The organism is Reyranella sp., assembly GCF_036558665.1.
Classification (GTDB): Bacteria; Pseudomonadota; Alphaproteobacteria; order Reyranellales; family Reyranellaceae; genus Reyranella.
Window position 1 is genome coordinate 1 of record NZ_DATBFE010000005.1, and the last position, 51778, is coordinate 51778.

51 protein-coding genes, 1 tRNA gene and 1 pseudogene are annotated in these 51778 nt (G+C 65.4%); 27 read left to right on the top strand and 26 right to left on the bottom strand.

Translation table 11 applies throughout. The features are described 5' to 3' along the window. The 4 genes from VH499_RS00760 to VH499_RS00775 form a co-directional block, all read left to right on the top strand. Positions 1-552: ABC transporter permease (locus VH499_RS00760; RefSeq protein ID WP_332050762.1), on the top strand; the 552-nt coding region annotated here is incomplete at its 5' end. Then, positions 549-1538 carry an ABC transporter ATP-binding protein gene (locus VH499_RS00765; RefSeq protein WP_332050763.1) on the top strand — a complete coding sequence of 330 codons (990 nt, stop codon included), beginning with the start codon at positions 549-551 and terminating at the stop codon, positions 1536-1538. The genes VH499_RS00760 and VH499_RS00765, both read left to right, overlap by 4 nt. Then, positions 1531-2502 carry a dipeptide ABC transporter ATP-binding protein gene (locus VH499_RS00770; RefSeq protein ID WP_332050764.1) on the top strand — a complete coding sequence of 324 codons (972 nt, stop codon included), beginning with the start codon at positions 1531-1533 and terminating at the stop codon, positions 2500-2502. The genes VH499_RS00765 and VH499_RS00770 overlap by 8 nt, the downstream gene beginning before the upstream one ends. 28 nt (positions 2503-2530) lie before the next feature. Beyond that, positions 2531-4147, top strand: a complete 1617-nt coding sequence (locus tag VH499_RS00775; RefSeq protein ID WP_332050765.1) for a GMC family oxidoreductase — start codon at positions 2531-2533, stop codon at positions 4145-4147. 27 nt (positions 4148-4174) lie between these two features. On the opposite strand, the gene VH499_RS00780 is transcribed toward VH499_RS00775, so the two are convergent. The 8 genes from VH499_RS00780 to VH499_RS00815 all read right to left on the bottom strand — a co-directional run bounded on the left by VH499_RS00780 (position 4175) and on the right by VH499_RS00815 (position 11799). Beyond that, positions 4175-4777 carry an alkylhydroperoxidase domain protein gene (locus VH499_RS00780; protein ID WP_332050766.1) on the bottom strand — a complete coding sequence of 201 codons (603 nt, stop codon included), beginning with the start codon at positions 4775-4777 and terminating at the stop codon, positions 4175-4177. Next, entirely contained in the window at positions 4774-5367 is a 594-nt protein-coding gene (locus VH499_RS00785; protein ID WP_332050767.1) for a CMD domain protein, read from the bottom strand. The genes VH499_RS00780 and VH499_RS00785 overlap by 4 nt, the downstream gene beginning before the upstream one ends. Beyond that, positions 5364-6401, bottom strand: a complete 1038-nt coding sequence (locus VH499_RS00790) for a putative FMN-dependent luciferase-like monooxygenase (RefSeq protein ID WP_332050768.1) — start codon at positions 6399-6401, stop codon at positions 5364-5366. The genes VH499_RS00785 and VH499_RS00790 overlap by 4 nt, the downstream gene beginning before the upstream one ends. Positions 6402-6468: 67 nt before the next feature. Then, positions 6469-7533 (bottom strand): 2-dehydropantoate 2-reductase, encoded by a 1065-nt coding sequence (locus VH499_RS00795; RefSeq protein WP_332050769.1) that lies wholly within the window; start codon positions 7531-7533, stop codon positions 6469-6471. A 12-nt stretch (positions 7534-7545) separates the two neighbouring features. Beyond that, positions 7546-8325, bottom strand: coding sequence for an alpha/beta fold hydrolase (locus VH499_RS00800; protein WP_332050770.1), 780 nt, complete (start codon positions 8323-8325; stop codon positions 7546-7548). Further along, positions 8325-10172, bottom strand: a complete 1848-nt coding sequence (locus tag VH499_RS00805; RefSeq protein ID WP_414709726.1) for an alpha/beta hydrolase domain-containing protein — start codon at positions 10170-10172, stop codon at positions 8325-8327. Before VH499_RS00805 ends, VH499_RS00800 begins: the two co-directional genes overlap by 1 nt. Positions 10173-10187: 15 nt before the next feature. After that, positions 10188-10589, bottom strand: a complete 402-nt coding sequence (locus VH499_RS00810; protein WP_332050772.1) for a VOC family protein — start codon at positions 10587-10589, stop codon at positions 10188-10190. Positions 10590-10599: 10 nt separating this feature from the next. Beyond that, complete coding sequence (locus VH499_RS00815) at positions 10600-11799, bottom strand: acyl-CoA dehydrogenase family protein (protein WP_332050773.1); 1200 nt, start codon at positions 11797-11799, stop codon at positions 10600-10602. A 240-nt stretch (positions 11800-12039) separates the two neighbouring features. On the opposite strand from VH499_RS00815, the gene VH499_RS00820 reads away from it, so the two are divergent. The 3 genes from VH499_RS00820 to VH499_RS00830 all read left to right on the top strand — a co-directional run bounded on the left by VH499_RS00820 (position 12040) and on the right by VH499_RS00830 (position 15166). After that, positions 12040-12897 carry an isocitrate lyase/PEP mutase family protein gene (locus VH499_RS00820; RefSeq protein ID WP_332050774.1) on the top strand — a complete coding sequence of 286 codons (858 nt, stop codon included), beginning with the start codon at positions 12040-12042 and terminating at the stop codon, positions 12895-12897. A 395-nt stretch (positions 12898-13292) separates the two neighbouring features. After that, a complete protein-coding gene (locus tag VH499_RS00825; protein ID WP_332050775.1) occupies positions 13293-14036 on the top strand; it encodes an SDR family oxidoreductase in 744 nt (247 codons plus the stop codon). After that, positions 14036-15166, top strand: coding sequence for a zinc-binding dehydrogenase (locus VH499_RS00830; RefSeq protein WP_332050776.1), 1131 nt, complete (start codon positions 14036-14038; stop codon positions 15164-15166). The genes VH499_RS00825 and VH499_RS00830 overlap by 1 nt, the downstream gene beginning before the upstream one ends. Positions 15167-15217: 51 nt before the next feature. On the opposite strand, the gene VH499_RS00835 is transcribed toward VH499_RS00830, so the two are convergent. The 6 genes from VH499_RS00835 to VH499_RS00860 form a co-directional block, all read right to left on the bottom strand. Next, on the bottom strand, positions 15218-15478 hold the full coding sequence (locus VH499_RS00835; RefSeq protein WP_332050777.1) for a hypothetical protein: 261 nt from the start codon (positions 15476-15478) through the stop codon (positions 15218-15220). A gap of 17 nt (positions 15479-15495) precedes the next feature. Further along, complete coding sequence (locus VH499_RS00840; RefSeq protein ID WP_332050778.1) at positions 15496-15978, bottom strand: Spy/CpxP family protein refolding chaperone; 483 nt, start codon at positions 15976-15978, stop codon at positions 15496-15498. Positions 15979-16135: 157 nt separating this feature from the next. Further along, entirely contained in the window at positions 16136-16972 is an 837-nt protein-coding gene (locus tag VH499_RS00845; RefSeq protein WP_332050779.1) for a nitroreductase family protein, read from the bottom strand. Continuing rightward, a complete protein-coding gene (locus VH499_RS00850) occupies positions 16960-18213 on the bottom strand; it encodes an MFS transporter (RefSeq protein ID WP_332050780.1) in 1254 nt (417 codons plus the stop codon). Before VH499_RS00850 ends, VH499_RS00845 begins: the two co-directional genes overlap by 13 nt. Beyond that, positions 18197-19039, bottom strand: coding sequence for a fumarylacetoacetate hydrolase family protein (locus tag VH499_RS00855; protein WP_332050781.1), 843 nt, complete (start codon positions 19037-19039; stop codon positions 18197-18199). Before VH499_RS00855 ends, VH499_RS00850 begins: the two co-directional genes overlap by 17 nt. A 59-nt stretch (positions 19040-19098) precedes the next feature. Beyond that, positions 19099-19524 (bottom strand): Rrf2 family transcriptional regulator, encoded by a 426-nt coding sequence (locus tag VH499_RS00860; RefSeq protein ID WP_332050782.1) that lies wholly within the window; start codon positions 19522-19524, stop codon positions 19099-19101. Positions 19525-19582: 58 nt separating this feature from the next. Here VH499_RS00860 and VH499_RS00865 point away from each other — a divergent pair, with 58 nt between their 5' ends. Beyond that, positions 19583-20062: a group III truncated hemoglobin gene (locus tag VH499_RS00865; RefSeq protein WP_332050783.1), complete on the top strand. Its 480-nt coding sequence runs from the start codon at positions 19583-19585 to the stop codon at positions 20060-20062. Next, on the top strand, positions 20043-20714 hold the full coding sequence (gene ric / locus VH499_RS00870) for an iron-sulfur cluster repair di-iron protein (RefSeq protein WP_332050784.1): 672 nt from the start codon (positions 20043-20045) through the stop codon (positions 20712-20714). Before VH499_RS00865 ends, ric begins: the two co-directional genes overlap by 20 nt. A gap of 4 nt (positions 20715-20718) precedes the next feature. Here the strand turns inward: ric and VH499_RS00875 are convergent, their stop codons facing one another. From VH499_RS00875 to VH499_RS00885, 3 genes and pseudogenes are all read right to left on the bottom strand, one after another. Beyond that, the gene (locus VH499_RS00875; protein WP_332050785.1) at positions 20719-21459 is read right to left on the bottom strand and encodes an aspartate/glutamate racemase family protein; all 741 of its coding nucleotides are present in this window, start codon (positions 21457-21459) and stop codon (positions 20719-20721) included. Then, on the bottom strand, positions 21456-22166 hold the full coding sequence (locus tag VH499_RS00880; protein WP_332050811.1) for a DNA-3-methyladenine glycosylase I: 711 nt from the start codon (positions 22164-22166) through the stop codon (positions 21456-21458). The genes VH499_RS00875 and VH499_RS00880 overlap by 4 nt, the downstream gene beginning before the upstream one ends. Positions 22167-22176: 10 nt before the next feature. Beyond that, positions 22177-22824: pseudogene (locus VH499_RS00885) on the bottom strand (alpha/beta fold hydrolase); the annotation flags it as partial. A 201-nt stretch (positions 22825-23025) separates the two neighbouring features. Between VH499_RS00885 and VH499_RS00890 the strand changes: the two are divergent. Continuing rightward, positions 23026-25272, top strand: a complete 2247-nt coding sequence (locus VH499_RS00890; protein WP_332050787.1) for an arylsulfatase — start codon at positions 23026-23028, stop codon at positions 25270-25272. Between the two features lie 109 nt (positions 25273-25381). Continuing rightward, the gene (locus VH499_RS00895) at positions 25382-25963 is read left to right on the top strand and encodes a cupin (RefSeq protein ID WP_332050788.1); all 582 of its coding nucleotides are present in this window, start codon (positions 25382-25384) and stop codon (positions 25961-25963) included. Between the two features lie 15 nt (positions 25964-25978). On the opposite strand, the gene VH499_RS00900 is transcribed toward VH499_RS00895, so the two are convergent. Continuing rightward, entirely contained in the window at positions 25979-26512 is a 534-nt protein-coding gene (locus tag VH499_RS00900; protein ID WP_332050789.1) for a DUF4142 domain-containing protein, read from the bottom strand. 443 nt (positions 26513-26955) lie between these two features. Here VH499_RS00900 and VH499_RS00905 point away from each other — a divergent pair, with 443 nt between their 5' ends. Next, positions 26956-27729 carry an inorganic diphosphatase gene (locus VH499_RS00905; protein ID WP_332050790.1) on the top strand — a complete coding sequence of 258 codons (774 nt, stop codon included), beginning with the start codon at positions 26956-26958 and terminating at the stop codon, positions 27727-27729. Further along, complete coding sequence (locus tag VH499_RS00910; RefSeq protein ID WP_332050791.1) at positions 27726-28319, top strand: isochorismatase family cysteine hydrolase; 594 nt, start codon at positions 27726-27728, stop codon at positions 28317-28319. Before VH499_RS00905 ends, VH499_RS00910 begins: the two co-directional genes overlap by 4 nt. 14 nt (positions 28320-28333) lie before the next feature. Here the strand turns inward: VH499_RS00910 and VH499_RS00915 are convergent, their stop codons facing one another. Together VH499_RS00915 and VH499_RS00920 are read right to left on the bottom strand one after the other, a co-directional pair. Further along, positions 28334-29176, bottom strand: coding sequence for a dienelactone hydrolase family protein (locus VH499_RS00915; RefSeq protein ID WP_332050792.1), 843 nt, complete (start codon positions 29174-29176; stop codon positions 28334-28336). 141 nt (positions 29177-29317) lie between these two features. Further along, complete coding sequence (locus VH499_RS00920) at positions 29318-30934, bottom strand: ABC transporter substrate-binding protein (RefSeq protein WP_332050793.1); 1617 nt, start codon at positions 30932-30934, stop codon at positions 29318-29320. A 277-nt stretch (positions 30935-31211) separates the two neighbouring features. On the opposite strand from VH499_RS00920, the gene VH499_RS00925 reads away from it, so the two are divergent. The 5 genes from VH499_RS00925 (at position 31212) to VH499_RS00945 (ending at position 37127) form a co-directional block, all read left to right on the top strand. After that, positions 31212-31508, top strand: a complete 297-nt coding sequence (locus VH499_RS00925; RefSeq protein ID WP_332050794.1) for a PqqD family protein — start codon at positions 31212-31214, stop codon at positions 31506-31508. Further along, positions 31505-32599 carry a hypothetical protein gene (locus VH499_RS00930; protein ID WP_332050795.1) on the top strand — a complete coding sequence of 365 codons (1095 nt, stop codon included), beginning with the start codon at positions 31505-31507 and terminating at the stop codon, positions 32597-32599. Before VH499_RS00925 ends, VH499_RS00930 begins: the two co-directional genes overlap by 4 nt. Then, a complete protein-coding gene (locus VH499_RS00935; protein WP_332050796.1) occupies positions 32596-34026 on the top strand; it encodes a hypothetical protein in 1431 nt (476 codons plus the stop codon). The genes VH499_RS00930 and VH499_RS00935 overlap by 4 nt, the downstream gene beginning before the upstream one ends. Positions 34027-34139: 113 nt before the next feature. Further along, on the top strand, positions 34140-36347 hold the full coding sequence (locus VH499_RS00940) for an urea transporter (protein WP_332050797.1): 2208 nt from the start codon (positions 34140-34142) through the stop codon (positions 36345-36347). Between the two features lie 57 nt (positions 36348-36404). Continuing rightward, complete coding sequence (locus tag VH499_RS00945; protein WP_332050798.1) at positions 36405-37127, top strand: hypothetical protein; 723 nt, start codon at positions 36405-36407, stop codon at positions 37125-37127. Positions 37128-37158: 31 nt separating this feature from the next. On the opposite strand, the gene VH499_RS00950 is transcribed toward VH499_RS00945, so the two are convergent. After that, entirely contained in the window at positions 37159-39564 is a 2406-nt protein-coding gene (locus VH499_RS00950; protein ID WP_332050799.1) for a phosphoketolase family protein, read from the bottom strand. A 13-nt stretch (positions 39565-39577) separates the two neighbouring features. Continuing rightward, positions 39578-40780 (bottom strand): acetate/propionate family kinase, encoded by a 1203-nt coding sequence (locus tag VH499_RS00955; protein ID WP_332050800.1) that lies wholly within the window; start codon positions 40778-40780, stop codon positions 39578-39580. A gap of 268 nt (positions 40781-41048) precedes the next feature. Here VH499_RS00955 and VH499_RS00960 point away from each other — a divergent pair, with 268 nt between their 5' ends. Next, positions 41049-41342, top strand: coding sequence for a hypothetical protein (locus tag VH499_RS00960; RefSeq protein ID WP_332050801.1), 294 nt, complete (start codon positions 41049-41051; stop codon positions 41340-41342). A gap of 93 nt (positions 41343-41435) precedes the next feature. On the opposite strand, the gene VH499_RS00965 is transcribed toward VH499_RS00960, so the two are convergent. From VH499_RS00965 to VH499_RS00975, 3 genes are all read right to left on the bottom strand, one after another. Beyond that, positions 41436-42356 (bottom strand): patatin-like phospholipase family protein, encoded by a 921-nt coding sequence (locus tag VH499_RS00965; RefSeq protein WP_332050802.1) that lies wholly within the window; start codon positions 42354-42356, stop codon positions 41436-41438. 130 nt (positions 42357-42486) lie between these two features. After that, a tRNA-Ala gene (locus tag VH499_RS00970) sits at positions 42487-42562 on the bottom strand. A gap of 65 nt (positions 42563-42627) precedes the next feature. Further along, entirely contained in the window at positions 42628-42990 is a 363-nt protein-coding gene (locus VH499_RS00975; protein WP_332050803.1) for a TIGR02300 family protein, read from the bottom strand. Between the two features lie 145 nt (positions 42991-43135). On the opposite strand from VH499_RS00975, the gene aroA reads away from it, so the two are divergent. The 6 genes from aroA (at position 43136) to VH499_RS01005 (ending at position 48933) form a co-directional block, all read left to right on the top strand. Then, positions 43136-44479 carry a 3-phosphoshikimate 1-carboxyvinyltransferase gene (gene aroA / locus VH499_RS00980; RefSeq protein ID WP_332050812.1) on the top strand — a complete coding sequence of 448 codons (1344 nt, stop codon included), beginning with the start codon at positions 43136-43138 and terminating at the stop codon, positions 44477-44479. Positions 44480-44487: 8 nt separating this feature from the next. Beyond that, entirely contained in the window at positions 44488-45108 is a 621-nt protein-coding gene (locus tag VH499_RS00985; protein WP_332050813.1) for a d(CMP) kinase, read from the top strand. Between the two features lie 154 nt (positions 45109-45262). Continuing rightward, entirely contained in the window at positions 45263-46996 is a 1734-nt protein-coding gene (gene rpsA, locus VH499_RS00990; protein ID WP_332050804.1) for a 30S ribosomal protein S1, read from the top strand. 164 nt (positions 46997-47160) lie between these two features. Continuing rightward, complete coding sequence (gene ihfB / locus VH499_RS00995; RefSeq protein WP_332050805.1) at positions 47161-47493, top strand: integration host factor subunit beta; 333 nt, start codon at positions 47161-47163, stop codon at positions 47491-47493. 46 nt (positions 47494-47539) lie between these two features. Next, positions 47540-47947 (top strand): lipopolysaccharide assembly protein LapA domain-containing protein, encoded by a 408-nt coding sequence (locus VH499_RS01000; protein ID WP_332050806.1) that lies wholly within the window; start codon positions 47540-47542, stop codon positions 47945-47947. Then, positions 47944-48933 (top strand): ornithine cyclodeaminase family protein, encoded by a 990-nt coding sequence (locus VH499_RS01005; RefSeq protein ID WP_332050807.1) that lies wholly within the window; start codon positions 47944-47946, stop codon positions 48931-48933. Before VH499_RS01000 ends, VH499_RS01005 begins: the two co-directional genes overlap by 4 nt. On the opposite strand, the gene VH499_RS01010 is transcribed toward VH499_RS01005, so the two are convergent. Further along, a complete protein-coding gene (locus tag VH499_RS01010; RefSeq protein WP_332050808.1) occupies positions 48930-50132 on the bottom strand; it encodes a CoA transferase in 1203 nt (400 codons plus the stop codon). The two genes, VH499_RS01005 and VH499_RS01010, sit on opposite strands and share 4 nt — an antisense overlap. 291 nt (positions 50133-50423) lie before the next feature. On the opposite strand from VH499_RS01010, the gene VH499_RS01015 reads away from it, so the two are divergent. After that, positions 50424-50894 (top strand): MarR family winged helix-turn-helix transcriptional regulator, encoded by a 471-nt coding sequence (locus VH499_RS01015; protein WP_332050809.1) that lies wholly within the window; start codon positions 50424-50426, stop codon positions 50892-50894. Positions 50895-50953: 59 nt separating this feature from the next. Further along, positions 50954-51778: xanthine dehydrogenase family protein subunit M (locus VH499_RS01020; RefSeq protein ID WP_332050810.1), on the top strand; the 825-nt coding region annotated here is incomplete at its 3' end.

A 51778-nucleotide genomic window follows, 5' to 3' on the forward strand; every position in this document is an offset into this window, starting at 1 on the left:
GTCGGCCTGGCGAGCGGCTATCTCGGCGGCTGGTTCGACCTGATCGTGCAGCGCCTGCTCGACATCATGCAGGCCCTGCCGCTGCTGGTCATGGCGATCGTCATGGCGGCCTCGCTCGGGCCGTCGCTGCGCAACACCATCATCGCCATCGCCATCCCGCTGGTGCCGACCGTCTCGCGCGTAGTGCGCTCCAACACCCTGTCGCTGCGCGAGCAGCCGTTCGTCGAGGCCGCGCGCGCCGTCGGCATGGGCGAGCTGCGCATCGCCGTGCGCCACGTCCTGCCCAACACGCTTGCGCCGCTGATCGTGCTGGCCACCGCGCAGCTCGGCTCGGCCATCCTGGTCGAAGCCTCGCTGTCGTTCCTCGGCCTCGGCATCCCCGAGCCTTACCCGTCGTGGGGCCGCATGCTGTCGGAATCCGCCGCCGAATACGTGCGCACGGCGCCCTGGCTGGTGATCTTCCCGGGTGTCGCCATCAGCATGACCGTGTTCGGCACCAACCTCCTGGGCGACGCCCTGCGCGACATCCTCGATCCGAGACAGCGTTCATGAGTTCACTTCTCGAGGTCGAGAATCTCGGCACCTGGTTCTATACGCGGCAAGGCATCGTCAGGGCGGTCGACGGCGTCGACTTCCAGGTCGCGTCCGGCGAGACGCTGGCCATCGTCGGCGAGTCAGGCTGCGGCAAGAGCATGACGGCGCTGTCGTTGATGCGCCTGATCCCTGATCCGCCGGGCCGCATCGTCTCGGGCTCGATCAGGCTGGGCGACCGCGATCTCCTGAAGATCAGCGAGGAGGAGATGCGCCGCGTACGCGGCAACGAGATCTCCATGATCTTCCAGGAGCCGATGACGTCGCTCAATCCGGTGATGACCATCGGCAAGCAGATCGCCGAGGCGCTGATCCTGCATCGCGACATGGACCGCAGGCAGGCGCTGAAGCGGGCGATCGAGATGCTGGACCTGGTGCGCATTCCCGAACCCGCGCAGCGGGCGCGCGAATATCCGCACCAACTCTCCGGCGGCATGCGCCAGCGCGCGATGATCGCCATGGCGCTCGCCTGCAATCCCAAGGTGCTGATCGCGGACGAGCCGACCACCGCCCTCGACGTCACGATCCAGGCCCAGATTCTCGATCTGATCGTCGAGCTGCAGCGCGAGTTCGGCGCCGCAGTGATCCTGATCACGCACGATCTCGGGGTCGTGGCCGAGACGGCGCGGCGGGTTATCGTCATGTATGCCGGGCGCAAGGTCGAGGAGGCCGAGGTCGGCGAGCTTTTCGCCCATCCGCTCCATCCCTACACGGCCGGCCTGATGGCTTCGATTCCGCGGCTCGACCTCATGCGCGGCGACGACAAGCGCAACGACGCGCGGCTGCAGGAGATTCCCGGCATCGTTCCGCCATTGTTTGACTTGCCGGCCGGCTGCGCCTTTGCCCCGCGCTGCCCCAAGGCCGACGATCTCTGTCGGCGCGAGCGACCGGAATACAAGGAGAAGCGGCCCAGACACTGGGCCGCTTGCTGGCACAGCGATGGCTGAGTCGGGCGCCGTCCTGGAGGTCAAGGATCTCAAGAAGCACTTTCCCGTGCGCAAGGGTCTGCTGCGCCGCACGGTCGGGCAGGTCTATGCCGTGGACGGCATCAGTTTCTCGATCGGCGAAGGGCAGACACTTGGGCTGGTGGGCGAATCCGGTTGCGGCAAGTCGACGGCGGGCCGGGCGGTGCTGCGGCTGATCGAACCGTCGGCGGGCAAGGTCACCATGACCGGCCGCGACATCACCCATCTTTCGAAGAAGGACCTGCGGCCGTACCGGCGGCAGATGCAGATTGTCTTCCAGGACCCGTTCTCGTCGCTCAATCCGCGCATGACGGCGGGCGACATCGTCGGCGAACCGCTGCTGGTCCATGGCGTGGCGCGCGGCAAGGAGCGGCGTGAGCAGGTGGCGGCGCTGTTCGAGCGCGTCGGCCTGCGGGCCGCGCAGATGGCCAACTATCCCCACCAGTTTTCGGGCGGCCAGCGGCAGCGCATCGGCATCGCACGTGCGCTCGCCCTGGGGCCGAAGCTGATCGTGGGCGACGAGCCGGTCTCCGCGCTCGACGTCTCGATCCAGGCGCAGGTGATCAACCTGCTGCAGGATCTGCAACGTGAGCGCAAGCTTTCGTACCTTTTCATCTCGCACAACCTCGCGGTGGTGGAGCATATCAGCCACCGCATCGCGGTGATGTATCTCGGCCGCATCGTCGAATATGCCGACACGCGCTCGATCTTCACCCGGCCGCAGCATCCCTACACCGAGGCGCTCCTGTCGGCTGTGCCAGTACCCGATCCGGCGGTGAAGCGGCAGAAGCGCCTGCTGCAAGGCGACGTGCCAAGCCCCGTCAATCCGCCGCCTGGCTGTCATTTCCACACGCGCTGTCCTTACGCCGTGGCGCGCTGCAAGGTGGAATCGCCATCGCTGCGCGAAATCGCGCCGGGCCACCACGTTTCCTGTCATCTGCGCTAAGCTCGACTCCGCAAGGGAGTGAACGACCATGGCCGACTGGGACTACATCATCGTGGGCGGCGGTTCGGCCGGCTGCGTGCTTGCCAACCGCCTCAGCGAGGATTCGAACGTCAGGGTCCTGCTGCTGGAGGCGGGGCCGCGCGACAGGTCGATCTGGATCGACGTGCCGGTGGGATTCACCAGGCTCTTGAACCACCAGAAGTTCAACTGGAACTTCGAGATGGAAGCGGAGGAAGGCGTGGCCGGCCGCCGTATCCCCTGTCCGCGCGGCCGCACCCTTGGCGGCTCGAGCTCGATCAACGGCATGCTCTACGTGCGCGGCCAGCCCCTCGACTACGATACCTGGGGCCAGCTCGGTAATCGCGGCTGGTCCTACGAGCAGATCCTGCCCTACTTCAAGAAGTCGGAAAACTACGAGGGCAACGGCGATCAGTCACGCGGCACGGGCGGCCCGCTCAACGTCGCCGATATGTACGAGCGCCACGAGCTTTGCGATGCCTTCATCGATGCCGCCGCGGCGAGCGGCTATCCGAAGAACAGGGACTACAATAACGGCAACCAGGAAGGCTTCGGCTACTACCAGGTCACGATGAAGAATGGTCGTCGCTGGTCGACCGCGCGCGCCTTCCTCGACCCGGTCCGCCATCGTCCCAATCTGCGCATCGAGACCGGCGCTTTGGTGGGCCGGATCCTGCTCGACGGCAAGCGTGCCGTCGGCGTCACCTATGTGACGCAGGGGCAGGCGCGCGAAGCGCGTTGCGGCCGCGAAGTGATCGTGGCGTGCGGCGCGGTGCAATCACCTGGTGTGCTCGAGCATTCCGGTATTGGCCAGCCCGACCTGCTGCGCCGCCACGGCATCGAGGTGACGCACGAGCTGAAGGGCGTCGGCGAGAACTACGGCGACCACTTCGCGCCGCGCATGAACTGGCGGGTGAAGCTGCCGATCACCCTCAACGAGCAGACCCGCGGCCTCAACATGATCAGGGAGATCGTCAAGTACTACGCCACGGGGCGGGGCATCCTCACCTGGACGGCGGGCATCGTGTACGGCTTCGTGCGCACGCGCCCGGGGCTGGAGACGCCCGACATGCAATTCCACATGGCCCATGCGAGCTACGATACTGCGCAGAAGCGCGACCTCGAACGCGAGCCCGGCATGACCGTCGTGATCGGCCAATGCCGGCCCGACTCGCGGGGCTCCATCCACATCAAGTCGCCGATGCCGGGGACAGAACCTGCGATCCGGCCGAACTTCCTGTCGGCGCAGACCGATCGCGACTGCACCGTGGCCGGCATGCAGATCGCCCGCAAGATCGTCTGCCATCCGTCGATGGAAAAATACGTCGCCTTCGAGAACAAGCCCGGCAAGGATGTGAACACCTATGACGAGTGGCTGTCCTTCGCGCGCGGCAACGGCCAGACGACCTACCACGTCATCGGCACCTGCAAGATGGGACACGATCCAATGGCGGTGGTGGACGATCGGCTGCGCGTGCACGGCCTCGCCGGGCTGCGGGTGATCGATGCCTCGATCATGCCCACCGTGCCCTCGGGCAACACCAACGCGCCGACCATCATGGTGGCCGAGAAGGGCGCCGATATGGTCAAGGAGGACGCCAGGGCCGGCGTCAAGCTTGCGGCCTGAGGTTTCCTCGCCGGCACCGGCCGGAAGTCAGGGTTGCGTCGCCGGCTCGCCGAGCGAGAGCATCAGGCGGTTGGCCCAGTTGAAGAACGAGGCGGCGTTGATCACATCGATGATGGCAAGATCATCGAGGCCGACACTGCGCAGCCGGTCGATGTGCTCGGGCCCGAAGTCGATCGGTATGGCGGTGAGCGCGACCGATGCGGCCACGATCGCGTTCCAGCGCGCGTCGAGATCGGCGCTGACACCCTGATCGAGGAGCTTCTGCACCTCGTCGGTGCGCTTGGAATAGACGGCGGCGTGGCGGGCATGCACCGACGCGCAATAGATGCAGCCGTTCAGTCGCGACGTCGCGGTCGCCGCCAGCTCGCGCTCGGCGCGCGGCAGGCCCGCCTGCGGATTGTAGAAGATGTCCTTGTCGGTGCGGGTGCGCGCCTCGAGGATGTCCGGGTCGCGCGCCAGCAGACGAAAATAGGGTGACTTCAGGCGCGCCGCGTCGACCAGGCTCTCCTTCTGGCGCGACGTCAGCGCTTCTTCCGCCGCGGGCTCGAGCCAGGGCAGCCAGTCGAGCTGGTCGCGAGTGAAGACGGCGGGCTCGGCATGCGCCGGCGGGGTCAGGGTCTTCTCGGTCATGCAGCCCTCGCATTCAGGGCCTTGAGGCCTGCGATGACGCGGATCTGGAAGGCGAGGAAGGAGATGAGCTGGGAAAGCGTGACGATGTCGGTGGTCGACCAGCCTGCGTCGAGCATGGCCTGCAGCGACGCCGGTGCCGCATCGCGCGGATGGAACACAAGCATGTGCGTGTGCTCGAACGCAGTCGCGAGCCGTCGCCCGAGGATATGCCGCGCCGTCGGGCCGACACCATAGACCATGCCCTCGCTGTTCTCGAGGCTGAGCGGTCCGGCGGGATAATGACCGTAGGGCCCGTGCGTCCTGGCCTCGAAAACCTCGGACGCCACGGCGACCTGCAGTTCCGGCGACGCGCCGGTCTCGACAAGCTGCTCCTTGTAGAACTCCCGTGTCTCCTCCTGTCCGTGCAGTCCGGCGACGAAGGCCGCGACCGCGAAGCGCTCCTGGAGCGTGAAGCTGCCCGGACCCTTCGGCGCGAACAGCGCGTCGTAGCTCGCCTGCGCGTGCTTGCGTGCCTCGGGTCTGTTGTCGCGAGCCCTGTCCAGCGGCGATCCGTCGGCAAGGGCGGCCAGGCGGCCGATCACGTCCGTCATGCTACTCTCCGCGCGCCTTCCGAACGGCCCGGCGACCAGCCGAGTGCAGGCGCCACCTTCTCGGCAAAGAGCTCGATCGAACGCAGGATGTAGGGATGCGGCGGATCGATCGAATGGACCTGCATGGTAAGATCAGTTGCGCGCCGGAGCGTGTCGTCGGACCGCAGCGAGGCGACCACCTCGTCGACCGTGCCGACATGCACGTCCATGGCGGTGATGATGTCGCCCACCAGATTGCCCGAGGCCAGGTCGCCCGTGGCCGCCAACCGATGGCGCATGCGGATCAGGCCCTTCTCGGCCAGCCGCATGGCCTCCGCATGATCGTCGGCCACGAACACGGTGCGCGAAGCGAGGATTCGCGGCGCGCGTCCCTTGGGCAAGGCTTCGAGATAGGCGTCGATCATCGGGTTCTGGATGTCGGCGAGGGAGGCGCCCAGCGCGTCCGGCGCGCGCGGTTGGGTGCGCGAAAGCATGAGTCCATCGCCCGCGAGGCCGGCCCGACGGGCACCCGCCACGGTAAAGGTCGCCTGCCAGATCCGTTCGACCAGCGGCGGATTGGCCGGATAAAGATGATCACCGCCCGGCAAGGGCCGGTTGGCGAGCGCAGTGCGCAGCAGGTCGAGATGGTGGTCGAACAGGCTGTGCCGGTCGTTGCTGTCGAGCCCGAAGGCGGCGAAGGCGGTCATGTTGCCGCCCGGACCAACTCCGAGCTCGAGGCGGCCCCCGGTCATCAGGTCGAACACCGACGCATCCTCGGCGACGCGGATCGGCAGCTCGAGCGGCAGCGTGACGATGCCCGTGCCGAGCCGAATGCGCGGCGTCCGGGCGGCGACATGTGACAGAAAAACAAGGGGAGCCGGCAGCCCACCCTCGCTCTCGTGGAAATGATGCTGGGCAATCCAGGCGGAATCGAAACCGAAGCGCTCGGCATGGGCGATCTGCGCGGTGGCCAGCCGGTAGCGCTCGGCGGCATCGGTTTCGTCGAGCAACCGGGTGAAAAAGCCGAGCCGTCGGATGGAGATATTCGCGGTCATTGCTGCCAACTTCGCTCGGAAGGCAGGGCAGATGCAAGCCGCAGTGTTGCGCGCGAATGCGGGCCGCCTAGCCGCCCAGCAGCGCGGGGGCGGCCTTGATCTCCTGCCGCTCGACCTTCTTCACGATCTCGGTGAGCTTGGCATGGGTCGGTGCGGGCACGCCGATGTAGGTGCCGCGCTCGGCGATGTAGCCGTTCATGAACTCGATCTCGGTGCGGCGCCCCTTGCGGATGTCCTGTGCCATGGAGGGACGCTGGATGTCGGCGCGCGGGTTCGGGTTGATGTTGGAGCCGGGCCGCATGATCGTCTCGATCTCGTCGAGCGCCGACTTGTCGCCTTCCGACGCCTTGGCCAGCGTCTCGGGTTCCATCTTGCCGATCTTCTCGATGTGGTAGCCCAGCGCTTGGCCCACCCGCACGGCCTCGCCGCCGAGCTTGATGGCGAAGCGGCGAATCGCGTCGTTGCGGTCGCAGTCGGTGCCGGTGAGGCCCGTGGCGGCCGAGACGCCGTTCTTCATGCCGTTCTGGCAAAGCTTGGACCAGCGTTCGCCCCAGAGGTTGGTCGTCGTCTTGGCGCTGTCGATGCGGCCGACCATGTCGCGCAGCTCCTCGACGCGCCTGGTGATGCGGCCGTGAACTTCGCCGACCCGGAACACTGTATGCTTGTCACCGCCCTTGGCGACGGTGCGGCGGATACGGGCGGGCTCGTACATGTCGACCGAGATCAGCGACGCCACCATTCCCACCGTCTTGCCCCAGCCGACCACGCCTGCGATGCGCTCCTCGTTCAAACAGTTCTGCAACGACACGACGTAGCCGTCCGGCGCGAGATATTGCTTGATCAGTGCCGTCGCCCATTCCGTGTCGTAGGACTTCATCGACACGAAGGCGATGTCGACCGGTTTCTGCCGCGCGAGCTCCTGCATCTCGGTAAGATGCATGGTCTTGGCGTTCCTGACCGTGAACTTCTCTTCCGGCGTCACGCCGTCGAGCTCCAGCCCACGGCTGCGGATCGTCTCGATGTTCTCCGGCCAGAAATCGATCAGGGTGACGTCTTCGCCCGATTTGGCGAGATAGCCGCCGACATAGCCACCCAGCGCCCCGACTCCGACGACCGCGATCCGCTTGCCCATATGCCGTGCTCCCTAGGCTGCCGGCAGCCGGGCGAGGAACGCCTCGACTGCCTGATTGAAAAGTGCGGGCTGATGCAGATTGGCGGCGTGGCCCGCGTCGGGAATGACCGCCTTGGTCGCTCCCTTGATCTTGGCCGCCATGTAGTCGGTGGCGGCGAGGAAGTTGGTGTCGTTGGCGCCGACCAGCGCCAGCGTCGGCACGGCGACCTTGTCCAGTGACTGGATCACCCGATCGTTCTGCTGGGCCAGCATGCCGCGCGCGGCACGCGCGAGGCCCGTCGCGTCGCGATGCCGGGTGAGCTTGACCTCGTCGCTGGCATTGAGCGCGGCGAGGCCATTGGCGTCGAATGCGTCGGCCCGCCTGTGCGCCGTCTCGTTCCACCTGATGCGCGCCTCGTCCTTCTTGAAGCCGGGCCCGGTGTCGAACAGCATCAGCGCGCGCACGCGTTCGGGATGGCTGGCGTTGAAGGCAAGCGACATGTAGCCGCCCAGCGACAGGCCGGCGACGATCGCCTTTGCGGCCCCCGCCTTGTCGAGCAGGGCCAGCATGTCGCCCACCGTCAGCGCCTCGGAATAGAGGCCGTCGTCTGCGGGATAGTCGCTTTCGCCATGGCCACGCATGTCCCAGACGATGACCTGGTAGCGGTCCTTCAGTGCCGCCACCTGGCCATCCCACATGCGGCTGGTCGAGCTGTAGCCGTGGCTCAGCAGGATCGTCGGTCCCCCTTTGCCTTGAGCAGGGCCGTGGATCTCGTAGTGGATCTTCACGCCGTCCCGGTCGAGGCTCGCCATCATTCCTTCACGCGCGGTTCGGCGCGTGCCTTCTCGAGGTAGCGGTCGGCATCCTCCTGCAGGAGCAGTCGGTCCCTGATCAGTTGATCGACGACAGCCTGCACCTGCGCGACGTAGTCGGCGCGGTTCCTGTAGCGCTGGGCGATCTTGTCGGCGGGAAAGGCGAAATAGCTTCCGTCACGGTCCGCGAGCTCGCCTCGCGGATAGGGCGGCTTGTATTCGTTCCAGCCGGTGTAGGTTGCCAGCGGCACGGCGATATCGGGCAGCCGAACGCCCGCGATCTCGTTGCCGTCGGCATCGACGCGGCAGACCAGCGTACGATACGCGCGCCCGGCGGGCTTCGGGTCGACCCAATCGCCGGACGGCGCTACCTCATTGGCGACCGTCACCACGGCGGCTCCCGGAATAGCCGGAAATCCCGTCTTGTCGGGCTCGACCAGCGTGCCGTCGCCGAGCGTCGGCACGCGGCTCGCGGGCGGGGCCTTGCCGGAAGTCACCCATTCGTCCAGGGCGATCAGCAGCGCGCGCACCGCCGGCATGGGGCTGTGCGGATTGCGCGGGTTCCTGTTGGGCCCCGGATCGGTGGTGGCGCCGACCCGGCCACCGTGCTGTGTTCCCGCGATCATGTAGACGCGGGAGTTTTCCGGCAGGACGACATCCTTCATGCCGAGCGGATCGGTGGTAAGGAGCGAGGCGCCCTTCTGCCAGTACTCGGTCGAGGTGTCAGTCTCGATCAGCCTGGGGTCGCAGCCGTCGCCGCGGAACAGCGCACCCTTTTGACCTGTCATGCGGTCTTCAAGGACCGCCGTCGAGAAGGGGAACCAGGCCTCGGGAAAGCCGTGATCCTCGTGCTGGGTGTTGGTGCGCGCGGGCTGGCCAAACGGCACATTGAAGAAGATGCGCCCGACACCGGCCGTGTGCGTATGGATGCCGTCGAAGACCTTGCGGCCCTGTTCGTCGCGATTGAAGCCGGCACTGATGTGGTGGCGCAGATAGCGGCCCCCCTGAGAGAAGCCGATTGCAAGCGCATGGCTGATCGGCCGGCCGGTCGCGGCGACCGCTGCGGGATTGTATTTCAGATGGCTGACGAGATCGCGCGTGGCGGCGAAGCCCAGCCCTTGGACCTTCGGATCCTTGGCCTCGTAGTGGAACTCGTAGAGGAAGCCCGGCTTTGGCTTCGTTCCCTCGCACAACCTGATCGCTCGGCGGTCGACGAAGGACCACTCGCCGGGCGGCATCTCAAGCGGCGGGTCGGAGGCGCGCTCGCGCACCGTCAGCCGGGCGCGCGATTGGTCGAGCGTCGCCGCCTCGTGGGAAAGCTTGAATGCCTCCAGCGCACCGACGCGGGTGCCGGAGACGTATTCCTCGCGCACGCGCTGGACAATCGGCCGCCCGTTGTCTGTCGCAACCGGCGCCGTCAGCGCCAGGCCGGAGTTGGCGCGCGGTGCGTCGGGATCCCATCCCGACCAGACGAGAGTGAAGCCACGCCGCAATGGAAAGCCGTTGCCGACGTCGGCCACGGCCCTGGGATCGTTCATGCCCTGCGGCCCGTCGGCGATATTGCCGAACAGCATCTTGCGGCCGCGATTGGTCGCTTCGTAGAGGATACGGCCGTTTCCCCTGGTCGCATCCTTGGGCCGCAGGATGTAGAAATCGGTCGAATATTCGACCTCGCCGGTCGCATTGCGCGGCGCCTTGTCGAGAAGGGCGATGGCCTTGTTCGCCGGATCGCCGGGATCGACCGCGCCCATGGCCCTGCCAATCACGCGCTCGTAGCTGCCGACCGCGCCGAAAGAGGCGCCGTCGGCCAGCGGTTCGACTTTCTGGATTTCGAGCGACAAAAGCACGGGATGCTCGAGCGGTCAGGGCGCCGGAAAGTTCAGCTCCACGCCGATGCCGTCGGGATCGTAGAGGAAGATCTGCGCCGCGCCGGTGCGCGGCACGATCTGCTCGCGGAATTTGACGTTCTTGGCCTTGAGCCGGGCGCGCACGCCCTCGATGTCGGTGGCGGCGAAGGCGATATGGTCGAAACGGCCGGTGTCCTCGAACTTTTTCTTCGTGCCACGCACGACGATGCCTTCGCGCGGCTGACGATCGCCGAGCAGATGCACGGTGGCGACGCCGCCGGAGTAGAGCCAGTAGCCGGGGAAGCCGAGCGGTGGCCGGTCGCCGTTCTCGAGCCCCAGCACGTCGCAGTAGAAGCTCCTGGTGACCTCGAGATCGGACGGCTCGATCGTATAGTGCTGCAGGGCGCCAAGCGGCATTGTTCGCTCCCTAGACGAAGGTGAGGTCGGCGTCAGCACCCATCATCCAGGCGCCGACGGTTTCGAAGTGGCTGAGTCGGCCCTGGAGCTGCTGGGTCACGGTGTGCATGTCGCGGAATCGCCGCTCCAGCGGATGGCTCTCGAAAATCGCGGTGGCGCCGGCGGCGTTGTAGGCGAAGTCGACCGCCTCGCGCGCCTTGTGGATCGCATTGGTCGAGGCGCCGCGAACGATGATGCGCTGCTCGACCGTGATCGTCGCGCCGGCCGACAGGTCCTTCCAGATCGCAGCCATGGATTGCAGAAGGTAGGCGCGCGCCGATCGAACGTTGATCTCGGCCTGCGCGAGATTGGTCTGTACGACGGCATTGTCGCGGATAGGACTCTTGTGGCCGCGCGGCACCTTGTTGCGCGCTACATCGACGAAGCAGTCGAGGGCACCCCGCGCGATGCCGAGCGCCACGCCGGCAAAGCCCACCTGGTAGCAGGTCGAGGCCGACATGCGGTAAAGCGGGCCCGGCTCGCGGCATTCCCTCTCGAAGTCCCGGGTGATGGAATGATCGGCGCGTACGAAATGGTCGTTGAGCGCAAACTGGTCGCTCGCCGTGCCGCGCAGGCCGACGACATTCCAGATGTCGGTCCACTCTACCCCCTCGGTGCGGACCAGCATGGTGCGTTCGATCTGCTTGCCGTTCGCGTTTTGGCGCGGGGAGCCGTCGGCCTTGTAGATCGGGCAATGGGCGCCGAGCCACGTGGCATGGCGCCCGCCCGAGGCGAAGGCCCAGACGCCGGTCACCTTGTAGCCACCTTCGCACTCGACGGCCTTCACCCGCGGGCCGGGGCCCCAGGCCAGAACGGCGCGCGGATCGTTGCCGAAGATCGCCTGCGCGACGGGCAGGTCGAGATAGGCGGCAGCCATGGCGCAGCCGCCGGCCTGGCTCAGGCACCAGGCCGTGGAAGCATCGCTCCTCGCGATGGCCTCGATCACATGGAAAAACGTCACGGGATCGGTCTCGAGTCCATTGGACGAGCGCGGCAGCAAGAGCCGGAACAGCCGCGCCTCGTGCAGCTTGTCGAGCAGGGCGGGCGGCAGCCGGCGCGTCTCCTCGATCTCGCTCGAAGCAGCTTCGACAGCCGGACGCAAGGCCTCGGCCCGCGTGATCACGGCCTGATCCCCGGCGAGATCAGCGGAAGTCGGAATGAGCGTATCCAAGTCGGTCCTCTCCGAACGCAGGCACCAAGTCGCGCTCGCAGCCGATTGCTCAACGGGTCCGCGGGTCGGTCTAGATGCCCCAGAAATAATAGACCACCGCGGCCGCGAGGGGCCAGCCGGATGCCCGGATCAAGACGACTGGCTCGCGACTTCGTTTGCCCCTCGAAACGTCGCGCTGCATTGCAGCGAATGGCTTGCTAGGAAGACGGATCCTGAGGCCGCTTCGGAGGAGCAATCACAATGCATTGGAACGATCGCCGCCGGCGCTTCCGCGATCTTCTCGCCGGAGAGCGCTGCGTCCATCCCGCTTCACTCCATGACGCGATCTCCGCGCGCATCGCCGAGGATCTCGGCTTCGAGGTCGGCATGTTGGCGGGCTCGGTGGCTTCGATGGCGGTGCTGGGCGCGCCCGATCTGATCGTGCTGACGCTGTCGGAGTTCGCATCCCAGGCCTACCGCATCAATCGCGCCGGCAATCTGCCGCTCCTGGTCGACGCCGATCACGGCTACGGCAACGCGCTCAGCGTCAAGCGCACCATCGAGGAGCTGGAAACCGCAGGGGTCTGCGCGCTCAGCATCGAGGACACCGAGCTGCCCCAGCCGTTCGGCACATCCGGACCGCATCTGGTCAGCCTCGCCGAAGGCGTGGGCAAGATGAAAGCCGCACTTGCCGGCCGTCAGGATCCGATGCTCTGCATCGCCGGCCGCACCGCCGCCGTCCGGATCTCGGGCCTCGACGATGCCATCGCGCGGGGCAAGGCCTACGAGGGGGTGGGCGTCGATGCGCTGTTCTTCGTCGGCATCAGAACGCGGGCCGAGCTCGATGCGGTCTCGGCGGCGACGACGTTGCCGCTCATCCTGGGCGGCGCTTCGGCCGAGCTCACCGATCTTGGCTATCTGGCGTCGCGCCGAGTGCGGATCGCGCTGCAGGGCCACCAGCCGTTCGCCGCCGCCGTGAAGGCCGTGCACGACACCCTGAAAGCCCTGCGCGACGGAACGCCATCCGGCAAGCTAACCGGCCTCGCCGATGCCGAGCTGATGAAGCGGGTGACGCGTGACGCGGATTACACAAGGTGGACGACGGCATTCCTGTCCTGAGTCGCCCGACTTGGTGAGCCGAAGGCTCAGCGTCTCATACTCTGCTTTTGAGCCGAAGAGGTCCGGTCGCCACCGGCCGAGCGGGGAAATCCTGACGGTCTCCCGGGCTCGGGCATCTCATCGGCGGTGCCGCCGTGATCGGATTGCTGGCTGAAGGCGTCGTGCGTCAGCATCCGGCGTACGGCGGCATCATGTCCAGGATTGAGCTTGTCGGGGACAGGCTTTGCCATGGCAGCACCCGTGTGAGGTCAAACACCAGCGCGAACAGCGCCCCTATATAGCGCGCCCCGCGACATTTGTGGATAGGGGACCGGCGCAATCGTCCCGGCATGCGTTCCGCTCCTCAAGATACTTAGCCAGTGACAGGCCAGGGACAAACGTCTTGAGTCGGCGCCATGGCAAATCTCTTCGATCTCTCCGGCAAGGTTGCGCTGGTGACCGGCGGCAGCCGCGGTTTGGGCTACCAGATGGTCAAGGCCTTCGCCCAGAATGGGGCCGATGTCTTCATCACCAGCCGCAAACGTGAAGCCTGTGAGAAAGTCGCGGCCGAAGTGCAGGCGCTGGGGCGTCGAGCTGCGGCCCACGCCTGCAATGTCGCCAACTGGCACGAGCTCGAGGGCCTGGTGGAGGCCGCTTATGGTGCCTTCGGCAAGCTCGATATTCTGGTGAACAATGCCGGCTCCTCGCCGCTCGCGCCTTCGTCTCTGGAGACGCCCGAGCAGCTCTTCGACCGCATCGTATCGCTGAACTTCAAGGGGCCGTTCCGCTTGATGTCGCTGGTCGGCAGCCGCATGGCGGCAGGTGAGGGAGGCTCGATCATCAACATCTCGAGCGCCGGCGCGTTGCGGCCCCGGCCGCAGATCGCGCCCTACGCCGGCGCCAAGGCGGCGCTCAATGCCATCACCGAGGCTTTCGCCTTCGAGTACGGGCCCAAGGTGCGGGTGAACACCATCTCGCCCGGGCGCTTCCTCACCGATGTGTCGAAAGCCTGGAGCGACGAGCACAAGCTCAACAGCACGGCGGCGCTCAGGCGCAGCGGCCGCCCCGAAGAGATCGTCACGGCTGCACTCTATCTCGCCTCGCCGAGATCGAGCTTCACCACAGGATCGGTCGTGCGCGTCGATGGAGGAATTGCCTGATGAAGATGAAAGCTGCCGTCCTCACCGTCTGCGGGGCGTCCCGTCCGTTCGCCAAGAGCAAGCCCATAGAGGTGTGCGACGTCGATCTCGATCCGCCCGGCGAGGGCGAGGTGCTGGTGAAGGTGGGCGGTGGCGGGCTCTGCCATTCGGATCTGTCGATGATCAACGGCGACCGGCCGCGGCCGACGCCGATCGTGCTCGGACATGAAGGGTCGGGCGAGATCGTCGAGGTCGGCGCGGGCGTGCACGACGTCAAGGCGGGCGACCACGTTTGCTTCACCTTCAACGTGAGTTGCGGCCGCTGCCGGCGCTGCCTCGAAGGCCGGCCCTATATCTGCGAGCGCGCGATTGCGCCCCGGGCTGCCGGCCAGCTCCTGTCGGGCCATCACCGGCTACATCTGGACGGCAAGCCTGTGCATCACCACTCCGGCGTCTCCTGCTATGCCGAGTACGCGGTCGTCGATCGCGGCTCGGTGGTCGTCATCGACGATAGCCTTCCCCTTGACGTTGCCGCGCTTTTCGGCTGCGCGGTAGTGACGGGCGTCGGCGCCGTCGTGAACACCGCCCAGATCCAGCCGGGCAGCTCGGTCGCGATCGTGGGCCTGGGGGGCGTCGGCCTGAGCGGCTTGCTGGGGGCTGTGCTCGCGGGCGCCGGCAGGATCGTGGCCATCGATCTCTCCGACGAGAAGCTCGGTCTCGCCCGGCAACTCGGCGCCACCTACACGGTGAACGCCGGCGATGCCGACCACGTCCAGCAGGTGCGCGATCTCACCGGGGGTGGCGTCGACTATGCGTTCGATTTTGCTGGCACCATCAAGGCCATGGAGACCGCGTATCTGGCCACCCGCTGGGGCGGCACGACCGTCTCGGCCGGCCTGTCGCCGATCACCTCCGACTTCTCGTTCAAGCAGAGTCTGCTCGTGAGCGAGGAGAAGACCATCAAGGGCAGCTACATGGGAAGCTGTGTGCCGGTGCGCGATATCCCGCGCTTCATCGCTCTCTACCAGCAGGGCAAGCTGCCGGTGGATCGGATGGTGAGCAAGCGCATCGGCTTTGCCGAGCTGAACGAGGGCTTTGACCGGCTGCAGGAGGTCGCGACCGTGCGCCAGGTTCTGGTGCCGCACGGCTGAGACGTCGAAAGGCGGCCGACCTTCTGGTCCGCCGCCTCACGCGCCGGCCGATCAAGGAACGTGGATGCTGAAGTTGATGCCCGGTTCGGCGCCGTAGACGACGGGCGGCGGGGAATAGCCGTAGTTGTACGGCGTGCCGTACACCACCGGCGGCGGCTGATAGTGATAGCCGTAGAAGTGGTGATGGTCGCGCCAACGGTCATCGTCGTCGCGCCAACGACCGTCATGCCACCAGCGCGCGCTGGCCGGCGCCGCCAGGCCAGCCAGCGCAACCAGCGCAAGCGCGGCCGCCAATCCGATTTGCTTTCTCATAGCCTGCCTCCTCGGCGTCAACCCTGAGAGGGAGATTTCGCATGCGACGGGCCGAAATTCATGAACACCTGGTCGGCGTTCTTCTTCTGCGCCGCGGGCATCGAATCGTAGAGCGAATCGAAGGCGTCGGTGACCTTCTTCAACCCATCAAGATGGGCCTTGGTGAACTCCTGATAGGTCTTCAGATCGTCGACCGCCGTCATGTTCGTCATCTTGGCCCGCTTTTCCTTGACCAGTTTGTCCATCTGGGCGGCGTTGTCCCGCATGGCCTCCGCGACCTTGCTCCACTTGGCTTCCTGGTCGGGCGTAATCTTGAGCGCGGTCTTGAGCTGGCTGATGCGCTGCTCGACGGTTTCGGGCTTGCTGCTGGTCGCGGCGGCGGCGGCCGGAGGCTTCGAGGTCGGGCTCTGAGCCATCGACAGGCCGGCCGAACTTGTCAGCATCGCGGCGCCAATCAGCGAAGCGGCGACGATCGAACGGGGCAGAAACGAGACGTTCATGGCATTTCCTTTCCGAAGGGAATGGCGTTGCCGCGCGGGATCTGACAGGGCGGCCGTCGCCGAGGAAACGTGCGCCCTTGCTGAGGGGTTGCCCGCATCGGGAGCTGGACCTGCGACCGTATTGGGGCAGGTGCGGCGTCGGCAGGATGCGCCGGATTTAGCGGATCTCGAAGCCGAGGGTCGCCAGCGCCGTCCGCATCCGTTCCCGGCCGTTCATCGACCTGATCGGCCCCAGCCGGTTCAGCACGCGCTGGGTCCAGGTCGCGGCCTGCAATTCGTGACGCTGCGAGAACACCGCCATTTCGGCATCGTACGGCGATCGCAGGGCCGCTTCCCGTCCGACGGCGTAGTGCTCGCGGTGGAGCACGATGCCTTGCGGCAGACGCGGCTTCACCTCACCGGCAGCCTCGGCCATGGCGTATCCGACACAAAGGCCGAACACCACGAACGAGCGCTGTGGCAGCCCAAGCAGCCCGGCCACGCGCACCGGATCGTTGCGCATGGCGCCGATATAGACCGTGCTGAGGCCGAGCGACTCGGCGGCGACCACCGCATTCTGCGCGGCAAGCGCCACGTCGATGCAGGCGACCATGAAGGTCTCCAGCCAGGGCATGCACTCGAAATCGGCCTTCTGCTCTTCGGAGATGCGCTGATTGCGCGCCATGTCGGCGACCCAGGCGATGAAGAGCGGGCATTGCTCGATATGCTTCTGACCGCCGGCAATCTCGGCCAGCGCCTTCTTCGTGGAAGGATCCGTCACCGCAATGGCCGACCACCATTGCATATTGGAGCTGGTGGCGGCCGACTGTGCGGCGGCGATCAGCGTTTCGAGGGTGCCGGCCGGCACCGGGTCCGCTCTGTAGGCCCGCACCGACCGGTGCTCGAGCAGGCGCGTAATGGTCTCGTTCCATGGCCCGACACTTGGTGCCGCAGCGCCATAGCGTCGGCGGAGCGAGGCCTCCCTGTCCAGGTGTTCGGCTGTCAGCGCGTCCATGCGGTGCTTCCTTGCGGCTTATGGCGCGTGACGGCGGTCACCAGCGCGAGAAGGATGAAGGCGACGACGATGGCATAGATCGTCTGCGGACGATCGTGGTCCATCAGCCAGCCGTAGCTGAGCGGGGCGATCATGCCGCCGAGATTGAAGCCGGTACTCACGAAGCCGAAGACCTTGCCGAACGAACCGGGCGGTGTGACGGCCCGCACCATCATGTCGCGGCTGGGCTGGATCATGCCGTTCAACAGGCCGCCGATCGACATCACGATGATCAGGACGATGCCAGGAAGCGCGAACCAGCCCATGAGGATCGCCATGGTCGAGGTGAAGGCGAAGCCGACAGCCGCCACGCGTTCGTGATGCGGCGTGCGGTCGGCGACGATGCCGCCCAGCAGCACGCCGAGCGCACTCATCAACAGGAAGCCCGACAAAGCGACGTTCGAGATCGCGGCTGGTGTGCCATGCAGCGCCTGCTGGCTCACCACCGTGTAGGTCTGGATGCCGCCGTTGGCCATCGCAAGACAGAGGAAGAAAAAGAGGTTGCGCAGGATCGGAGCGCTCAGCAGAAGGTCGAGCCCGACCTTGTGCTCTGTCTTCCTGGCGGTGACAGCCGGCTTGCGAGTTGCTTTCGGCAGAACGTGACCGGCGACCACCAGCAACATCGCCGCGGCGAAGGAAAGGACGGCAGCCGCGAGAAAAGCGCCATGCCAACCCCAGATCGCGGCACAGCCGATGACGAAGGCGGGCGTTACCCCGCTGCCGGCATAGCCGGCGAAAGTATGGATCGAGAACGCCTTGCCGATGCGCTTGCCGTCGATCGTGGCCGACAGGATCGAATAATCCGCGGGATGGTACACGGTGTTGGCGACGCCGAGCAGGGCGTAGGCGATGATGAAGGCCCAATAGTCCGGCAGGAGGGCGGCGAGCGCGATTGCGACCGCGCCCACGAGCAGGCCCGCGGTCAGCATGGCGCGCGGTCCGATGCGGTCCACCAGGAAGCCGGCCGGCGTCTGCAACAGCGCCGAGGCGACGTTGAAGGCGGTCAGCGCAAGCGCAATGTCAGTGTAGCTGACGCCGAAGGCTTCGCGGACCTGCCCGAAGATCGGTGGCAGCAGCATGATGTGGACGTGGCTCACGAAATGCACGGCGGCGATCAACGACACCACCTTGGCGTCCTTGCGCCAGCCTTCGGCCAATTCGGGGCCGGCCGCGAGACCGAGCGGTTCACTCGTCGATGACATTGACCTTCAAAGTCCCGATGCCGGAGATCTCGACCTCGACGTTGTCGCCCGCCTTCATCCAGAGCGGAGGCTTGCGGCCGAGCCCCACCCCGTCGGGAGTGCCGGTCGCGATCACGTCGCCCGGCTCGAGCCATGTAACGGTTGACAGATACTCGATGATGGTCGCGACGTCGAAAAGCATATGGTCCGTCGTGTCGTGCTGTACGACGGCGCCGTTCAAGCGTGTAGTGAGCTCCAGCGCCTGCGGGTCCGCAATGACATCGGCCGTCACCATCCATGGTCCGAGCGGCCCGGTTGCCGGGAAGTTCTTGCCTGCGGTCACGGAATGCTTCTGGAAGTCGCGCACGCTCGCATCGAGGAAGCAGGTGTAGCCCGCGATGACCGAGGACGCCTGCGCGCGCGGCACATGCCTGCATCGTTCGCCGATCACCACAGCGAGCTCGCCTTCGAAGTCGAAGGCGATCGAGGCGCTCGGACGGACGACACTTCCACCGGACGCAACCAGCGTATTGTGCAGGCGCGAGAACACGCTCGGCTGTGCCGGCCGCTCCCGACCGACCTCGCCGACATGACTTGCATAGTTGAGGCCAACACAGAGGATCTTGTCGGGATTGGGAATAACCGGCATCAACTCGACCGCGTCCAGAGCGAAGTCGGCCTTCTGGTTCCTCGACGCGGCCGCAAGGCCAGGCAGCGCCTTGTCGGCGATCGCGTCACGCAGCGTCTTCCAGCGCCCATCCATCCGCTTCGAGAGATCAACGACGCCATCCTCGACGACCGCGCCGAACTTCGGTGCGCCCGCATGGCGGAAACTGGCCAACCGCATCGACCGACCTTGCCAGCAGGCCTCGAGGTGTCAAGCCACGGAGAGGTGATGCCGCCTCTTCAGGCCGCCCGCGAACGTGGTCTCGCCGGGTAGGTGCATTCGGCCAGCGACGTCCTGTCCAGTTCCGCGAGGAACGCCTCCCGTGCGGCGGCGAGGCGCTTTCGGAGCCGGCAACGCGGCGTAAGCAGGCAGTTGCCACCGTCGGCGCGGAAGCACTCGACGATCGGTTGATCGTCCTCGAGATCGCGCACGACCTGACCCAGCGTGATCGATTGCGCGGTGCGCGCAAGCTGGAAGCCGCCGCCGGCGCCACGTTGCGTCCGAACATAGCCTGCGTCAGCCAATCGACGAACGACCTTGATCAAATGGTGGCGCGAGATCGCGAACTCGGTAGCAACCTCGTCTGTCGTGAACGAGCGATCGGGCTCGCCGGCCAGGCGCATCAGGGCGCGCAGACCGAAATCGGTGAAGGCTGTGAGGCGCATCGTCGCTCCCTGTGAATAGGCATTGTAAATACCTATTTGGCCAAGTCAAATAGGCATCATGAATACCGATTTGTTGCGCGCAGACATTGTGGCGCGGACCGGAATCGACGAGGGGATGATCGAACGGCTGGTCCACAACTTCTACGCAAACGTGCGCGAAGATGCTCTCCTGGGGCCGGTCTTCGAAGCGCGTGTCGACGACTGGACCACTCACCTTGCCCGCATGTGTCGCTTCTGGTCGTCGGTGGCCCTGATGTCGGGAGCCTACAGCGGAAATCCCATGGCCAAGCACGTCCGGCTCCCGGTCGATGCGGCGCATTTCGACCGGTGGCTGGAACTGTTCGAACAGAGCGCCGCGCAGATCTGTCCGCCCATGGCGGCGGCGCACTTCATCGAACGCGCCCGACGCATCGCGCAGAGCCTCGAGCTCGGCATTGCCGTGGCAGCCGGCGCGATGCCGGCCAGAGGTGCGCGCTTCTACCGTGACGACATCCCCGCATCCATCGATGGAGAGCAGCATGACGATCCAGGCCAATGATCTTTACACCCGCGAGCGCACGGTGGGCGAAATTGCTGCCAGCTTGCCGGGCGCGACCGCGGTCTTCCGCCGCTTCGGTCTCGACTTCTGCTGCAAGGGCGACATTGCCCTCGACGAGTCGGCGCGGCATCACGGCATCGACGTGAGCGAGGTCGAGGAGGCGCTGGCGGAGCTTCCGCGCGATGGAAAGGCCGAGGCACCGTCGGCGACTGTGGAGCTGATCGAGCATATCCTCGCCCGCTATCATGAGGTCCATCGCCGGGAGCTGAAGGAGCTGGTGCGACTTGCGCGCAAGGTCGAGCAGGTCCATGCGGGCAACCCCGCCGTACCGCGCGGCCTTGCCGACCTCCTGGACCGGACGGCGCGCGAGCTCGAGCAGCATATGGGCAAGGAGGAGTTGATCCTCTTCCCGGCCATGGCGCGGGCCATGCCAGGCCTGGACGCTCCGATCGCCTGCATGCGCCACGAGCATGACGATCATGGCCGGACGCTGCAGGAGCTCGAGGCGCTGACCAACGGTTTCACGGTTCCGGCCGGTGCCTGCCGCACCTGGCAGGCGCTCTATGCCGGCGTCTCCAAGTTGGCCGACGATCTGAGGCAGCACATCCACCTCGAGAACAACGTCCTGTTCCCGAGATTTGCCCGGCGCTAGCCGGTCAAGTCAGCAAGCGCGCGAGCGCCGGCGACAGTCCGACGCTTTCGACCGGCGCAGGCAATGAATGTCTGCCGGCCTCGGCCTTCGCGGGCTTCTGCCCGGCCAGGCTCTCGGCCATCGTGACCGCACAGGCGATGCCGTCCAGAAGCGGGATGTCGACTGCGCCCTTGAGCTCGTCGGCAAGGCCGGCCAGTCCCGCACCGCCCAGGATGACGACATCGGCGCGGTCCTCTGCCAGGCAGGCCCGGCAGCCTTCCGCGAGCAACGCCATCGCCGCCTCGGGGTGGCGTGCGACGTCCACACCCGTCGGGGCCACAGTGCGCACCGAGGCGAGACGCGGGGCAAGACCGTGGCTTGCAACGAACTCCTCGAGCATCGGTTTCCACCGCTCGCCCCCGGTGACGATTGAAAAGCGTTGGCCGAGCGTGGAAGCCTGCAGGATAGAAGCTTCCGCCAGGCCCACCACCGGCACCTTCGACATCTCCTTGAGGGCTGCCAGCCCGGGATCACCGAAGCAGGCCAGAATCACGACGTCCTTCGGACCATTGTCGTTCGCCAGCGCATCGACGGCGGCATGGCCGGCGATTGCGTAACCCACGCGCGATCCGATGTGGCGCGGCCCGAAGGTGGCGGTAGTTGCCCGCACGTTTGTGCCCTCGCGGCTAAACCGCCGGGCTGTCGTCAGAACCAGATCGGTGATCGAGGCCGTCGTATTGGGGTTGATCAGCAGCAGGTCTGTCATAGCTGCATGATCTCCTTCAGCCGCGCCACGTCGTGGTTCTCGCCGATCGAAAGCGCGCAGATGCGCGACACATGCGTCATCGGCAGTCCGCTTTCTTTTCTCCACGCATTGAGCTGATCCTGTGCCGCGCGCAGGTCCTTCTTCGACGTTGCCGTGGCGCTGAGCGGCACCCCGGCATCGCGAAGGCAGAGCAGGACATCGCCCGACAGCACGAACGCATCCCAGCCGAGAAAGCGCAGCAGGTACTGGCCGCTATGGCCGCCGAGCCGCGAGCCTCGCCTCGCGAGAACGTCCAGAAGGCCAACCTGATCGTCGACCGGCCACCTGGCGATGAACTTGCCGAAGCTGCCGTGCTCGGCCGCGATCTCAGTCACGAACCGCGCGTTCTCGCGCACCGAGCGGATCTTCTGTGGATTGCGCACGATGCGCTTGTCGGACGCGAGCTTCTCCCAGAACTCCGCGGGCTGGAACAGCAACTGCTTTGGACTGAACTCGAGAAAGGCTTCCTCGAACCCCGGCCATTTCTTGTCGATCACCTCCCAGACGAAGCCGGCCGAGAAGACGCGGCAGGCCATTTCCGACAGCACGCGATCGTCGCCGAGCTTCGCCAACGCCTTGTGGTTCGGCGTGTTCGGCAGGAGGCTTGCCAAAACCTTGTCACCGCCCTTGCGCCCGGCCGCGCGTTCGCGGATGCGTTTGAAAGCGATCCTCGCCACGTCAGTCCAGCCAGCCGTCGAAGAAGTCGAACACACTTGCCTTGAAAAGCCCGTGGCCGATCAGCGAGAAGTGATCGCAGCCCGGCACGGCGACTGCCTTGGCGCCGGGAATGGCGTCGGCGAGGCCTTGCGGCGGGCCAGCGAGCTGGTCGCGCAAGCCGGCGATGACGAGCGCGGGACGACGGATCGTGCCAAGTGCATCCGGCGTGAAAGGCTTGCGCGGTCCGCGCGAACAGGCGGCGAGCGCCAGCCGATCCTCTTTCTGCTCGTCGGCAAAGTGGCGGAAGCTTTTCAGCATCGGATCGGCGATGGCCTCGGGTGAGGGCGCTTCCATGGCTTTCGCCATGGCATCGGGATCGCGTGACGGCTCGAAAACCCGCGCGCCGACGCCGCTCACCACCAGATGGTCGATCCGGCCGGCGTCGAGCAATGCGGCGGTAAGCGCGATCTGCGATCCCATCGAGAAGCCCAGAAGATGGGCGCGCTCGATTCCCGCATGGTCCATCAGAGCGAAGACGTCCCGCGCCATCGCTTCGCGGGCGTACTTTTCCGGCTCGTGAGGTTTGGCACTCTCGCCATGGCCGCGATTGTCGAAGGCGAGCCCGCGCAGGCCCTTTGCCGCCAGCGCGTCGTACCAGCCCATGCGTTTCCAGTTCTCATGCCGGTTGGCCGCGAAGCCATGCACGAGCACGATGGCCTTTCGCGCGTCGGGCGGGCCGAAATCGTCGTAGGCCAGCGAAAGCCCGTTGGACGTGAACTGAGCCATGGCTTTCCCTAGCCCGCGTCCGGACGGGCGACAAGGTTGATCGCGTCGTCCAACTGTCGGACAAAGGCCGAAACGAGGGGACGGATGGCAGCCAGGATCGGCAAGACGGTGGGCGAATCACAGCCTTTCTGGCCGGAGGTTCCCAGGCGGCCTCGCGGACGCGACGGAAAGGGCGCGCCGAACATTCTCGTCGTGCTGTTCGACGACGTCGGCTTTTCCGATTTTGGCTGCTACGGTTCGCCGATCTCGACGCCCACGATCGATGCCATCGCAGGCCGCGGGCTGCGCTATACCGGCTTCCACACCACCGCGATGTGCTCGACCACGCGCGCGGCGCTCTTGACGGGGCGCAACCATCATTCGGTCGGGGTCGGATGCCTCGCCAACTTCGATTCGGGCTATCCCGGTTATCGTGGCAAGATCGCGCGCGAAGCCGGCACCCTGGCCGAGATGCTGCGACCGCACGGCTATCGCAACTACATGCTGGGCAAATGGCATGTTACGCCGCTTACCGAGTCGGGGGCGACGGGGCCGTTCGACGGCTGGCCGCTGGGCCGGGGCTTCGACCGCTACTACGGCTTCATGGATGCCGAGACGGATCAATATGCGCCGGAGCTGGTGCGCGACAATACCCCGGTCGATCCACCGGGTACCTTCGCCACCGGCTACCATCTGACAGCGGATCTGGTCGACCAGAGTATCCGCTATCTCGCCGACCATATCGGCGACAATGCCGAAGTGCCGTGGCTCGCCTGGCTGGCCTTCGGCGCCTGCCACGCCCCCCATCAGGCGCCCTTCGACCTCATTCGCAAGTATGACGCGCTGTTCGCCGAAGGCTGGGACGTGGAGCGCGACCGGCGGCTCGCGCGACAGAAGGAAACCGGCATCGTGCCGAAGGACACGCGGCTTCCGCCGCGCAACGATCTCGTGCGTCCGTGGGCCGAGCTACCGGAGGGAGAGCGCCGGCTCTACACGCGCCTGCAGGCCGCCTACGCCGCCATGTTGGAGCATGCCGACCGGCATCTCGCCCGATTGGTAGCGTTCCTCGATCGGGCGGGGCAGCTCGAGAGCACGATTATCGTCGTCATGTCGGACAACGGGGCCAGCCAGGAAGGCGGGCCGTTCGGCATGATCAATGCGATGGGCCCCTATAACCTGCGGCGCGAGCCCATCGAGGAGAAGCTTGCGCGCATCGACGATATTGGCGGCCCGGACACGCACTCCAACTTTCCGCTGGGCTGGGCGATGGCTGCCAACACGCCGCTCAGGCGCTACAAGCAGAATACGCATGGCGGCGGCATCCGGGACCCGCTGGTGATCTCCTGGCCGAACGGATTGTCCGCGCGCGGCGAACTGCGTCACCAGTTCTGCCATGCCTGCGACCTCGCGCCGACTCTGCTCGATGTGGTGGGGGTCGAACCGCCGGCAGCGATCAACGGTATCGCCCAGATGCCCGTCGAAGGGACGAGCTTCGCCGGAAGCCTCGAGGATGCGGCGGCGCGAGCCAAGTCGTCGCCCCAGTATTTCGAGATGTTCGGTCATCGCGGTCTGTGGCGCGACGGCTGGAAGGCAGTTGCATATCACCCGCCGGGCAGCGCCTTCGACCAGGATCAATGGGAGCTGTTCCATCTCGACGAGGACTTCAGCGAAACCAATGACCTTGCTGGCACCGAGCCTGAGAAGCTGAAGGCCATGATCGAAGAGTGGTGGCGGCAAGCGGAAAGTCACAAGGTGCTGCCCTTGGACGACCGCTTCGGGCAGCGCTTCGCCGACAATGCCAGGCGCTTCCACGGGCCGCGCAACAGGTTCGTGTTCCATGCCGGCATGGGCCATGTACCGACCGAGGTGGCGCCCGACGTCAGGAGCCGCACCTATACGATCGAGGCCGACGTGGGCGTCGACGATGCGGCGACCGAAGGTGTCCTGATTGCCCACGGCGACATGACCTGCGGCTACTCGCTCTACGTCAAGGACAACCGGCTGACGTACGACATGAATGTCGGCGGGGTGCATCACGTTGCCGTATCGGACCGCCCCGTGCCGGCGGGAAACAGGCGTCTGGGTCTGCGCATGCGCCGCAACAAAGGCGTGAACATCGCCACTTTGCTGATCGACGGAGCGCCAGCCGGCGGCTTCGAGGCGCAGCTCGGCTTCATCAGCTTCATTTCGTGGTCGGGCCTCGACATCGGGCGCGATCGCGGCAGCCCCGTGTCGCACTATGAAGCGCCGTTCGCGTTCACGGGCAGACTTCGGAAGGTGACTGTAACCCTCGACGACGACCAGGCGCTCGACGGCGCCTCCGCAGCATCGGCCGCGCTTGCGCGCGAATAGCCGAAACTTCGGGGGCGAGCCCGACGCGCCGGCGCTCGAGAAGTCGGACGCGATCCTCGTGTCTGCAACTCCTCTCAAGGGGTGCCGTTGCTCTGTCGAGGAGAGGAACATGCCGACCATGGAAAAGGCGGAGCGGATGGAAGAGCTGGTCTGCCGATGCGAACCCGAGATATTCCTGCTCCGGGACGACGGCAGGACGCCGAACAATCCGGTCTTCCCTTTGCTCCTGTACCGCGCCGCGGTTGTTTTTCCTCAGGAACTCGATCCGGCCGAGGTGCTGGAGAAGATCTTTGCCGGCAACGGGTGGGGCAGCGGCTGGCGCAACGGCATCTTTGATTTCCTGCACTTCCACACCCAGGCCCACGAGGTCTTGGGCATCGCTCGTGGCGAAGCGCGCGTGCAGTTCGGGGGCAAAACGGGCAGGGTCATCAAGGTCGCGGCGGGAGACGTGGTCGTCCTCCCAGCCGGCACGGGGCACCAGCGTATCGGGCCCGCCCGGGATCTGCTGGTGGTCGGCGCCTATCCGCCCGGCGGCAAATACGATCAGCCGCAGCCGGGGAGTGTCGACGGCCGAGCGGCGCGCGATCGCATCGCTCGCGTGCCGATGCCGGCGACCGATCCGGTCTATGGCGCAACCGGTCCGCTCGCCGCCCATTGGCATCGGGCAGCCGGCGCGTCGGTTGATAGTTGATCTCCCAGGATTGGGCTACTTCTCCAGGTCCTGCGCCATCTTCAGATGCTGTTGAAGTGTCGGCAGGGTTTCGTTCGCAAACGCCTTGAGATCGGCGTTGTCGCCGCCCTTGCCGTAACGCTCGAACAGGGAAACGGCGTCCTTGTGCGCCGACACCTGCATGCTCTCGTATTGCTTGCTGAAGTCCTTGCCGTTCAGGCTCTTGAGCTTGTCGAGCTTCTCTTGATGAGCGCTGTCCATTTTCGTCGGCAGGCTGACCTTCACCTTGCCGCTGTCGACAAGCGCCTTCATCTTGTTCGCTGTCTCGGTATGATCCTTGATCATGTGATCCGCGAAGACCTTGTCCTTGTCGTCGGACTTGGTGGCGACCAGTTGGCTGGACTGGATCTCAAGCAGGTCGCTGTTGGCAGCCATGGTAGCGAAGTCCTGCGTCGTCGGCGTGATGCCGAGCGTTGAGTTGACACCGGATTTCTCCGCGATCGACTGCGAATAGGCTGGTATGGCGGCCGACAGGATCAGGGCCGCACCTCCCATGATGACGTACTTCATGACCGCCTCCTCCTTGAAACAGAGTTGCTTTCGGCTAACGGCCATCACGGCCCAGGAGTTGCCGCCACCGGTCGTCAGGTACTTGCCCCTTTGGGGCCTCGACCGGGTTTCGGCCCCTTGATATCGGCGTTCTGGCTGCCGGGAATGCCGGCGCCACCATCGTCGCGAGTCGTCTTCGGGTTGTTCTTGGATCCACGCTCTTCCTGCTGACCGGGCGGGCCGCCGCCCGGGTTCCGACGCTCGTATTCCATCTCGGGCGAAGAGGTCCGACGCCGTGCCATGACTAAGCGACCCCTCGACGCAACGACTTCTCCGTGTCGCTCCTGCTGGCCCTGGGCGCGCTACCGGCCCGGGCGACCTCGCCGGCCCGAATGCGCAGTACTGCCATGAGATCCACGGCCCTGGCGCGGTTGGACGACTGAACAGGCATGACAAGGCCCCCGGTGCTCATCGAACGCGGTTGGCATGTTCTTGAGTCAACAACCGTCGGCGGCAACCGTTGCAATGGCGCCGATGTCTCCAGATTCGGCGCCGCGTTCCTCTTTCGGTCTCGCGGCAATGCTTCATGCAGCGCCGGCGAGCCGGGTGAGGCCGCCTCGCAACGGCGTCGGTCAACGGCCGTTGACAACACGATGGCGCGCTCCAGGACCCCAAGAGCCAGGAGATCGCGGGCACCGCTATTCTTCCTGGCTGCCCATGATCGTCACTCCGGTCACGTCACGGTGGTCGTCGAAACCCCCAAGGGCAGCCGGAACAAATACAAGTACGACCCGTCAATCGGCGCGTTATGCCTCGCCTCGGTGCTCGGGGAAGGGTTGGCCTTCCCTTACGATTTCGGCTTTGTCCCCTCGACCCTCGGCGGCGACGGCGATCCGCTCGACGTGCTGCTCTTTCTCGATCACGGCGCGCCATCAGGCACGGTGGCGACGGCACAGTTGATAGGCGTTCTCGAGGTACGCCAGCGCACCGGGAAGCAGCCCTGGAAGCGGAACGACCGCTTTCTCGCCGTCGCGGCCGGCACGCACATGTACCAAAACCTTCGAAAGCTCGCGGACCTGCCGCCTCATCTGCTCGATGAGATCGAATCGTTCTTCGTCCACTATGCCGGTCTCGAGGGCAAGCAACTCGAGGTGCTCGGCCGCAAGGGGCCACGGCGAGCGGCCCGGCTGGTCAAGGCCGGCGAGCGACTGTTCCGGCGAAAATGCGGGCCGAAATGAGCGAGCTTCGACTGGGACCGCGAACGGTCCATCTGGCGGTCGATCTCCAGCGCCTCTTCGCTGAACCGGGTCCATGGTTCGTGCCGTGGATGGACAGGGTCGTTCCCAACGTGGTGGAGATTGCTCGGCGGCATCCCGAGCGAACCGTATTCACGCGCTTCATCCCACCGCGCGAACCGGACGAAATGCCCGGCGCCTGGCGCGACTACTATCGGCGCTGGCATGCCATGACCCGCGATACTCTCGACCAACGGCTCCTCCAGCTGGCCGAGCCGTTGCGCGCCTTGGTGCCGCCGGCAAGGGTCTGCGACAAGGCGGTCTACTCGGCGTTCGCTCATGCAGGGCTGGTCCGTTGGCTGCGCATGCAGCACGCCGATACGCTGATCGTGACGGGCGGCGAGACGGATGTCTGCGTGCTGGCCACCGTGATGGCCGCGGTCGACCACGGCTTTCACGTCGTGCTGCCGACGGACGCCCTTTGTAGCGCGCGCGATGCAACTCACGACGCCCTCCTCATGCTCTATCGCCAGCGCTTCGAGCGCCAGATCACGACCGCCTCCACGGAGGAAGTGGCGCGCGTCTGGGCATGACGAGGCCCGTGGCGCTATCTGGCGGAGGCTTGCTGGGTTCCGGACAAACGATGGTGAAGGAAGGCGATCATCTTCTTGCGGCTGTCGGCGGCCGCCGCCGGGTCATTGCCAACGCGGAAGCCCGCATATCTTTGCGCGATGATGTCGAGGTCGAACGAATGAGCGGCCTCCGGATAGACGGTGACGTGATACTCGGCGCCGGTCGCGTCGACTGCCGTGCATTCGCGGGCCGACACCCACTCGTCACGGCCGCCGCTGAAGATTTGCACCGCGGTCGCGAACCTCGCGCCTGAGGTCAGGAGCCCGCACCATGGATAGAAGGCGACGGCGCCCCGGAACGGCGGTTCGCCCGCGGATTTGCGGTACGCCTCGTAGCTGCTCTGCAGTGCCGCCTTGATGACGACGCTGCCGCCATTGCTTTGGCCCATCAAAAAGACGTTGTCGCCATCGACATATGGCAGTTGGCGCAAGTATCTCGCGGCATCGAACGCATCCGATGTGCGGTATGCCAGAGCCTGCTGCAGCCTCGCGTTGCTCGCGCACATTTCGTCGCCCGAGTAGTAGCGCGGTCCGAAACTGTCGAGGTTGAGGACGACGTAGCCCCGCGTCTGCAGGCTCTCGGCATAGCCGCGCAGGGCGAACATGACGGCCGGCTGCCACCCGCTGCAGCCATGCATCAGGATGACGGCGGGGAAGCGGCCGCTGCCCTGCGGCCGATAGAGTTCGCCGCGTAATGCGATCTGCCTTGGTTCATTCGGCTGGCTGGCCGGGAACTTGACGATCCCCTGGCCGTGCGCCGAGGTGACGGCAAGCCACGAAGCACCCCATGCGCTGATCAATCCGATGAGCAGCCGCATCAATCCTCCACTGCGTGGCTCGCTGTGACAGGATTGTGCTCAGGTGCATCGACAGTTCAATTGGACGCATACAAACGAAACAAAAAACCTGCCCGGGTTCGCCGGGCAGGTTGCTCGATTCGACGGTTCTTCTTTCGAAGATCAGTAGCCGACGTTCTCGTTCGCGAACTGGCTCTTTATCTCGCCAGGGACGCCTTCGAGGCGTTGCTTCTGCTTCGTCTCGCGAGCCAGCGTCCAATAGAACTGGATCGGCGAGGTGAGCCCGGTGATGTTGTCACGAAATGCGACCGGCTCGAAGAACTGGCCCAACGTTCCCAGAGCGCCGATGGCGAGGATCCGTTCCTGCACCTTGGCGGCGAGCTGCTTCTTGACCGCAGGATCGGTCGCCTGGGAGTAAGCTGCCCGATAGCGCTCGAGCTCGGCATCATTCGGCGCACCCGGCCAGCCTGTCGCGGCGGAGCCCGAGAACGCGATCGACAAGGGATCCATGACGTCGCCTGCGAGCCACCAGGTGTGGAACATGCTCCAACCACTCGCCGCGGTCCGCTGCCGGAGCATCTCGGCCCAGGTCATGTCGCGAACCTCGACGTTCATGCCGATCTGGCGAAGGTTATGCGCGGTGACGCCCGTCAGGGCCGCTATCACCGGAATGTCTTTCGGGTTGAGGATGACGACAGGCGACCCGTCATAGTGCGCCGCCTTCAACGCCCTTCGCGCGGCATCGAGGTCGGCCGTTTTAAGGACGGCGTTGCCGGCTTCGTTCGACAGAGGCGTGCCGCAGGGAAAGACCGAATAGCACGCCCTGTAGAAGCGTTTGTCGCCGAGCGCCGCATCCATGTAGTCGGCCTGGTTGATCGTCATCAACACGGCCCGGCGCACGGCCGGGTTGTTGAAGGGCGGCTGGTTGCTGTTGAAGCGCATCATGGCGAGATTGCCCAGGGGATCGGTCGATGCGACGACGATGTGCTCTTTCTTGAGCAACTCCGGCACAAGCCGCGTCGAGGGCGATTCCATGTAGTCGATGTCGCCCCGTTCCAGGGCGGCGGCCGCAGCCTTCTGGTCGCCGTAGTAAACGAAGTCGATCTCCTTCATCTTCGCGATTTTGGCTCCCGCAGCCATTGAGGCCGCATCGGTGCGCGGCACGTAGTACGGGTTCCTCACATAGACGGCCTTGTTGGGCGACCATTTGTCCTTCTCGAACATGTAGGGGCCCGAGCCGACGGCATCGGTGATTGGCGTCGCGGGATCGGTCTCGGCGACGCGCTTCGGCATCATGAACGGGACGTTCGCGGATACCTTCGCCAGCGAGTCGAGGACCAGGCTGTTCGGCGTGCGAAGCTGCATGACGAAGGTCTGGTCGTCGGAAGCGGTCAGCTGCGCGACATCCTTGAACAGCTCCTGGCCCGTGCCGTCCCGCTTGCCCCAGCGCTGCAGGGAAGCGACGCAATCCGCCGCTGTCACGCTGGAGCCGTCGCTCCACTTCAGGCCCGGCCTCAACTTGAAAGTCCAGGTGCGCTGGTCCTCCGACGTCGAGAACGATTCGATCATCTGCGGCTGCGGTTCGAGATTCTGATCGAGCGCGAACAGCGTGTCGTAGACCAGATAGCCGTGATTGCGCGTGATATAGGCCGTCGTCTGGATCGGATCGATGTTTTCGAGCTGGGCATGCGTTGCAATGCGCAGGCTGTTGCTGCATGCGCCCGTCGCCAACGGAATCAAGATCGCCGCACCGAGAATCAGCTTACCCTGCACTCGCATCTCTCTCTTCTCCTCTCACCTCGACACAGGCGGTGCTTGCCCGTTGACCGGCCCATGCCTCTTCGCGTTTCCAGTTGCAGCGGACGATGCAGATCAATCGACGTCGCGCAAAGAGACCAACGCGTGACTTTGGCGAGACAAATTTGGCCATGGCTTGACTTGCATCGGCGGCATCGCGAGCTTGGCCAACACGCGTCGCTGTCGTGGCGCATGCGCTCCGCCAGTGATCGGTGTGGATCGGGGCGGAGCTGTCCGGGAACAGGGGTAGGGCAAGCGGATGAGAACGAGGAAGAAACTGAAAGCCCCGGTCGGCAAGACCGGGACTGCAAAGCCTTTGACACTCCGCTTCTACGGCGACGAATTCATCTTCGACACGGTCTCAGGCATGTTCTATCGCACAAGCCCGACCGCGAGCTTCATCCTGCGCGCGCTGCAATCCGGCACGCGGCCCGAAAGGCTGGCCGACGAGATTCAGGGCCGCTACGGCATCTCCCGCGCTGTGGCGGTGCGCGACATCGAGCTGCTGCGCAACGACCTCGCAGGGATCGAAGCGCTCGATCGAGTGCGCACATGAGAAGCGGGCGCAGGCTTCCGGTCGTGGCCGTGACCGGTTTGCATCGCGGCGAGAATCCGCAACCCGGACCGGCCGTGGCCGCCAGCCTCCGGCGGCGCTTTCCCGATTTGCGCATCATCGGCCTGTCCTACGATCCGATGGAGAGCGGTCAGTACACGACCGGCCTCGACCGCGTCGACGCGGCCTACCTGGTGCCGTATCCGCGCGTCGGACATGCGGAGCTTCTCGAACGGCTCGACGCGATCGTCGCCAAGGATGCGTTCGATATCGTCGTTCCGTGCCTCGACTCGGAGCTGCCGAACTATCTGAAGTTGCGCACCGAGCTTGCCGGGCGCGGTATTGCCTGCGTTCTGCCGGACAGCGACGCTCTGGAGCGCCGCAACAAGGAAAACCTCGCCACCTTGTGCCACGGCATCGGCGTGCCGGTTCCCGCGACCTTCGCTTCGAGCAATTGCGCCGACCTGCTCGGTTTTGTCGCCAGTATCGGCTATCCCGCCTACATCAAGGGCCGCTTCTACGAGGCGCGCCTGGTGCATTCGCCGATCGAGCTGCGCGCCGCGTTCGACGAGTTGATGGCCGCCTGGGGAGGGCCGGTACTGGCCCAGGAGATCGCCGTCGGCGAGGAGTATGACGTCGTCGGACTCGGTGACGGCAAGGGGGCCATCGTCGGTTCGTGCAGTATCCGCAAGATGCTGCGTACGAAGGCGGGCAAGGGCTTCGCCGGCGTGGTCGTCGCCGATCCGGCGCTGGATGATCTCGTGGGCAAGGTCATCCGCGCGCTGCGGTGGAACGGCCCGTTCGAGCTTGAGTTCGTGAAGAGTCCGGGCAGGCCGCATCAGTTGTTCGAGATGAACCCGCGCTTTCCGGCATGGGCCGACTTCCCGTCGCAAATCGGCTGCAACTTGCCGGCGCGCATGGTGGAGCGGCTTCTCGGCCTGAAGCCCGGACCGCTCGGCGACTGTGTACCTGGACAAATGTTCGTGCGTCATTGCGTCGACATCGTCGGCAACATCGCCGATCTCGCGCAGATGGCGACGGCTGGCGAACGAACCGGGCCTGCCGGTTCCCATTCGATCGAGGTGATATCGTGAGCGAACTGTACGTTCCGCCGCAGATCAGCGGCGAACTTGGGCAGGCGACGCCGAAGGCTGCCGCCGACCGCAACTTCTTCGCCCGCAGCAGGCAGGCCCCGTCGCTGTCGGAGATCGATGGAGTATCTGTCGAGACGCTGGCATCGCGGTTCGGCTCGCCGCTGTTCGTCTACTCGGAGCGGGATCTCAGGACGAAGGCGAGGCGGATGCGCAGGGCTTTCCAGGCGCGCTACCCGAAGACCAGCTTCGCCTGGTCGGTCAAGACCAACTATCTCAACGCAATCATCCAGCTCTTCCGCAAGGAGGGCTGGATCGCCGAGGTCGTCTCCGATTTCGAGTACGACAAGGTGCGCAAGCTGCGCATTCCCGGCAAGGAGATCATCTTCAACGGCCCGTACAAGCCCGCGGCGGCCCTGAAGCGGGCGATCAGCGAAGGCGCGCTCGTCCATGTCGACAACTGGGACGAACTCAGCCATCTGGAAGAGCTTGCCCGCGACGCCAAGGGCCCCATCCAGCTCGGATTGCGCGTGTGGCTCGATGCCGGCATTCGTCCCGTCTGGTCGAAGTTCGGCTTCGCCCTGGCCAACGGCGAGGCGGAGCGCGCCGCTGCGCGAGTGATCGGCAATCCGAAATTCAGGCTTCATACGCTTCATTGCCACATCGGCACGTACATTCTCGCGCCGGGCGCCTACCGGGTCGCGGCGCAGAAGCTCGTCATGCTGCGCGAGCGGATCAATGCGAAACACGGTCACCTGGTCGACTGTCTCAACCTCGGCGGCGGCTTTCCCTCGCACAGCCTGCTGCACGGGATGATGGGTCCTGCTGAAACGGCAGTCCCGCCGATCGAAGACTACGCCGAGGCGATCGCCAACGTCCTGAACGAGCTGCCGGTCAAAAAGCGCCCGTTGCTGCGGCTCGAGTCCGGACGTTGCCTTGTCGACGAGGCGGGCTACCTGCTGACAAGCGTCGTGGCGGTCAAAGGCATCAATCGGCCGTCGATCGCCAACTCGGACCTGTCGGGGCGTGACTACAAGGAGCGGATCGTCCTGGGTGAGGATTCGAAAGTCGGCTACGTGCTCGATGCCGGCATCAATCTTCTCTACACGGCCGCCTGGTATCAGTTCGATGTGCGCCCAGCACGACAGGCGAGCACCCCGGCCGCGCCGTCCAGACTTTACGGTCCGCTTTGCATGGCAATCGACGTCGTTCGCGAGAACGTCGATCTGCCACCGCTCGCGGCAGGCGACGTGCTGTCGCTGCATCCGGTCGGTGCCTACAACTTCGTTCAGTCGATGCAATTCATCAACTATCGGCCGGCCATCATCCTGCTGTCAGAGGACGGCACGCCGGAGGTGATTCGCTCGCGCGAGACCCTGGAGGATATAGACGGGCCGGAGCGGCTTCCGGCTCATCTGTCTGTTGCCTAGTGGACACGATCCAACTCCCGCCGTCGGCACCGACGGCCGAACCGGAGCTGCCGAACACTTCGTCATCGACCGTTCAGCCATCGCCGGCGGACTTGCTCGCGTCGAATGGGCGCGTGCGGCCTGTCGTGCTGCCGCCGGCAAGAGGCGCCGTCGTCGAGGCGCGGGCAGCCGTTGCCAGGCTCGTCGGCAACTTCGGGCCGGCGCTCGGGAACGTCTTCCTGATTTCCAATCCCTGGATCGGCCTGCTCTTCTGGCTGGCCATCGCATATACCCCGCGGCTCGCCGGATTCGCGTTCGTCGGATTCGTGATCGCCGCCGGAGGCCAACGTCTGCTGGGGATCGAAGACGAGCCTGGTGTCGGAGGAAACCTGCAGTCGAACGCGATCCTTGCATCGGTTGCCGCCGGCTGGATGACGGCACCAACGATCTATCCACCGCAGGTTCAGATCGCAATCGCTGCTGCGGTCGCCGCCGTGGCGTTCGTCGTTGCGGCAGCCGTCCTTTCGTCGCTCCGCGCGAAAAGCCTTCCTTCGCTGTTGTGGGGCTATGCCCTTACCGCTGGCGCCATGTTCGCGCTGTTTCCGATCGGGACGGCGCTGGCCTCGCAGCAGTTCACCTGGTGGCTGGCGGAGCTTCGGACGGCGACGGATTGGGCGACCATGTTCTTCCGTTCGCTCGGTTCGCTGATGTTCGCGCCCTCGGTCGGAGCCGGCCTGCTCGTGGGCCTCGCAATCCTTCTCTGGTCGCGAGCGGCCTTTGCCGCCGGGGTGGTCGGCTGGCTGGCCGGCGCCTGCATGGGCACCGGCATCCAGCACCTCGGGCTGACGTTCCAATGGTTGCCGGCCGCGCATAACTTCTTTGTCGCCGGGATGGCGCTCGGCGCCTACTTCGTCCTCCCCGGATGTTCGAGCCTCGCGCTCGCCGCACTGGCCGGCGCCGGCGCTTCGGTATGCGCCGTGGTGCTGCAGGCGGTCATGCCTGCCTTCGCCTACCTGCCGCTGGCTTCGGGGATGACGATCTGGCTCGCGCTCGGCACGCTGGCACTGGCCCGTAACGACCGGGGATTCTGGCGCAATGGCAGCCCGCACCTCGTGCCGGAGGAAGCCTGGTGGCGGGAATCCTTCTGGTCGCAAAGGATTGGCCGTGCCGAGCCGCTGCTGGTGCTGCCCGTTGCCGGCGTGGTCGAAATCGCGCAAGGCTTCGACGGCCGGCTGAGCCATACCGCGCATCTGCGCCATGCGCTGGACTTGCTGCGGCCACCGTTGGGCGGGGCCGATGGTGCAAGCGCCGCCCCCTTGCCGGCGTCCTCGATCTGGGGCGCCGCCGTGACCGCTCCCGCCGCGGGAATCGTCGAGAGCGTGCGCAACGGTATTCCGGACAACCCGATCGGCGCCTGCAACTTCGCCGAAAGCTGGGGAAACTACGTATCTATCCGTCTAGACCAGGGCGGCTGGGCCTTGCTGGCCCATTTCCGTCAGTGGAGCGTCGTCGCCCGACCGGGCATGCGCGTGGAGATCGGGACGTATCTGGGTGCGGCCGGCAACTCGGGTCGCTCGCCGGTGCCTCACGTCCATCTTCAGGTCCAGAGCGGACCGAAGCCCGGCGCCTGCACAATGCCGTTCAGGTTGGCGAATTTTCAATCGGCAACGGTCGCCGGCGACGCCCAAAGCGAATGGTATGCCGCTGCGGTTCCCGGCGAGAACAGCGTCGTCGTCGGATCGGTGCCGGATCCGGCGGTGCACTCGATGCTGACGGGCATTGCCCCCGGCTCGGCCCTTTGGTCGGCGGAGGTACGCGGCAAGATTCCCGCTGCATTCCGTGAGGATGGCAATGCCGGCATCCTGCTCGCGGTCACGCTCGACCCGTGGGGCCGGCATCACCTTGCCTGCGCTCGCGGCAGCCTGCTGGCCCTTGCGGCGCCTGATGCCTGGCGGGTGCTGGAGCAGGTCGGCGACGTCCCGCTGCTGAAGCTACTCGCACTCGCCGCGCCGTCAATTCCCTATGCGGCGCATGCGGGAATGTCCTGGTCGGATTTGGCGCCGTTGATCCCGGCCGGGACGGCGCGATGGCCGGCACTGTCTTTCGCACCCTATCGGACACGGCCCTTCATCCATACGAGGACGGTATGCACGGCGGTGCCGACGCCGGCCGGGGGTTGCCTGGAGCTGGAGACGGCCATTGCGGGACACGGCCGCGCATTGCCAACCGACGTGGCCTGCACCTTCGACAGAATCCGCGGCGCAACGAGGCTCGAGGCAAGGTTCGAGAAGGGAAGCGTGGTCTACACGGTTCTGTCGTTCACTCCTGGCCTGCCGTTTTGATAGAGGCCGGTGCGACCAGGTTCGATTGAATCTCATGCATGACGGTGGTGGTGCTCGATGTGGCGAATTCTTCTTCTGATGGGACTGGGCGCGGCGGTGACATCAGGTCCCGCGCACGCCGAACAGCTGTTCGACAACGCCGCAATTCGCACGCTTCTCGTCGGCAAGTCGGCGTTGTTCTCCGACTACAGCGTCTCCGAATATCGGGCTGACGGCCAGTACAGGTACGTCGCGGCCAACAATCTCCTCTTTCGCGGCCGCTACACAGTGGAAGGCGACAGGCTCTGCCTTGCTCTCAGCGACGAAACGCGCTTTTGCGAGCGGGTCGGTCTGGACGCCCAGGGCCTGTTCATGCTGGTCGACGGCGGAGCTCGTTTCCGCTTCTCGATGGCGACCGGGATCATGCCGCGTGAAACGGCCACGCTCTGTGGGCTGCCCGTCGCCTTCAATGCGACGCCTCCGGCGGCGGGCGTACCCGAGCAAGCTCGTGCCTTCTCCGGCGTGTGGACCGGCAAGTGGGACGATGGCTTGTGCTCGGCGCTGATCGTCGAGAGCGTTCACCCCAACGGCTACGCAAGCCTGATCTATGTTCATGGCGCAATGGGCGGCGCTCGGCCTGTCGCGGCCGGGGCGCTTCGCCTTTCGGGTGCGATCGCCGGCAGCAAGCTTACGAACGGCGTGCAGGGAAGCTACATGGAGTATGTCCTGCACGATAACGAGCTGCTGGGCAATTACAGCATACCCGGCAGTGCCGCTCGGGGTCGCTTCCACCGCCGGTAGATGTCCTCACGCGGCCGTGGGAACGACGGCTTTATGCGCCGGCGCGATCGGGATCGACGGGTGCCCAGCGCCATTCCTTGACCTCGGGCATGTCCTCGCCGTGCTCGCGGATATAGGCGGAGTGCTCGGTCAACCTGTCGCGGATCGCCTGCTTTGCATAAGCGGCCACGGTGCTGAGCTTGGGCACCCGGTCGATAACGTCGGCGGCCAGATGGAAGCGGTCGAGCTTGTTGCGCACAACCATGTCGAACGGCGTCGTGGTCGTGCCCTCCTCGTTGTAGCCGTGGACATGAAGGTTTTCGTGATTGGCCCGCCGATAGGTCAGGCGATGGATGAGCGCGGGATAGCCGTGATAGGCGAAGATCACCGGCTTGTCCTGCGTGAACAACGCGTCGAAGTCGCGATCGGCAAGGCCGTGGGGATGGCGCTCGGCCGGCTGGAGTGTCATCAGGTCGACGATGTTGACGACCCGGACCTTGAGGTCGGGAATGTGCCGCCGCAGCAGATCGACGGCGGCCAGCGTCTCGAGCGTCGGCACGTCGCCGGCGCAAGCCATAACCACGTCGGGTTCGACGCCGCGATCCGTGCTCGCCCATTCCCACATTCCGATTCCGGCGGAGCAATGCTTGATGGCGTCTTCCATCGGCAGCCACTGCGGCTGCGGCTGCTTTCCGGCCACGATCACGTTGATGCGGTTCCAGCTGCGCAGGCAATGATCCATGACGAACAGGAGGGAGTTGCCGTCGGGTGGCAGGTAGACGCGCACGATCTCGGCCTTCTTGTTGCAGACATAGTCGATGAAGCCCGGGTCCTGGTGGCTGAAGCCATTGTGATCCTGACGCCAGACATGCGAGGTGAGCAGGTAGTTGAGCGAGGGAATCGGGCGTCGCCAGGGGATCTCGCGGATCGTCTTCAGCCATTTGGCGTGCTGGTTGACCATCGAATCCACGATATGGATGAACGCCTCGTAACAGGTGAAAACTCCGTGCCGGCCGGTGAGCAGATAGCCTTCGAGCCATCCTTGGCAGGTATGCTCGGAAAGGATCTCCATCGCGCGGCCGTCGGGCGCCAGATGATCGTCATAGGGTAGCCGCTCGGCGTTCCAGGCGCGGTCGGTGGCTTCGAAGACGTGCGACAGGCGGTTCGAGGCGATCTCGTCCGGTCCGAACACCCGAAAGTTTCGGCTCGCGGCGCTGGCCTTGAGGATATCGCGCAGGAAGGCGGCCATCACAGCGGTCGATTCGGCGGCCGGCTTGCCGGGTTGCTGGATTTCGACCGCATATCGCCTGAAATCCGGCAGATCGAGTTCGCGCATGGGCAAGGTGCCGTTGGCATGGGGATTGGCGCTCATCCGCAGGTCGCCCGAAGGGGCGAGTGCGGTGATCTCCGGCTTCGGCGCGCCGCCTTCGTCGAACAATTCCTCCGGTCGATAACTCTTCATCCAGCGCTCGAGAAGCTGCATATGGCCGGGCTTGGTCGCCATGTCGGCGACGGGCACCTGATGCGAGCGCCAGAAGCCTTCGGTGCGCAGGCCGTCCACCTCCTTGGGGCCGGTCCAGCCTTTGGGTGTCTTGAGGATGATCATGGGCCAGCGCGGGCGGTCCTTCAGCTGCCCGTCGCGGGCATCCCGCTGGATGCGGCGGATCTTGTCCAGGACCTTGTCGACGGTCGAGGCCATGATCTGGTGCACGATCTTGGGATCGTCGCCCTCGACGACGTGCGGCTCGTGGCCGTAGCCGGTCATCAGGCTGCAAAGCTCGTCACGGCCGATGCGGGCGAGAATCGTGGGATTGGCGATCTTGTAGCCGTTCAGATGCAGGATCGGCAGCACGGCACCGTCGCTCACCGGATCGACGAACTTGTTGGAGTGCCAGGAGGTCGCAAGGGGTCCGGTTTCCGCCTCGCCGTCGCCCACGACGCAACTCACAATGACCCCGGGATTGTCGAACACCGCGCCGTAGGCGTGCGACAGCGAATAGCCGAGCTCGCCGCCTTCATGCATCGACCCGGGCGTCTCGGGAGCGGCGTGGCTCGGGATGCCGCCCGGAAAGCTGAATTGCTTGAACAGGCGCTGCATGCCGACTTCCGTCTGCGGCACGTGCGGGTAGATCTCGCTGTAGGTCCCCTCCAGCCAGGCATTGGCGACCACGCCGGGACCGCCATGGCCGGGGCCGGCGATATAGATCATGTCGAGCTTGCGCGCCTTGATCGCCCGGTTGAGGTGGACATAGATGAAGTTGAGGCCCGGGGTGGTGCCCCAGTGGCCCAGCAGGCGGGGCTTGATGTCCTTGAGCTCGAGCGGCCTCTTCAGGAGGGGATTGTCGAGCAGATAAATCTGCCCGACCGAGAGATAGTTGGCGGCCCGCCACCAGGCGTCGATCAGCTTCAGGTCCGGGTCCGACAAGGGAGCGTCGGTCGGCAGCGCGGCTTTCGGCATGGTCGGTGTCCTCTCAAGGATGGAAATGGAAGGGCGTCGGTCCGTCGAGCGCGGTGCGCGTATGACGGGCGATCATCAGGTTTTCGTCGGTCGGTATCACCCAGGCCGAAACCCGCGAGCCGGTCGCCGAGATGCGCGGGCCATGGGCGGCGTTCGCCGCCTCGTCGGGGGCAATGCCCAACCATCGCGCATCGTTGCAGACGCGGGTGCGGATCGGCGCGGCATTTTCGCCAATGCCCCCGGTGAAGATCAGCGCATCCAGGCCACCCAGCGCGGCGGCGAGAGAGCCCAGCTCGCGGCCGATGCGATAGACGAACAGATCCACGGCTTCCTTTGCGGCTGCCGAGTCGCTTGCCAGCAAAGTGCGCATGTCGCTGGCCAGCCCGGAGACTCCCAGCAGCCCGGAGCGCTCGTAAAGAAGATGCTCGAGCGCCTCGTCGTCGATGCCTTCGTTCTGGAGAAGGTAGAGGAGGGCACCCGGATCGATCGAGCCGCAGCGTGTCCCCATGGGCAAACCGTCGAGTGCAGTCATGCCCATGGTGGTGGCGATGCTCCGCCCGTGGTCGATCGCACACATGCTGGCACCGTTGCCGAGATGGGCCACGACTACCTTTGCCTGGGCGTATTCGGGCGCTACCGCCGGCAGCGCCGAAACGATGTATTCGTACGAAAGGCCGTGAAAGCCGTAGCGACGCACGCCTTTGTCCGCGAGTTCGCGCGGCAGCGCGAACTGCGTCGCGACGCGCGGCTCTGTGGCGTGGAAGGCCGTGTCGAAGCAGGCCACCTGGCGTACATGCGGCGCTGCGGCCCGGACCGCGCGGATAGCGGCCAGATTGTGTGGTTGATGCACTGGGGCCAGGGGCGCCAGCTTCCCGAGCTCGGCCAGGACCGCCTCGTCGATCAGGACGGGCCGGGAGAAGGTCGAGCCGCCATGCACGATCCGATGGCCCACCCCCGCGAAGCCGCCTTCCCCGCCGACGTGAGCCGTGAACCAATCATGGATGGCGGCGATGGCGCTGTCGTGATCGCGTCCATCAACTGCACGGTCGACGAGCCGACGCTCCTGCGCGTCGACGGCCTGCAATCGTGGCTTGCCTCCGATGCCCTCGACCTCACCATGCAAGCCGGAGCGCGGCGCTCGATCGGGCTCGGTTTCAAAAACCGAGAACTTTATGCTCGACGATCCGGCGTTGAGGACGAGAATCGGCTCGTGCACCGTGGGTCACCCTTCACTGACTGATGGCTCGCAAGCGACGGTCTCAACTTTCGGGGAGAGGCCCATGTTCCCTCCGGGATCATTCCCAAAAGGTCACGGCTACGCGCGAGGAGCTACATGGTTGCTTCGGCTCGGATCAAGATGTTGCATGACCAAAGACCTGCTCATACTAATAGTATTCGTCAGTTGTGACCGATTCGGGACAGCGGCGCTTTCCGCTTCCGCATAGATAGAATTTTCCTAGCTTCGGTCGGGACGGGAGCCGCCCATGCCTGACGGTCTGCACTTCAATATGTCCGAGACACGGCCCGCAATGGCGCGGACGACCGCTCATCCGGCGGCCATGAATGACACGCACAACCGTCTGTGGCGCTGGATCTTGCGCCTCGCCTTGCCGTTGCTCGTGTTCCTCAGCGGTCTCGTCCTCTACTGGATCTGGTTCGATCAGGCATATGGCGGAATCGGATGGACGACCATCATCGTGGGCCTGCCGCTCGCGGTCGAGGCTGCGGCGGCGGCGCTATGGTCCGTGAGCGCCTGGTGCTCGAACGATCTGCTTTAGGCTCGCTACCAGCCGGGCAGGTGAAGGGCTCGGCAAGACCGCATGGTTTGACGCGGCTCCCGGAACAGCAACTGAGGCCGCCTGGCGTCGTCGCTACAGATAGCGTTGGAGCGTCGGCAGGGCCTGTTCGACGCAGGCTCGGCCTTCGGCGATCGCCTCTTCGGCACGGTTGAACTCCATCAAGCCAATGTTCCGCAGCCGCGGAACCAACATCACATGGGGCGGCTCGCCCGCCAGACGCGTGCGGGTGATGTGGTCCTGCATGATGTTGATGGAGGTTGCGAGCACGTCGAAATAGCCCGGCGCGGACGACCCCTCGCGCGACGATGCGGGTAGGCCGCTCACCGCCTTGCGCCGCAACGCCTCCGGCCATTGGCCCAGCATACGGCGAACGACCTCGACCGAAACTCGCGACGGCACGGTGGCGGCGGGCGGCTCGGGCTCGGTGAAGCGCCGCCCCACGAGTTCGCCGTTGAGGTTGACCGCGATAATCACATCCGCGCCGAGGGCTCGACAGACCGACACAGGAATCGGATTGGACAGGCCGCCGTCGAGAAGCCACTTGCCCTGCATCCTGGCCGGACTGAAGATCCCGGGCAGCGCGATTGAGGCGCGCACCGCCTCGTGGATCGGCCCGGATTGAAGCCAGATTTCGCGACCCGTCGCCATGTCCGTGGCAACGGCGGCATATTGCGTCGCGTAGTTCTCGATGGGCTCGCCAATGCCCAGCCCTTGCAGGAAGGCGACGACCTGCCGGCCGCTGATCAGTCCGCCTCCCGACAGGCGGAGATCCGTCAGCCGGGCGATCTTGCGCCATGTCGCCGTTTCCGCCCATTGGCGCAACCCGGCGAGTTGCCCGGCGACATGCGCCGCGCCGATCAGAGCACCCATCGACGTGCCGCAGACGATGTCGGGCGCGATGCCTGCCTCGGTCAACGAATCGATAACGCCGATATGAGCCCATCCGCGGGCAGAGCCGCTGCCGAGCGCGAGGCCGATTCTGGGACGTATCATGATCGGGCCGGACCCTACTCCGTGGTCAGCTGACCTGCCACCGGCGGCCCAAGCTCATGTGGACGCTTCCCGATGGCTTCCCTGCAAAAACAAAGGGCTCAGCCATCTCTGGCCAAGCCCTTGATGTGATTGGTGGAGCCAAGGGGGATCGAACCCCTGACCTCTACAATGCCATTGTAGCGCTCTCCCAGCTGAGCTATGGCCCCGAAACCCTATATTCCGGCGGGCGGAGGTATAGTTCGCGGCCGCCCTACTGGCAACCGCGTCGCCCTCAACGGTCGCCTTCTCCCTTGTCGTCCTCGACCTCGACCTCGATGTCTTCGGCTTCGTCGGCAAGATCGTCGGCATTCTCCAACGCCTCGTCATCCGCCTCCAACGCCGCCTCGTCCTCGAGGGCGGTGTCCTCCAGTTTCTTGCTCTTGGCAGCCGCCGCCTCCTTGGCCGCTGCGGCTGCGGCCGCCGCGGCGGCCGCAGCCGAAGTCGCGGCAGCACGACCGCGGCGCACCTTCACGAAGTCTTCGCGATCATGCTCCCGACCGCACTTCGGACATTTGATCGGGCTCTTGTTCAGGTCATAGAAGCGCGCCGCACAATTCTGGCAGGTACGCTTGGTGCCCCAGGACGCCTTGACCACGCTGGATCTCCCGGAAATTCCGCTGCAAAGGGCCTTTCGGCCGCGAGGGAGGGCGTATGTCACGCGTCTTTCACCCTGTCAAAACCAAATTCCGGCATGGTAGGAGGGCGCCGCGCCGCATTCTTGCCGGCTTCGGGAGCCCGCCCTGTCCGCTTCGATCGCTCCGCTCAAACTGATCGCCCGGCCGGTCGGCCGTCTGGAGGGCCGCGTGCGGGCACCGGGCGACAAGTCGGTGTCCCACCGCGCCCTCATGTTCGGCGCCTTGGCCCTCGGCGAGACCGTCGTGACTGGCTTGCTGCAGGGCGACGACGTCCTCGGCACGGCCGCGGCTCTCAGGGCGCTGGGCGCGCAAGTCAGTCGCGACGACGATGTCTGGCGCATACGGGGCTTCGGCGTCGGCGGCGGGTGCGAGCCCGAGCAGGTGCTCGATCTCGGCAATTCCGGCACGTCGGCGCGTTTGTTGGCGGGCATCCTGGCCAGCCATCCCTTCACCAGCTTCATGACCGGCGACGACTCCCTTCGGCGCCGCCCCATGCAGCGCGTGATCGAGCCGCTGTCGCGCATGGGCGCACGCTTCCAGTCGCGCGACGGCGGCCGGATGCCGCTCGCCATCGTCGGCACCGACGAGATGGTGCCGATAGAGTACGAACTGCCGGTCGCCTCGGCGCAGGTGAAGAGCTGCATCCTGCTGGCCGGGCTCAACACCGCGGGCGAGACGACTGTGATCGAACCCGCGGCCACCCGGGATCACACGGAACGCATGCTGCGTCACTTCGGGGCCGAGGTCCGTGTCTCCGCAGTCGAGGGCGCACCGGGCAAGCGCATCACGGTTGTCGGCTGGCCGGAACTCAGGGCGCAGGAGATCACCGTGCCGGGTGATCCCTCCTCGGCAGCCTTCGCCGTCGTCGCCGCCTGCATCCGGCCAGGCAGCGACATCCTCATAGAGAATGTCGGGGTCAACCCGCTACGGACCGGTCTGTTCACGACACTCAAGGAGATGGGCGCCAATCTCACGTTCCACAATGCGCGCGAGCTGGGCGGCGAGCCGGTCGCCGATCTTCATGTGAAGGGTGGCGGATTGAAGGGCGTCGACGTGCCGCCGGAGCGCGCACCCACCATGATCGACGAATATCCGATCCTCTCGGTGGCAGCCGCTTATGCGCAGGGCGCGACTCAAATGCGCGGGCTGGCCGAGCTGCGAGCCAAAGAGAGCGACCGCCTGTCGAGCGTGGCGGCTGGCCTCGCTGCCAACGGCGTGAGGTACGAGATGGGAGTCGATTCGCTGACCGTCCACGGTACCGGCGCGACCCCGGCGGGGGGCGGAGTGGTGGCGACGCACCTTGATCACAGGATTGCCATGTCTTTCCTGGTGTTGGGATTGGGAACCCGTGAGCCGGTGGCTGTCGACGACGGCTCGCCGATCGACACTTCGTTTCCGGGCTTCGCGGCTCTGATGAACGGGCTCGGTGCGAAGATCGGACCGACGTGACCGAGCGCCTGGTCATCGCGATCGACGGGCCGTCGGCGTCGGGCAAGGGCACTTTGGCCAAGCGCCTCGCGGCGCATTTCGGCCTGCCCCATCTCGACACAGGGCTTCTATATCGTGCAGTGGGCTGGATTTCGGCGCGAACCGGGCGGCCGCCGGCGGAAGTCGCAGCCGACTTGACGGCAGCCGCGCTCGGCGATCCCGCCCTGCGAGGCGACGAAGCGGGACAGGAGGGTTCCAGGGTCGCCGCGATCCCGGAGGTGAGAACCAACCTCTTGAAGTTTCAAAAGGAATTCTCATCTCAAGGGTCGGGTGCCGTTCTCGATGGGCGGGACATCGGAACGGTCATCTGCCCTGACGCTCCGGTTAAGCTTTTTGTGACTGCCAGCGCCGAATCGCGAGCCGAGCGAAGGTTCCAGGAGTTGCGCGGACGAGGGGTCGACACTATAAGACCGCGCGTTCTTGCCGAGATGGCGGAGCGGGACCGGCGCGATAGCGAACGGGCGGCTGCCCCTCTGAAAGCCGCACCCGATGCCTGGCTTCTCGATACCAGCAACATGGATGCCGATGCGGCCTTTGCCGCGGCTTTGGCGTTCATCGAGCGCAAGGGCTTTCGATCTTCCGGGCCATAAATCGCCGCCGGCAGATCGAAGAACATCGAATGGCGATTGGCGCAGGACCTCGTGTCCGGGCGTCGGAGTTTCGAGGCAGTGGATCCGCCGGATCAACCGGTTGGCCGACGGGCGGCAGCGTTTCGCCCGGGATCGAGGAAGGAAGAGGTATTGAATGGCTAAGGGCAGCGCCCTGCGCAGACCCGCGAACGACGCCGCAAGTGTGGAGTTCGCAGCACTTCTCGACGAATCGCTCGGCGGTTCGGCGAGCTTCGAAGGCACCGTGGTCAAGGGGACCATCGTGCGCATCGCCAATGATTTCGTCGTCGTGGATGTCGGCCTGAAGTCCGAAGGCCGCGTTCCTCTGCGCGAGTTCGCCAACGGTGGCGGCGCTGCCGAGGTCAAGGAAGGCGACATCGTCGACATCTTCGTCGACCGTATGGAGAACAAGGAAGGCGAGGCGGTGCTGTCGCGCGACAAGGCACGGCGCGAGGAAGCCTGGACCCTGCTCGAGAAGGCCTTCACCGACGGCGAGCGTGTCATGGGCACGATCTTCGGTCGCGTGAAGGGCGGCTTCACGGTCGATCTGTCGGGCGCCGTGGCGTTCCTGCCGGGCAGTCAGGTCGATGTCCGCCCGGTGCGGGACGTCGGTCCGCTGATGGGCCAGGCGCAGCAGTTCGCCATCCTCAAGATGGATCGCCGCCGCGGCAATATCGTGGTTTCGCGCCGCGCCGTGATGGAGGAAACCCGCGCCGAGGACCGCACCCGCCTGATGGGCGCGCTGTCGGAGGGCCAGGTGCTCGATGGCGTGGTCAAGAACATCACCGACTACGGCGCCTTCGTGGATCTCGGTGGTGTCGACGGCCTCCTGCACGTCACGGATATCGCGTGGAAGCGCATCAACCATCCGTCGGAAGCGCTCAGCATCGGCCAGCAGGTCAAGGTGCAGGTCATCCGCTTCAATCCGGAGACGCAGCGCATCTCGCTGGGCATGAAGCAGCTCATGAGCGACCCGTGGGACGGCGCCGGGGCGAAGTATCCGGTTGGCCTGAAGCTCAAGGGTCGCGTCACCAACATCACCGACTATGGCGCGTTCGTCGAGCTGGAGCCGGGCGTCGAGGGCCTGGTCCATGTATCGGAGATGAGCTGGACCAAGAAGAACGTGCATCCCGGCAAGATCGTCTCGACCTCGCAGGAAGTCGAAGTGATGGTGCTGGACGTGGACATGTCCAAGCGCCGCATCTCGCTGGGCCTCAAGCAGTGCATGTCCAATCCCTGGGAAAGCTTTGCCGAGAAATATCCGGCCGGCACGGAGCTCGAGGGCGAGGTTCGCAACATCACCGAGTTCGGCCTGTTCGTCGGCCTGCCGGGCGACATCGACGGCATGGTGCATCTCAGCGACCTGTCATGGGACAAGGCCGGCGATGAGGCCATCCGTGACTACAAGAAGGGCGACAACGCCAAGGTCAAGGTGCTGGACGTCGACGTCGACAAGGAGCGGATCTCGCTGGGTATCAAGCAACTCGCCAACGACCCGTTCGAGAAGGTAGGCTCGGTCGCCAAGAAGGGCGACGTGGTCACGGTTATTGTGGCGGGTATCCAGGACAACGGCATCGACGTCACGGTCCAGGACGGCATCCCGGGCTTCATCCGCAAGTCCGAGCTGAGCCGCGACCGCTCCGAGCAGCGTCCGGACCGCTACGCGATCGGCGACAAGCTCGATGCCAAGATCACCAACATCGACAAGACCTCGCGTCGCGTCGTGCTGTCGGTCAAGGCGCGCGAGCTCGATGAGGAAAAGAAAGCCATGGCCGATTTCGGTTCGTCCGACTCAGGGGCCAGTCTCGGGGACATTCTCGGTGCCGCCCTCAGCCGCGCCCAGAAGAAGGAAGAGTCCGGAGAGAAGTAGGCTTCTCGCGACCATCGCAAGGGAAGGCCGGCCCAGTCGGGACCGGCCTTTTCATTTGGCGGGAAAGACCCCGATGACCGCGCCAAACCGGCACTCGGGGCGCTTTCCTTTTTGTTTCAAGGGCTTACCTTGACCCTGCGGCGTTTTGCGCTATTATGACGCCAATGACGAAGTCGGAGCTTATTGCTCGTTTGGCGGCCCGGAATCCCCATCTCTATCAAAGGGATGTCGAGCGGATCGTCGCCACGGTCTTCGATGAAATCTCCAAGGCCCTCGCGCATGGTGATCGCGTCGAATTGCGCGGCTTCGGCGCGTTCTCGGTGAAGAAGCGCGACCCGCGCACCGGCCGCAATCCGCGCACCGGTGAGCAGGTCGCCGTTGCCTCGAAGCGCGTCCCTTACTTCAAGACCGGCAAGGATCTGCGCGATCGTCTCAACAAGGAAGCCGTGAAGGCAGCAGGCCTCGCGCCCGCCGAGCCGACCGAAGACAAGAAGTAGCATCCCCTCGATTCGTCGCGCGGCGCTGTGCCATTCTGGCGGCCGCATGAAGCTCCCGTCCCGCGTTCTCTTCCTGTTGTTGCTTTTGCTCGGCGTGCTGATCGCCGTCAGCAACACCGAGCGCGTGGCGCTGACGCTGTGGCCACTGCCCTACGGCATTCAAACGCCGCTTTATCTGCTGATCGTGGCCGTGCTTCTGATGGGCGTGCTGGGCGGACTGGGGCTGGGCTGGTGGGTCGGCCGGCATCATCGCCGCCGCGCCCGCGAGCATGGCAGGGAGGCAGCCCGCCTTGGCCGAGAGGTTGCACGGCTGCGCGAGGCCCTGACTGACCGCACTTCCACGGCGGCCGGCGCATCCGACACGGCACCGCGCGGCCAGAAGGCGATCGAGCGCCAAACCGCGCTTGTTTCACCCGATCTCGCAGCACCGCTGCGCCGGCATAATCTGCCGTGAAGATCCTTTCTGGAGCCGAGGTCGATGCGGCCGTCGACGACATCGCGCTGATCGACCGGCTCGAGAGGCTGTTTCGGGATGGCTGCGAGATGCCACCGCGTCATCACCACACGCTTGCTGCCCCCGACGGCCCCGCCTCGGCAGATGCCACGCTGCTGCTGATGCCCGCCTGGACGCGGCAGTCGGCGAATGGTGGGGGTGGCCGGATTGGCATCAAATTGGTCACGGTCTTTCCCGACAACGGCAGGAAATCGCTGCCTTCGATCTATGGACAGTATCTTCTCCTCGACGGCACGACCGGCGCACCGCTGGCCCTGCTCGACGGCACCACGCTCACCACGCGCCGCACAGCCTGTGCCTCTGGTCTTGCCTCGCGCTACCTCTCGCGGCCGGACGCACAGTCGCTGTTGATGATCGGAACGGGAGCCCTGGCGCCTCACCTTGTCCGGGTCCATGCCAAGATCCGCCCGATCCAACGAGTGGCGATCTGGGGGCGCGATGCTGGAAAGGCGGAGCGCCTTGTCCGCGAGCTTGCGACCTCCTTGCCTGTCGGGCTGGGCCGGCCGATCGCCGTTGAAGCCGTTGCAGATCGACGATCGGCGGTGGCCGACGCGGACGTCGTATCCTGTGCCACGCTTTCCAAGGCACCGCTGGTCGAGGGTGACTGGCTGCGCGAGGGTCAGCATCTCGATCTGGTCGGGGCCTACAGGCCAGACATGCGCGAGAGCGACGATACCGCGGTCCGCCGTGCCTGCCTCTATGTCGATACCCGCGCGGGTGCCCTGAAAGAGGCTGGGGACATCGCCCAGCCACTTGCCTCCGGAGCAATCCGTGAAGGCGATATTGTCGCCGATCTGTTCGAACTGGCGCGCGGTCAACGGACGGGCCGCGCTTCGGGCGACCAGGCCAGCATCACTCTTTTCAAGTCCGTAGGGGCGGCGCTCGAGGATTTGGCTGCGGCAGAGCTGGCATTCGATGCCGGCTAAGCCGGCTCGATCAGCGCACCCGCTTCCTTCAACGCGTCGATTTCGGCCGCGCTCACGCCGGCCTCGGCGAGGACCGACCGCGAATCGGCGCCCATCAAGGGCGCCATGGTGCGGATGGTCGGCGGAGTCCTGCTCATCCGCATCGGCGGCTCGACCATCATGATCTCGCCCTCACTGGGATGCGGGTACTTCCTGAACAGCTGCCGCCATACCAGATGCGGATCCTCGAACAGGTCGGCGGGCTTCGATACCGGGGCGTTGGGGATCTGGGCCTTGTCGAGAAGGGCCACCCATTCCGTGGTGGTCCGGGTCGGCGCCAGGGCATCGACCATGGCATACATGTCGTCGATGTGCAGCGAGCGCGCATTGAGGGTCGAGTAGCGCGGATCGTTCAGCACCTCGGGCTTGCCTACAAGCTCGAAGAAATTCCGCCAATGCTTGTCGTTGTAAGGGAGAATTGCCATCCAGCCATCCAGCGTCCGATAAGGCTTGCGGGTGCGGGCGAGCAGGCGTGTGTAGCCGACCTCGCCCTCGTCGCTGAAGGTCCGGCTCCACAAATGTTCGACCATCAGCCAAGCCGCCATGGTCTCGAACATGGGCACCTCGACGAACTGGCCTTCGCCGGTCCGTTGGCGGTGCATCAAGGCCGAAAGGGCCGAAAAGGCAAAGGTGAGACCCACGGTCTTGTCGGCCAGGATAGTCGGCGGATAGCGCGGGACATCGTCCCCCGCGGCACGTCCCATCAGATCGGCAATGCCGAAGCGCGCCTGGACCGCGTCGTCGTAAGCCGGCAGTTTTCCGTAAGGACCATCGGCCGAATATCCATAGGCGCCGACATAGACGATGTCGGGCTTCACCTTCCGGACATCCTCGTAGGCGAGGCCCAATCCCTCGATGGCCTGCGGCCGCAGCGCGTGAACGAACGCATCCGCCGTCTTCACGACCTCCAGCAACGCCGCACGCGCCCTTGGATTCTTGAGATCGAGGCAGACCGAGCGCTTGTTGCGGTTCACATAGAGATAGGTCGGACCCATGCCGGCGGTCCGACCCGGTCTGCCGATATGGCGCACCGCATCGCCTTCCGGCGCTTCGATCTTGATCACGTCGGCACCCTGGTCAGCGAGCAGCATCGTCCCGTAGGGGCCGAGGATGATGTTCGTAAGATCGATGATCCGAATGCCGCTCAATGCTCCAGCCATGACACGATCCTCGAAGAAGAATGACGGAACGAGGAACGAGAGTGCCATCGCGCTCGACACCCGTCATCGACCGTCTCGGCTCTCGTTCGGTGCGCCGATGCCGCGGTACGCGAGGCCACCTCCATCGCATGGTTCTTGAAGCCGTATCGCGGCGGCAGGAACGGCTCGCGCTGCCTCCTGGTCCGTGGCGAGTCAAGTGGACTCGGATGCATTGCCGATGTGGGATGTTAAGGTGACCGTTGTGCGACGCGCTCAGTCGGTGTAGCGAAGAGGGTGAAGAGGCGGGGGGCGATGCGCAACGTCGCGAGGAAGCAGCAGGAGCCGAAGGCGGCGTCAGGTCCGTTGGCGCGGCCGTACCGCATCGAAGAGCAAATCGGCTATCTGCTGCGTCGTGCACATCAACGTGCAAGTGCGATCTTCCAGGTCACCATCGGCGATCCCAACATCACACCGACTCAATACTCGAGCATGGTGAAGCTGAACGAGTATCGCGAGCTGTCGCAGAATCTCCTCGGCCGACTCGTCGGCATGGACAAGGCGACCATGCAGGGAGTCGTCCGTCGGTTGAAGGAGCGTGGTCTCGTCGACTCGCGCCCCGATCCGGGTGATGCGCGCCGCACGTTGCTCAGTCTCACCACCGAAGGTCAGCGCATCGTGAACCGGTTGCTGCTGAATGGTCCCGCGGTTTCGCGCGAGACATTGAAGCCGTTGAACGGCGCCGAGCAGCGTCAGCTGCTCGACCTTCTGTCCAAGATCGTCTGAGAGACTCGAATCGTTTTGACTCCCGAAGACTGCGGGGTCATCGTACGTACACGAACGATATGGGTGATTATCGTCAACCCGTTCGCCTGGAGGAGGCGCTGGAGGCCTTGGCCCGGCCCTATACGGTGCTGTCTGGCGGGACCGATTTCTATCCGGCGCGGGTCGGCCGGACGGTCGACGAAGACATTTTAGACATAAGTCGAATCAAAGGCTTACGTGGCATCTCCCATGGCGATGCGGGATGGCGGTTAGGCGCCACCACCACCTGGAGCGAACTTCTGGCGGCCGATCTTCCATCGCTGTTCGACGGCCTCAAGCAGGCCGCACGCGAAGTGGGCGGACCGCAGATCCAGAATGCCGGCACGCTCGCCGGCAATCTCTGCAATGCCTCGCCTGCAGCGGACGGTGTGCCGCCATTGCTGGCGCTTGATGCCGAGGTCGAGCTTGCGAGTCGCAGCAATGTGCGTCGGCTTCCATTGTCGGCGTTCATTGTTGGCAATCGCCGCACGCAGTTGTCGCCCGACGAGCTTCTGGTCGCGATCCACGTTCCGCGGCCCACAACCTACGCACGTAGTTCTTTTCTGAAGCTCGGTGCGCGCCGCTATCTCGTGATCTCCATCGTCATGGCCGCAGCCACACTCGAGATCGCGGAGGATCGCGTGCGGACAGCGCGCATCGCCGTCGGCGCCTGCTCGGCGGTGGCGCAACGTCTTCCGATGCTCGAGGTTGCGCTCACTGGTACGCCGCTGGATGAGCGTCTTGCCGAAAAGGTTCAACGCGCCCATCTCGCGCCGCTGGCACCGATCGATGATGTGCGCGGCAGTGCCGACTACCGTCTCGACGTCGTTGTTACTTTGTTGCGGCGACTGCTGACGGAGGTCGCG

Excerpts from the sequence above, each read along its gene's own strand:
- VH499_RS00765 (WP_332050763.1), top strand. The coding sequence starts at position 549 with ATGAGTTCACTTCTCGAGGTCGAGAATCTCGGCACCTGGTTCTATACG.
- VH499_RS00770 (WP_332050764.1), top strand. The coding sequence starts at position 1,531 with ATGGCTGAGTCGGGCGCCGTCCTGGAGGTCAAGGATCTCAAGAAGCAC.
- VH499_RS00775 (WP_332050765.1), top strand. The coding sequence starts at position 2,531 with ATGGCCGACTGGGACTACATCATCGTGGGCGGCGGTTCGGCCGGCTGC.
- VH499_RS00780 (WP_332050766.1), bottom strand. The coding sequence starts at position 4,777 with ATGACCGAGAAGACCCTGACCCCGCCGGCGCATGCCGAGCCCGCCGTC.
- VH499_RS00785 (WP_332050767.1), bottom strand. The coding sequence starts at position 5,367 with ATGACGGACGTGATCGGCCGCCTGGCCGCCCTTGCCGACGGATCGCCG.
- VH499_RS00790 (WP_332050768.1), bottom strand. The coding sequence starts at position 6,401 with ATGACCGCGAATATCTCCATCCGACGGCTCGGCTTTTTCACCCGGTTG.
- VH499_RS00795 (WP_332050769.1), bottom strand. The coding sequence starts at position 7,533 with ATGGGCAAGCGGATCGCGGTCGTCGGAGTCGGGGCGCTGGGTGGCTAT.
- VH499_RS00800 (WP_332050770.1), bottom strand. The coding sequence starts at position 8,325 with ATGGCGAGCCTCGACCGGGACGGCGTGAAGATCCACTACGAGATCCAC.
- VH499_RS00810 (WP_332050772.1), bottom strand. The coding sequence starts at position 10,589 with ATGCCGCTTGGCGCCCTGCAGCACTATACGATCGAGCCGTCCGATCTC.
- VH499_RS00820 (WP_332050774.1), top strand. The coding sequence starts at position 12,040 with ATGCATTGGAACGATCGCCGCCGGCGCTTCCGCGATCTTCTCGCCGGA.
- VH499_RS00825 (WP_332050775.1), top strand. The coding sequence starts at position 13,293 with ATGGCAAATCTCTTCGATCTCTCCGGCAAGGTTGCGCTGGTGACCGGC.
- VH499_RS00830 (WP_332050776.1), top strand. The coding sequence starts at position 14,036 with ATGAAGATGAAAGCTGCCGTCCTCACCGTCTGCGGGGCGTCCCGTCCG.
- VH499_RS00835 (WP_332050777.1), bottom strand. The coding sequence starts at position 15,478 with ATGAGAAAGCAAATCGGATTGGCGGCCGCGCTTGCGCTGGTTGCGCTG.
- VH499_RS00840 (WP_332050778.1), bottom strand. The coding sequence starts at position 15,978 with ATGAACGTCTCGTTTCTGCCCCGTTCGATCGTCGCCGCTTCGCTGATT.
- VH499_RS00845 (WP_332050779.1), bottom strand. The coding sequence starts at position 16,972 with ATGGACGCGCTGACAGCCGAACACCTGGACAGGGAGGCCTCGCTCCGC.
- VH499_RS00850 (WP_332050780.1), bottom strand. The coding sequence starts at position 18,213 with ATGTCATCGACGAGTGAACCGCTCGGTCTCGCGGCCGGCCCCGAATTG.
- VH499_RS00855 (WP_332050781.1), bottom strand. The coding sequence starts at position 19,039 with ATGCGGTTGGCCAGTTTCCGCCATGCGGGCGCACCGAAGTTCGGCGCG.
- VH499_RS00860 (WP_332050782.1), bottom strand. The coding sequence starts at position 19,524 with ATGCGCCTCACAGCCTTCACCGATTTCGGTCTGCGCGCCCTGATGCGC.
- VH499_RS00865 (WP_332050783.1), top strand. The coding sequence starts at position 19,583 with ATGAATACCGATTTGTTGCGCGCAGACATTGTGGCGCGGACCGGAATC.
- ric (WP_332050784.1), top strand. The coding sequence starts at position 20,043 with ATGACGATCCAGGCCAATGATCTTTACACCCGCGAGCGCACGGTGGGC.
- VH499_RS00875 (WP_332050785.1), bottom strand. The coding sequence starts at position 21,459 with ATGACAGACCTGCTGCTGATCAACCCCAATACGACGGCCTCGATCACC.
- VH499_RS00890 (WP_332050787.1), top strand. The coding sequence starts at position 23,026 with ATGGCAGCCAGGATCGGCAAGACGGTGGGCGAATCACAGCCTTTCTGG.
- VH499_RS00895 (WP_332050788.1), top strand. The coding sequence starts at position 25,382 with ATGCCGACCATGGAAAAGGCGGAGCGGATGGAAGAGCTGGTCTGCCGA.
- VH499_RS00900 (WP_332050789.1), bottom strand. The coding sequence starts at position 26,512 with ATGAAGTACGTCATCATGGGAGGTGCGGCCCTGATCCTGTCGGCCGCC.
- VH499_RS00910 (WP_332050791.1), top strand. The coding sequence starts at position 27,726 with ATGAGCGAGCTTCGACTGGGACCGCGAACGGTCCATCTGGCGGTCGAT.
- VH499_RS00915 (WP_332050792.1), bottom strand. The coding sequence starts at position 29,176 with ATGCGGCTGCTCATCGGATTGATCAGCGCATGGGGTGCTTCGTGGCTT.
- VH499_RS00920 (WP_332050793.1), bottom strand. The coding sequence starts at position 30,934 with ATGCGAGTGCAGGGTAAGCTGATTCTCGGTGCGGCGATCTTGATTCCG.
- VH499_RS00925 (WP_332050794.1), top strand. The coding sequence starts at position 31,212 with ATGAGAACGAGGAAGAAACTGAAAGCCCCGGTCGGCAAGACCGGGACT.
- VH499_RS00930 (WP_332050795.1), top strand. The coding sequence starts at position 31,505 with ATGAGAAGCGGGCGCAGGCTTCCGGTCGTGGCCGTGACCGGTTTGCAT.
- VH499_RS00945 (WP_332050798.1), top strand. The coding sequence starts at position 36,405 with ATGTGGCGAATTCTTCTTCTGATGGGACTGGGCGCGGCGGTGACATCA.
- VH499_RS00950 (WP_332050799.1), bottom strand. The coding sequence starts at position 39,564 with ATGCCGAAAGCCGCGCTGCCGACCGACGCTCCCTTGTCGGACCCGGAC.
- VH499_RS00960 (WP_332050801.1), top strand. The coding sequence starts at position 41,049 with ATGCCTGACGGTCTGCACTTCAATATGTCCGAGACACGGCCCGCAATG.
- VH499_RS00965 (WP_332050802.1), bottom strand. The coding sequence starts at position 42,356 with ATGATACGTCCCAGAATCGGCCTCGCGCTCGGCAGCGGCTCTGCCCGC.
- rpsA (WP_332050804.1), top strand. The coding sequence starts at position 45,263 with ATGGCTAAGGGCAGCGCCCTGCGCAGACCCGCGAACGACGCCGCAAGT.
- ihfB (WP_332050805.1), top strand. The coding sequence starts at position 47,161 with ATGACGAAGTCGGAGCTTATTGCTCGTTTGGCGGCCCGGAATCCCCAT.
- VH499_RS01000 (WP_332050806.1), top strand. The coding sequence starts at position 47,540 with ATGAAGCTCCCGTCCCGCGTTCTCTTCCTGTTGTTGCTTTTGCTCGGC.
- VH499_RS01010 (WP_332050808.1), bottom strand. The coding sequence starts at position 50,132 with ATGGCTGGAGCATTGAGCGGCATTCGGATCATCGATCTTACGAACATC.
- VH499_RS01015 (WP_332050809.1), top strand. The coding sequence starts at position 50,424 with ATGCGCAACGTCGCGAGGAAGCAGCAGGAGCCGAAGGCGGCGTCAGGT.